General features: G+C 36.1%; 51 protein-coding genes (1 of these 51 running past the window's edge). 28 read left to right on the forward strand and 23 right to left on the reverse strand.

Translation table 11 applies throughout. The features are described from left to right. Window positions 1-250 precede the first annotated feature (250 nt). The gene (locus JNL75_00005; protein ID MBL7788194.1) at window positions 251-988 is read right to left on the reverse strand and encodes a hypothetical protein; all 738 of its coding nucleotides are present in this window, start codon (window positions 986-988) and stop codon (window positions 251-253) included. Window positions 989-1,865: 877 nt separating this feature from the next. Between JNL75_00005 and JNL75_00010 the strand changes: the two genes are divergently transcribed. The 3 genes from JNL75_00010 to JNL75_00020 all read left to right on the forward strand — a co-directional run bounded on the left by JNL75_00010 (window position 1,866) and on the right by JNL75_00020 (window position 3,159). Next, the gene (locus JNL75_00010; GenBank protein ID MBL7788195.1) at window positions 1,866-2,165 is read left to right on the forward strand and encodes a hypothetical protein; all 300 of its coding nucleotides are present in this window, start codon (window positions 1,866-1,868) and stop codon (window positions 2,163-2,165) included. A 116-nt stretch (window positions 2,166-2,281) separates the two neighbouring features. Beyond that, a complete protein-coding gene (locus JNL75_00015; GenBank protein MBL7788196.1) occupies window positions 2,282-2,566 on the forward strand; it encodes a hypothetical protein in 285 nt (94 codons plus the stop codon). Continuing rightward, window positions 2,539-3,159, forward strand: a complete 621-nt coding sequence (locus JNL75_00020) for an ABC transporter ATP-binding protein (protein ID MBL7788197.1) — start codon at window positions 2,539-2,541, stop codon at window positions 3,157-3,159. The genes JNL75_00015 and JNL75_00020 overlap by 28 nt, the downstream gene beginning before the upstream one ends. Before the next feature lie 563 nt (window positions 3,160-3,722). On the opposite strand, the gene JNL75_00025 is transcribed toward JNL75_00020, so the two are convergent. From JNL75_00025 to JNL75_00050, 6 genes are all read right to left on the reverse strand, one after another. Beyond that, window positions 3,723-5,054, reverse strand: coding sequence for a DUF58 domain-containing protein (locus JNL75_00025; GenBank protein ID MBL7788198.1), 1,332 nt, complete (start codon window positions 5,052-5,054; stop codon window positions 3,723-3,725). Window positions 5,055-5,092: 38 nt separating this feature from the next. Further along, window positions 5,093-6,079 carry a MoxR family ATPase gene (locus JNL75_00030; GenBank protein MBL7788199.1) on the reverse strand — a complete coding sequence of 329 codons (987 nt, stop codon included), beginning with the start codon at window positions 6,077-6,079 and terminating at the stop codon, window positions 5,093-5,095. An 866-nt stretch (window positions 6,080-6,945) separates the two neighbouring features. Further along, window positions 6,946-8,160, reverse strand: a complete 1,215-nt coding sequence (locus JNL75_00035) for a hypothetical protein (GenBank protein ID MBL7788200.1) — start codon at window positions 8,158-8,160, stop codon at window positions 6,946-6,948. After that, window positions 8,150-8,935, reverse strand: a complete 786-nt coding sequence (locus JNL75_00040; GenBank protein MBL7788201.1) for a hypothetical protein — start codon at window positions 8,933-8,935, stop codon at window positions 8,150-8,152. Before JNL75_00040 ends, JNL75_00035 begins: the two co-directional genes overlap by 11 nt. After that, a complete protein-coding gene (locus JNL75_00045) occupies window positions 8,925-9,869 on the reverse strand; it encodes a hypothetical protein (protein MBL7788202.1) in 945 nt (314 codons plus the stop codon). Before JNL75_00045 ends, JNL75_00040 begins: the two co-directional genes overlap by 11 nt. Window positions 9,870-9,942: 73 nt before the next feature. Further along, a complete protein-coding gene (locus JNL75_00050; protein MBL7788203.1) occupies window positions 9,943-10,935 on the reverse strand; it encodes a stage II sporulation protein M in 993 nt (330 codons plus the stop codon). 283 nt (window positions 10,936-11,218) lie between these two features. Here JNL75_00050 and JNL75_00055 point away from each other — a divergent pair, with 283 nt between their 5' ends. From JNL75_00055 to crcB, 4 genes are all read left to right on the forward strand, one after another. After that, the gene (locus JNL75_00055; protein MBL7788204.1) at window positions 11,219-11,950 is read left to right on the forward strand and encodes an RDD family protein; all 732 of its coding nucleotides are present in this window, start codon (window positions 11,219-11,221) and stop codon (window positions 11,948-11,950) included. 290 nt (window positions 11,951-12,240) lie between these two features. Continuing rightward, window positions 12,241-13,662 (forward strand): Glu/Leu/Phe/Val dehydrogenase, encoded by a 1,422-nt coding sequence (locus JNL75_00060; GenBank protein ID MBL7788205.1) that lies wholly within the window; start codon window positions 12,241-12,243, stop codon window positions 13,660-13,662. A gap of 81 nt (window positions 13,663-13,743) precedes the next feature. Beyond that, the gene (rocD, locus tag JNL75_00065) at window positions 13,744-14,964 is read left to right on the forward strand and encodes an ornithine--oxo-acid transaminase (protein MBL7788206.1); all 1,221 of its coding nucleotides are present in this window, start codon (window positions 13,744-13,746) and stop codon (window positions 14,962-14,964) included. Next, a complete protein-coding gene (crcB, locus tag JNL75_00070) occupies window positions 14,964-15,326 on the forward strand; it encodes a fluoride efflux transporter CrcB (GenBank protein MBL7788207.1) in 363 nt (120 codons plus the stop codon). The genes rocD and crcB overlap by 1 nt, the downstream gene beginning before the upstream one ends. Window positions 15,327-15,343: 17 nt before the next feature. Here the strand turns inward: crcB and JNL75_00075 are convergent, their stop codons facing one another. The 5 genes from JNL75_00075 to JNL75_00095 all read right to left on the reverse strand — a co-directional run bounded on the left by JNL75_00075 (window position 15,344) and on the right by JNL75_00095 (window position 23,095). Continuing rightward, entirely contained in the window at window positions 15,344-17,344 is a 2,001-nt protein-coding gene (locus tag JNL75_00075; protein ID MBL7788208.1) for a fumarate reductase/succinate dehydrogenase flavoprotein subunit, read from the reverse strand. An 8-nt stretch (window positions 17,345-17,352) separates the two neighbouring features. Then, the gene (locus JNL75_00080; GenBank protein MBL7788209.1) at window positions 17,353-17,970 is read right to left on the reverse strand and encodes a Uma2 family endonuclease; all 618 of its coding nucleotides are present in this window, start codon (window positions 17,968-17,970) and stop codon (window positions 17,353-17,355) included. 1 nt (window position 17,971) lies between these two features. Then, on the reverse strand, window positions 17,972-18,634 hold the full coding sequence (locus JNL75_00085) for a succinate dehydrogenase cytochrome b subunit (protein MBL7788210.1): 663 nt from the start codon (window positions 18,632-18,634) through the stop codon (window positions 17,972-17,974). A 111-nt stretch (window positions 18,635-18,745) separates the two neighbouring features. Then, complete coding sequence (locus tag JNL75_00090; GenBank protein MBL7788211.1) at window positions 18,746-20,044, reverse strand: amidohydrolase family protein; 1,299 nt, start codon at window positions 20,042-20,044, stop codon at window positions 18,746-18,748. A 30-nt stretch (window positions 20,045-20,074) separates the two neighbouring features. Beyond that, a complete protein-coding gene (locus JNL75_00095; GenBank protein MBL7788212.1) occupies window positions 20,075-23,095 on the reverse strand; it encodes an amidohydrolase family protein in 3,021 nt (1,006 codons plus the stop codon). 230 nt (window positions 23,096-23,325) lie between these two features. Here JNL75_00095 and JNL75_00100 point away from each other — a divergent pair, with 230 nt between their 5' ends. From JNL75_00100 to JNL75_00120, 5 genes are all read left to right on the forward strand, one after another. After that, window positions 23,326-25,050, forward strand: coding sequence for a DUF1800 family protein (locus JNL75_00100; protein MBL7788213.1), 1,725 nt, complete (start codon window positions 23,326-23,328; stop codon window positions 25,048-25,050). Between the two features lie 10 nt (window positions 25,051-25,060). Further along, a complete protein-coding gene (locus JNL75_00105; GenBank protein ID MBL7788214.1) occupies window positions 25,061-27,154 on the forward strand; it encodes a DUF1501 domain-containing protein in 2,094 nt (697 codons plus the stop codon). A 56-nt stretch (window positions 27,155-27,210) separates the two neighbouring features. Further along, window positions 27,211-28,014 carry a hypothetical protein gene (locus tag JNL75_00110; protein ID MBL7788215.1) on the forward strand — a complete coding sequence of 268 codons (804 nt, stop codon included), beginning with the start codon at window positions 27,211-27,213 and terminating at the stop codon, window positions 28,012-28,014. 13 nt (window positions 28,015-28,027) lie between these two features. Beyond that, entirely contained in the window at window positions 28,028-29,635 is a 1,608-nt protein-coding gene (locus JNL75_00115; GenBank protein ID MBL7788216.1) for a gliding motility-associated C-terminal domain-containing protein, read from the forward strand. A gap of 118 nt (window positions 29,636-29,753) precedes the next feature. Continuing rightward, window positions 29,754-30,146 (forward strand): hypothetical protein, encoded by a 393-nt coding sequence (locus tag JNL75_00120; GenBank protein MBL7788217.1) that lies wholly within the window; start codon window positions 29,754-29,756, stop codon window positions 30,144-30,146. 120 nt (window positions 30,147-30,266) lie between these two features. Here the strand turns inward: JNL75_00120 and JNL75_00125 are convergent, their stop codons facing one another. Continuing rightward, a complete protein-coding gene (locus JNL75_00125) occupies window positions 30,267-30,686 on the reverse strand; it encodes a nucleoside-diphosphate kinase (GenBank protein ID MBL7788218.1) in 420 nt (139 codons plus the stop codon). Window positions 30,687-30,883: 197 nt separating this feature from the next. On the opposite strand from JNL75_00125, the gene JNL75_00130 reads away from it, so the two are divergent. Genes JNL75_00130 through gmk form a run of 4 tightly spaced genes read left to right on the forward strand, consistent with a single transcriptional unit; the run spans window position 30,884 to window position 34,237 of the window. Next, on the forward strand, window positions 30,884-31,891 hold the full coding sequence (locus JNL75_00130; GenBank protein ID MBL7788219.1) for a bifunctional oligoribonuclease/PAP phosphatase NrnA: 1,008 nt from the start codon (window positions 30,884-30,886) through the stop codon (window positions 31,889-31,891). Then, window positions 31,891-32,778: a DMT family transporter gene (locus JNL75_00135; GenBank protein MBL7788220.1), complete on the forward strand. Its 888-nt coding sequence runs from the start codon at window positions 31,891-31,893 to the stop codon at window positions 32,776-32,778. Before JNL75_00130 ends, JNL75_00135 begins: the two co-directional genes overlap by 1 nt. A gap of 7 nt (window positions 32,779-32,785) precedes the next feature. Further along, window positions 32,786-33,649, forward strand: coding sequence for a YicC family protein (locus JNL75_00140; protein MBL7788221.1), 864 nt, complete (start codon window positions 32,786-32,788; stop codon window positions 33,647-33,649). Window positions 33,650-33,670: 21 nt separating this feature from the next. Further along, a complete protein-coding gene (gene gmk / locus JNL75_00145) occupies window positions 33,671-34,237 on the forward strand; it encodes a guanylate kinase (protein MBL7788222.1) in 567 nt (188 codons plus the stop codon). A gap of 53 nt (window positions 34,238-34,290) precedes the next feature. On the opposite strand, the gene JNL75_00150 is transcribed toward gmk, so the two are convergent. The 5 genes from JNL75_00150 to JNL75_00170 all read right to left on the reverse strand — a co-directional run bounded on the left by JNL75_00150 (window position 34,291) and on the right by JNL75_00170 (window position 37,616). Further along, window positions 34,291-35,088, reverse strand: a complete 798-nt coding sequence (locus JNL75_00150; protein MBL7788223.1) for a hypothetical protein — start codon at window positions 35,086-35,088, stop codon at window positions 34,291-34,293. A 216-nt stretch (window positions 35,089-35,304) separates the two neighbouring features. Further along, the gene (locus JNL75_00155; protein MBL7788224.1) at window positions 35,305-35,676 is read right to left on the reverse strand and encodes a hypothetical protein; all 372 of its coding nucleotides are present in this window, start codon (window positions 35,674-35,676) and stop codon (window positions 35,305-35,307) included. 147 nt (window positions 35,677-35,823) lie between these two features. Continuing rightward, window positions 35,824-36,231: a hypothetical protein gene (locus tag JNL75_00160; GenBank protein MBL7788225.1), complete on the reverse strand. Its 408-nt coding sequence runs from the start codon at window positions 36,229-36,231 to the stop codon at window positions 35,824-35,826. A gap of 176 nt (window positions 36,232-36,407) precedes the next feature. Next, entirely contained in the window at window positions 36,408-37,022 is a 615-nt protein-coding gene (locus tag JNL75_00165; protein ID MBL7788226.1) for a hypothetical protein, read from the reverse strand. A gap of 15 nt (window positions 37,023-37,037) precedes the next feature. Beyond that, window positions 37,038-37,616: a hypothetical protein gene (locus JNL75_00170; GenBank protein MBL7788227.1), complete on the reverse strand. Its 579-nt coding sequence runs from the start codon at window positions 37,614-37,616 to the stop codon at window positions 37,038-37,040. Window positions 37,617-37,915: 299 nt separating this feature from the next. Here JNL75_00170 and JNL75_00175 point away from each other — a divergent pair, with 299 nt between their 5' ends. Then, a complete protein-coding gene (locus JNL75_00175) occupies window positions 37,916-38,362 on the forward strand; it encodes a helix-turn-helix transcriptional regulator (GenBank protein ID MBL7788228.1) in 447 nt (148 codons plus the stop codon). A gap of 717 nt (window positions 38,363-39,079) precedes the next feature. Here the strand turns inward: JNL75_00175 and JNL75_00180 are convergent. Both JNL75_00180 and JNL75_00185 read right to left on the reverse strand, forming a co-directional pair. Next, window positions 39,080-39,982 (reverse strand): IS3 family transposase, encoded by a 903-nt coding sequence (locus JNL75_00180; GenBank protein ID MBL7788229.1) that lies wholly within the window; start codon window positions 39,980-39,982, stop codon window positions 39,080-39,082. 2 nt (window positions 39,983-39,984) lie between these two features. Next, complete coding sequence (locus tag JNL75_00185; GenBank protein MBL7788230.1) at window positions 39,985-40,395, reverse strand: hypothetical protein; 411 nt, start codon at window positions 40,393-40,395, stop codon at window positions 39,985-39,987. Between the two features lie 389 nt (window positions 40,396-40,784). Between JNL75_00185 and JNL75_00190 the strand changes: the two genes are divergently transcribed. The 7 genes from JNL75_00190 (at window position 40,785) to JNL75_00220 (ending at window position 48,918) form a co-directional block, all read left to right on the forward strand. After that, a complete protein-coding gene (locus tag JNL75_00190; protein ID MBL7788231.1) occupies window positions 40,785-41,630 on the forward strand; it encodes a hypothetical protein in 846 nt (281 codons plus the stop codon). 194 nt (window positions 41,631-41,824) lie between these two features. After that, window positions 41,825-42,964: a PD-(D/E)XK nuclease family protein gene (locus JNL75_00195; protein ID MBL7788232.1), complete on the forward strand. Its 1,140-nt coding sequence runs from the start codon at window positions 41,825-41,827 to the stop codon at window positions 42,962-42,964. 6 nt (window positions 42,965-42,970) lie between these two features. Further along, window positions 42,971-43,273, forward strand: a complete 303-nt coding sequence (locus tag JNL75_00200; GenBank protein MBL7788233.1) for a hypothetical protein — start codon at window positions 42,971-42,973, stop codon at window positions 43,271-43,273. Then, window positions 43,264-44,223 (forward strand): 5'-nucleotidase, encoded by a 960-nt coding sequence (locus tag JNL75_00205; GenBank protein ID MBL7788234.1) that lies wholly within the window; start codon window positions 43,264-43,266, stop codon window positions 44,221-44,223. Before JNL75_00200 ends, JNL75_00205 begins: the two co-directional genes overlap by 10 nt. 46 nt (window positions 44,224-44,269) lie before the next feature. After that, window positions 44,270-44,872 carry a hypothetical protein gene (locus tag JNL75_00210; protein MBL7788235.1) on the forward strand — a complete coding sequence of 201 codons (603 nt, stop codon included), beginning with the start codon at window positions 44,270-44,272 and terminating at the stop codon, window positions 44,870-44,872. Next, window positions 44,853-46,373, forward strand: a complete 1,521-nt coding sequence (locus JNL75_00215) for an Eco57I restriction-modification methylase domain-containing protein (GenBank protein MBL7788236.1) — start codon at window positions 44,853-44,855, stop codon at window positions 46,371-46,373. Before JNL75_00210 ends, JNL75_00215 begins: the two co-directional genes overlap by 20 nt. Next, the gene (locus JNL75_00220) at window positions 46,366-48,918 is read left to right on the forward strand and encodes a DEAD/DEAH box helicase family protein (GenBank protein MBL7788237.1); all 2,553 of its coding nucleotides are present in this window, start codon (window positions 46,366-46,368) and stop codon (window positions 48,916-48,918) included. Before JNL75_00215 ends, JNL75_00220 begins: the two co-directional genes overlap by 8 nt. 471 nt (window positions 48,919-49,389) lie before the next feature. On the opposite strand, the gene JNL75_00225 is transcribed toward JNL75_00220, so the two are convergent. From JNL75_00225 to JNL75_00235, 3 genes are read right to left on the reverse strand one after another with little or no spacing between them, the layout of a single operon-like run. Next, a complete protein-coding gene (locus JNL75_00225) occupies window positions 49,390-50,616 on the reverse strand; it encodes a hypothetical protein (protein MBL7788238.1) in 1,227 nt (408 codons plus the stop codon). 3 nt (window positions 50,617-50,619) lie between these two features. Continuing rightward, window positions 50,620-52,092: a hypothetical protein gene (locus JNL75_00230; protein MBL7788239.1), complete on the reverse strand. Its 1,473-nt coding sequence runs from the start codon at window positions 52,090-52,092 to the stop codon at window positions 50,620-50,622. A gap of 11 nt (window positions 52,093-52,103) precedes the next feature. Beyond that, window positions 52,104-54,851, reverse strand: a complete 2,748-nt coding sequence (locus tag JNL75_00235) for a carboxypeptidase regulatory-like domain-containing protein (GenBank protein MBL7788240.1) — start codon at window positions 54,849-54,851, stop codon at window positions 52,104-52,106. A 502-nt stretch (window positions 54,852-55,353) separates the two neighbouring features. Here JNL75_00235 and JNL75_00240 point away from each other — a divergent pair. The 4 genes from JNL75_00240 to JNL75_00255 form a co-directional block, all read left to right on the forward strand. Beyond that, window positions 55,354-55,713 carry a hypothetical protein gene (locus tag JNL75_00240; GenBank protein MBL7788241.1) on the forward strand — a complete coding sequence of 120 codons (360 nt, stop codon included), beginning with the start codon at window positions 55,354-55,356 and terminating at the stop codon, window positions 55,711-55,713. A gap of 12 nt (window positions 55,714-55,725) precedes the next feature. Then, on the forward strand, window positions 55,726-56,358 hold the full coding sequence (gene recO / locus JNL75_00245) for a DNA repair protein RecO (protein ID MBL7788242.1): 633 nt from the start codon (window positions 55,726-55,728) through the stop codon (window positions 56,356-56,358). A gap of 56 nt (window positions 56,359-56,414) precedes the next feature. Continuing rightward, the gene (locus JNL75_00250) at window positions 56,415-57,422 is read left to right on the forward strand and encodes a DUF4476 domain-containing protein (GenBank protein MBL7788243.1); all 1,008 of its coding nucleotides are present in this window, start codon (window positions 56,415-56,417) and stop codon (window positions 57,420-57,422) included. Between the two features lie 125 nt (window positions 57,423-57,547). Next, window positions 57,548-57,671 carry the beginning of a polymer-forming cytoskeletal protein gene (locus JNL75_00255; protein ID MBL7788244.1) on the forward strand. 293 nt of this gene lie beyond the right edge of the window, so only the first 124 of its 417 coding nucleotides appear in the window; its start codon is at window positions 57,548-57,550; its stop codon lies beyond the right edge, outside the window.

Raw genomic sequence — 57,671 nt, forward strand, 5'->3', positions numbered from 1 at the left:
AGGAAAAAGTATGGATTGACTTCTGTCTTTACCTTGTATATATTTCATGGCATCGAAGATCGCATCTTTAGATTCCATCTCATCTAAAACTTATCATCATTTCCACAAAAGCATGGGAGTTTTTAGACAGTTTGACGCCCGGCAGCCTTCTGGTGTGGCTTAACCATCCCGAACTTTATACAAAAATACACCATTTCGATACCCAGCTGCAAATTATTTAAACTCCTTCACCCACACTTTTAGCAGACTGTCAGTTATACGATTCTATTTTTTGCAGTAATTTTAATAGTTTTTCTTCATCTACATAATCGGTAAATATATTTGAATATACTGTTGTTTCATATCTTTGGAATTTTAATCTAAACTCTCTTTTGGCACTACCTTCATATCTTAAAAGTTTTGCTATAAAAATTTGTTTCGGTTTTATATAGTCTAAATTTCCATCCGTTGAACACTTATAGTTTTTGGAGGTTTCAATATCTATCCATTTTCCATTTTTTGCCTTTACCTGTCTGACCATATACCCAATATCTCTATAGGTTGGAAAACCTATACAAGAATCTTTTAGATTTGTTATAAATATGGGAAATGTGTTGTAAATAATGTTTTTTTGAACTTTACTTGACTTTTGGCTTATATAATGTTCTTTGTTAATATAGTAAAAAAGTTTAAAATTTGTATCGACAAATATTTTAAGATTAACTTCAGGTTGCTCTGCCCCTGCTGAACCACAATTTTCACTTGTGAAACCACAATCTTCAGTTAGCAGATAAGTGTCTTTAATTTTACCAACATAACAAAGAGGAAAGTAGCTTTGCCTTTTAACAGAGTCCAAAATGTAGAATTCACTATTGCCTTGAACAATACTATCAATTAAGGTTGTATTATTATATGAAACAATTTTTTCAAGTAGAATAGCATTTTGACCTTGTTCCTTTTGTTGACAACAAGTAAAAAAAATGCTTATTAGAAGTACGCTGATTTTCATAATAGTATAGTATAACGAGGGGGGTGTTGACGTTGTACAAAATTAAGTATAAAATACTTAAAGTCTATCGTTTTTGTATAATGTCAACACCGAGTTGTACGATAGTTCAAGCGAATGGTGTTTTATGTAGTTTGGATATGCGGTATATTTTTGTGCTTGTCCGTCTCTGGAGGATTGACCGACATCTGGTGGACGCTATAGGGTAAAAAGTATTCCGCTTTTCTTTCTTTATTTGCTTTTTTGAGTACTATATAATACCTAAAATAGCGACTATTTGGGTGCTTCGTTTTTCGTTTTTTTTTATGTTATTTTTTTTCTGAGATAAAAATAGGTCTTTTAGTCTAATTTTTGGTATTTTAATTTTATATATTCATGGCTAAAAACCCTAAGTTTTACCCTCCGAGGTGGTTCGTTTAGCTAAGTCCGTTAAAATTTTATCCATGAGGCTTAAAATTTTAACGAATTTGTCTAAAGCTTTATACATAGTATCTTAAAACTTTGGCGATTTTACCTAAAGTTTTAAGTCGTTTTCTTAAAGCTTTAGCCTTGGTCGCTAAAACGACCACCTCTGCACCTAAAGGCTAGGCACGGCTGCTGGGTTTGCTTATGTTATCACTAAGTATTTTTAACTATACTAAAATCAAAATAGTTCACGTTATACAATTGATATTAAATTTTATAACCATTTAAACTTTTGGACTATGCCATTAAACAATTTAGATAAGATACACATTACCGCTACACAGATTGCAGACTTTGACAAAGCCTTAGACGATCTCATAACCATAGCTACTGCTATTACTCAAACCTCACTGACGAAGAACGTGGTCGATATGGTAGTATCAATGAAAAGAACAAGCTATTGGTCAATGGTATCATGGATTTTCATAAAAATCAGCCCTATCTCCAAAGTTCTGACATCGACTGGGCAGAGTTTGAGGCGGACTATGCCGATCGACAATTCGCCGATACGAGAGCGGATAAAATTCAGAGCCTCATGCGCCTCATTACAGATTTTAAAATAGTACATGACTATGATAACTATCACGATGCACTGACTGACTATGACTATACGAAATACAAAGCAGGGACGAATACCCCAGGCTTTTCGGAAAAGCAAAACTACCTCAAACAATTTTTCCCCAATACAGGCAATACTACACCGCCAGCGGAGTAGTTATTATTATAATTTTAAAGGGTTTACAATGGAGGCTGTCTGAAATGACAGTCTTTTTTTTGTAGAGACAAACTCTGAGCTATTCAATATAAAATCACAACTTTTAAAAACTCATGATGCACAGCCTTTTCCTCCATTATTACCGTAGTACCTTTATCTATAATTTTATCTTTTCTGCCTTAGTAGGATTTGTAGGTAATTTTTTTATATGCTTTTGCACCTTTGGTAGTTTGGTATCATTTATTGCCTATCAATATCACAAAGGGCATGAATATTATTTCTATTATAACTACGGCTATACAAAAGCAGAACTCATGCTCAAAACGATGCTAGCCAATGTCCTATTTTCTTTCATCCTATATCTCTTCGTCCAATGCTCCAAATTGATGTTCATAGCCTAAGTATAAGCCATGGGAGACGCAGGCTCATTGAAAATGGAAGTTTCTCTATTCAGACAGGAGAAGTACTAGCCATGGAAGGTGAAAACGGCTGTGGTAAATCTACCCTGCTGAAATCGCTCTTTGGCACACACAATGCCGATAAATTAGACTGGTCTAAAAATGGAGAAAAGCTAAGCAAACTTTCTCCAAAAACGAGTCTGATAGCCATGCTACCTCAGGATAGTTTTCTGCCACGCGGCCTCACTCCTAGTGAAATTATCGCTATGATGTATAAAACGCATGAGCAGCAAAAACCGCTTTTCTCCTTGCCTTATGTAGCAGATTATAGCCTCAAAAAAATGAGCGAGTTGTCACATGGAGCTGCACGATATGTTGAAATTATCGTCATTTTAAATCTATGGCATCCATTTATTCTCCTAGATGAACCTTTCTCACTCTTAGCACCTTTACATAAGGACGCAGTCAAAAAATTAATCGTTGAAAAGAGTAAAATGAAAGGAATTGTTATCACCGATCACTATAACGAAGATGTCAATGAAATTTCCACGAAGAAAATATGGATAGAAAATGGGGAATTGAAACTAATTTCATAAAATAGAAGCAGAGATTTTTAGCCACTAAGACTCGAAGGAGAAATCATATTTAAATGACAATTTTTCAAATCGAATCATAATTTTTTTGCCACGAATGTCACGAATTCACACTAATTCTATTTTGTTTCGCCTATGGCGTCGAATGTTCACGAATTGTGTCCATTTTCAAATCATCACATTTCCACATTAACTCATCTTCACATCAACAATCATTTTCATATTTTCACATCTTCAAATCTATTTTTGCCACGAATGTCATGAATTCACACTAATTCTATTTTGTTTCGCCTATGGCGTCGAATGTTTACGAATTGAGTCCATTTTCAAATCATCACATTTCAACATTAACTCATCATCGCATCAACAATCATTTTCAAATTTTCACATCTTCAAATCTATTTTTGCCACGAATGACACGAATTCACACTAACTTTATTTATTTCGCCTACGGCGTCGAATGTTCACGAATTGAGTCCATTTTCAAATCATCACATTTCCACATTAACTCATCTTCACATAAACAATCATTTTCAAATTTTCAAATTAAACAATTTTCAAATTTATCATATCAACCCTCTCGTCTTAATCTCCAAATACTTATTGATACTATCCACAGTAAGGTCTTCTGGTCTGGTGAGTAAGGAATAGATACCATACTTTCGTAGTTCGTTGACTATAAGTTTTTTCTCAAAGATAAATTTCTCTGCTATGGCTTTGTCATAAACTTCCTGCACGTTTTTAGCTCTTTGATTTACGAGATCGTGCAGCTCTGTATTCTGAAAAAATACAACCACTAAAAGGTGATTTTTGGCTATCCCCTTCAAATAAGGTAGCTGACGATAAAGCCCATCCATAGTTTCAAAATTGGTATATAACATGATCAAGCTTCTATGCTGTATATGTTTTTTTATATCTATATATAGGCGACCAAAATCGCTTTCCTGAAAATTAGTTTCTACGTTATATAATGCTTCTAGTAGTTTATTCATCTGCGAACCTCGTTTCTCTGCCACTACCCTATTCTCCACTTTTTTAGCGAAGCTAAACATTCCTGCTCTGTCATCTTTTTTCAAAACAATATTACTTAATACCAAGGTAGCATTGATGGCATAATCTAAGAGTGATAAACCATTAAAAGGCATTTTCATTACTCTTCCTTTATCTATGACCATATAAATGGTCTGGGATCGCTCTGTCTGATATTGATTGACCATGAGTGCATTTTTCTTGGCAGTAGCTTTCCAGTTGAGGGTGCGTATATCGTCTCCCTGCACATATTCCTTTATTTGTTCAAATTCCATGGAATATCCGACTCGTCTTACCTTCTTGGTTCCATATTGATGTAGATTATTGGAAAAAGCCAGTAAATCATACTTCTTTAATTGAAGAAAAGAGGGATAAGTAGGAATCATCTCCCCGGCAGCGAAGGTAAATCTTCTGGATGCCAAACCCAGTGGAGATGAAACATAGACGTTTAAGTTACCGAAAACATACTCTCCGCGCTCTGTAGGACGAAGTTTATAGGTAAAATCAATCGTTTTTTTTGCTTTTATTTTTTCCTTAATACTAAAGTTGCGCATCTGAAATTGAAAAGGAATTTCATCAATCGTATTCGTAGCGATAGAAAAGGTATAATTATTTTCTAGTGTCACTAAAATTTCATTTTGATCACCATTGGAAAATTTCTCAGGACAAGTTCGATGTCCGATCAATCCATTTCTTTTTCCAAACAATAATAAAATATCTGTAACGACGAAAATCATCAAGGTGGCAAACAAATACCAGATAATCATATAAAGCCCATGAAATATAAAGGAAATAGCAAAGCCTATAATTATCAAAAGGATAAAACCGAAAAAGAGATGATTTAAATAAAGCTGCTTAAAAAACTTCATGATAACTATCTAAGGAATACCTAGCTGAAAACTGAATACTAACGAGGTACTTCAATCGTTTCTAAAATTTGAACGATAATTTCCTGACCAGTCATCCCTTCCATTTCACGCTCAGGAGCTACGACCACTCTGTGCTGCAATACTGGAATAGCTGCCTCTTTAATATCATCTGGTGTCACAAAATCTCTTCCTCTCAGAGCGGCATATCCCTTAGCGGCATTCAATATGGATATCGATGCTCTCGGAGAAGCGCCTAGATATAAGAACGAATTCTCTCTTGTATTCGACACGATTCTAGCGATGTACTCCATTAGATTTTTTTCAACGACTATTTGTTTCACTATTCCCTGAAACGCTTTTAGCTGATTACCACTGATAACTTTTACTACTTGATTTAATTTATCCTCACTTTGCAATTCATGTTCGCGCATCAAAATATTTACCTCTTCTTCTAAGCTAGGATAATCGATATTGATTTTAAATAAAAATCTATCAAGTTGAGCTTCTGGCAGTCGATACGTTCCTTCTTGTTCTATTGGGTTTTGTGTAGCTATGACTAAGAATGGCTGATCCATAGTATATTTATGACCATCGATACTTATTTGCCTTTCTTCCATGACCTCAAATAGTGCAGCTTGGGTTTTAGCAGGCGCTCTATTGATTTCGTCTATGAGAATCAGATTGGAGAAAACAGGACCTTTTTTAAATTCAAACTCTGTCGTCTTTAGATTAAATACCGAGGTACCTAAAATATCCGAAGGCATAAGATCCGGGGTAAACTGAATTCTAGAAAATCCAATATCTATCGTTTTAGATATCAATTTAGCAGTAATCGTTTTAGCCACTCCAGGGACACCTTCGAGAAGGATATGCCCATTTGCTAGCATAGCGACTAGTATGCGGTCTATCATTTTTTCTTGTCCTACGATGACTTTGCCTACTTCAGTTTTGATATCGGTTACTGCTCTTTGCAATTCAGATAAGTCAATTCGATTCTTGAAGTTCAAGTCAGTGTTTTGCTCCATATTTTGAGACTGTTCTAGAGAATTATTATTTTCCATATGTTTATGTTTTAATTTTTATGACATGTAGGTTGTACTGTATGTAATATATTTAGTAGTGAGTTTTTATAGCCATAAGTCAAGATTTGGTTAGGAGTTAATTTCATCATTATATATCTTTTTAAATTTTCAAATTTACTATCAATAATCATTTCTGCCCACCATCAAATCCATTTTTGCCACGAATTGCACGAATGTTCACTAATTTATTTATTCATTTCGCCTACGGCGTCGAATACTCACGAATATCATTAATCTGTGCATTTACTCATTACAAAATATCACATCACAATCATTTTCAAATTATCAAATTATCACATCTTCAAATCTATTTTTGCCACGAATTGCACGAATGTTCACTAATTTATTTATTCAATTCACCTGCGACGTCGAATACTCACGAATATCACTAATCTGTGCATTTACTCATTACAAAATATCACATCACAATCATTTTCAAATTATCAAATTATCACATCTTCAAATCTATTTTTGCCACGAATTGCACGAATGTTCACTAATTTATTTATTCATTTCGCCTACGGCGTCGAATACTAACTAACATTACTTATCTGTGCATTAACTCATTACAAAATTTCACATCTCAATCATTTTCAAATTTTCATATTTTCAAATTATCACATCTTCACATCTATTTTTGCCACGAATTACACGAATGTTCACTAATTTATTTATTCATTTCGCCTACGGCGTCGAATACTAACTAACATTACTTATCTGTGCATTAACTCATTAAAAATATCACATCACAATCATTTTCAAATTTTCAAATTATCACATCTTCACATTAACACTCATTTTCAAATTCACTACTTCCCTATCCAAAATTCTTCGAGCAATCCGTTTAATTCAACCAAGTCATTTTCTGACAAATATCGATTCATTTTTTTATTCGTTATCTTTTTGACAATTTTCTCTATGAGTTCCTTTGATCTACCTGATTTTAATTGAAGCTTATGTATAAACTTCTCATCTAGTTTTTGGGTATCTAAATGGAACTCTGTGCGCACTCTTTCCAGAAAATAGATGACTCGCTTATCTATGACCGTCTTAAAATGACTCTCCTGAAAATACATATTGGCTATGGTTTTCGTAAAATCTACTGTCGTATTCTGCACCGCAGGTATGATAGGAATTATACGTTGTTTTCGCTTGGCATTAAAGATGAGATACAAGATAAATCCTATCAGTAAAAAATACCAAGCCCATCGTAGCGAGTCATGTTCTAAGATTACACGTAGCGGAGTATCTGACTTTTCGCCTCTTCCGTATTCATTGGTATTCCAGTATATAGGTTTCGAATTTTGAATAAAAGATAATACCGCGGATGTATGCTGATGATTTCTACCTTTTAAAAGCTGATAATTAGTGAATATATCAGGCAGACTATGGAGATAAATATAGCCTTCCCCATGCGCTACACGTATAAAATTTATATGATTGGAAACCGTATCTCCCCTGTGGGCAACTAAATGACCTAATATACTCACCTTACTTGTATCAATCGAATCGAAGTAAGAAACGTAATTGACTTTATTGATAGGATAACTATTCGAATCTACAAAATTCAAACTAACATGCACCGTATCATTAAATCCATAATCAAAATCCAGCTTAATATTAAGCGAATCCAGCAGCACCTCAGAAAAACTAGTAGCTGATAGAAAAGCTTCGTTACCTCTCGATACGAAATATAACACCTCTGTAGCAGATTGATCATCTAGTTTGTTCTCATGTTCTACAGAGAAATAAGTCCCTCTGATGGTATAATTGGATATAGAGGAATCATAATCGAAATGCCTATCAAAAAACTCATATGGAGTCTCATTGAGCTTTTCAATATAAACTCCACCTAATAGGTTTTTCAGCTCTTTATCGAGAATATAAAGTCCGTAAGGAGATTTTTTATTTGTGGTAAAGTGTGGTCTCCAGTCTATCTCACGGGGCCGATTAAACTCCATAAAAGCTATTCCGAAAAAAATCAGAATCAAGATAGCAACATATATCTTCAGTCTATTGTCCATCTATGCTTTTAAAAGTTTCATTAAAACTCATTTCTGCTTTTATAAATTCGGTCTCGCTCATATCAAATTCACCATACCATATATAATCATAAACATAGCAATGATAACTATACCTCTCGCGAAGTGTTTTATTCTTTATCTCATAGAGATAATCCATATTCGTCTTATTAATATCCCATTGTATGACTTTCTTATCGGATAATTTTCTCAATAACCATAAATAATAAAATCGAATAGCAAGGCGATAGTCATTCTTTCTTTTAGCATTTGTCAATAGTTCACTAAAATTAGCAAGATGGAGTTTTTCTTCCACATTATGTTGATCAATAGTGTCCGTTTTACTATCTCTACCAAAAATCCAACCTCCCTCTTTATTAATAATAGCTTTAATTATAAAAAATGCAACAACTGTGACTAAAAGAAAGGCTAAAAAATATTGCAAATATTCGAACCACTCCGAGGCAGCATTCTTGTCTTGCAAATCAAAAAACTCACGAAGCCACCGAAAAAACCATTCTTTAAACTGATCCCACTGACTATATTTTTGAACCTTGGGTTCATAGATGAAATGGTCTGTATTATATTTAGCTTTAAAATTTGAATCAAATTTTCTTCGCTCGATGTCACTTGGATAGGTATAGGAGATAGAACCTACTTCATCATTAGCATCTACGGTATAGGCCGTATCCACTGCCATAGTAGTATCACCTTCCTGTGCGATAAGGGTAAACCCTATTGTAAAAAAAAGAAAAAATAAGACTATTTTATGATTCACTTTCTGTTCCTATGAGGTCTATTTCACTTTTTGAAGAGTGGCTATTATTCGTTTCTTGCATGGTATAATATATCATACCATTATTTAGAATGATTAGGTTATGTAGAAAATAAGTGACCAGTATCGATACTGCCATTGTAATACCCATAGCTATAGCAAATCCAGCAGTTTCAGGCAAGCCTCCAGAAGATCCTTCAAGACTAGTAAATAGTGAAATCATACCTATGATAAGAGGTATGAAAGTAAAAACGGAACCAACTATTTGAACTAACATAGACATAGCAAAATTAGATCCTACAACAGGCCATAAGTTATTCTTTACAAATTCAAAAGCGGTTTTAAAGGATTCTACAAAACCTGTATTTCTATCATTAACATATAAAAAAAAGGCAATATTATATACTCCTATCAAAGCATAAATACCGATGAAGACGAATGGAATACCAATAACTGTTATAAATAAGATAATCATCATAGCAACCAGCAATAACCCTACCGTGAAAGTTAATAAAATGGTTAAGAATGTAAATTTGACGGTTCTACCGATATCTGCCTTTAATCTGTCGCCAATAACCTTTGTTTCAAACTCCGCATGTCCATATTCATCGTACAAACGCAGATAAACCATAGGGTAGAGATAACTTAGGAAACTAAAAATGATAATCACGATAAAAAAGAAAAATAATATACCTACGAATAAGGCAATGTTTCCTCCAAATAGTTCTTCAATTTTAAAGCTTTGATTAGTAATGCTTCCGAAAATAAACGCCATATAGGCTTTACCTAAAATATAGGCTAATATGGTTAGGATAAGAAGTAGCCCTCCACAAAGGATGGTATAGTTTTTAAAATAATGCTTACCAGTCAGTTTTAAAAACGAAAAGGTATCATTGAGATAGTCACTAAAGGTTCTTTTTCTATATAATTGAAACATAATATAGTTGAAAGTTAAAAGGTGAAAGATATAAGTTTATGAATTGAATTATGCATAGGTCTAGATATAATGTTTAGATAAATGGTATCGCTTCTATTGATTGCTGTCTTTCTGCTTTTTTTACTACAAAATAGGGATAAACAAGATAGTAAAATGAAATAATGGCTAAGGTACCTAGTATAATCACTAAATTCAGAGCCAAGGGCATATCCAAGGCATATCGAGTAACAAAACCTTCTAAAAGACCTGCACAAAAGGTAAAAGGCATGGTGCTTAATAAAATTTTAAATGAATTTCGAAACCCTATTTTAAAAGAATTAAATCGAGAAAATGTCTTAGGGAAAAGAATACTAGACCCTAAAATAAACCCAGCGGTGGCTTCTATGACTATGGCAAATATTTCCATACTGCCGTGCACCCAGATACCCCTGATACTTTCTATAAACACATTATGTTCATAAAAAAAATACTGAAATGACCCTAGCATGATGCAATTAGATAATAAAATATAAAATGTCCCCATTCCTAAAAAAATACCATTGACATAGCACTGCAGTCCCACATACAAATTATTAAATGTAATGCCAATAAAACTACCCCAGTTCGACCCCTTACCATATACGGCCATAGGGTTGCCGTTTTCTATATTTTCAAGCGTATCATTTACATATCCATCTCCTAAAATTAACCTTACAAAATCTGGATCGAATTTGGCTGAAATAGCCCCAATACCTACAAAAGTAAAAAATAGTATAAATGTGAACAGGGTAATGTATCGATATTGATACATGAGCAGTGGCACTTCGACCTTAAAAAAGTAAACTAATCGATTAGATTCCTGTCGCTTGGTCTGATATATTTTCTGGTAAATCTGTGATGCTAAAAAATTTAAGTACTTAGTCGTATTACTTTTGGGATAATAGGTCTGAGCATACGATAGGTCATTAACCAAATGAATATAGAGATGAGCCATTTCATCTGGACCCTTAAGTGTCCTGCCCATAATGGCCGCCTCGAATTGCTCCCATTTATTTTTGTTTTGTTTTATAAATGCTACTTCTCTCATCTGGTATTAAGGCAAATGTATATAAAATTTCTCTTTTTCATAAGCCATATTATTCAAGAGATAGAAAAATAGAATTATCATATATAGAAAATTGTATTTCATAGACAACTTATCTCAATATCATGATAGAATTAAGCGAACCTTAATGTCAAGCAAGTTGGGGGTTAAATGTATGACATGAAGAATTCTAAAGCAACATATAAAATTTGTCAATTATATTTACCCTCTAAAAGACAATATAAATATCTAAAGATATTAACCAAAAAAAATTTATTTAGACACTATGGATCAAGTAGCCATTAACACTACGCAAAACGTAAATATAAATTTTAATCTAGCTTCCTTTGGCGATAGAATGCTTGGCTACCTTATCGATGAAATTATCAAATTCTCATATATCTTAACGGTCACCTTTCTTCTATCCTATTTAGACTTTACAGGTGACATGGATAATTGGTCAATCATGGCTATTTATGTCGTGTTGTTTCTTCCAGCAATCTTTTATACGTTGTTTCTCGAAAATCTCCTCGAAGGTCAAACTATAGGTAAGCGAGTCATGAAGACCAAGGTTGTAAAAATTGATGGGTATCAGGCTTCCTTTGGCGATTATGTCATTCGATGGGTTATGAGGTTGATAGATATCTATTCAAATAGTGCCATCGTAGGTATCATAGCGATTGTAACAAGTAAACGATCTCAAAGGCTGGGAGATATGGCTGCTGGAACCACCGTGATTTCATTAAAGAATAAATATACCATCGATAGTACTATACTCGAAGATATAGGTGAGGCTTATCAGCCCATATATCATTTGGTGGTGAAACTATCGGATAATGATGCTCGAATTATTAAGAATTCCTATACTATAGCCGTAAAGAAAAAAGATATGGAAACCCTACGAAAACTTCGTATAAAAATAGAAGAGGTTACAGGCACTAAGAATGTATCTGGCAATGATACTGACTTTATCAAAACTGTTTTAAAAGATTATAACTTTTATACTCAGAATATGTAACCAAGGAGGGCAACCGGAATGCCCCCGGCGTTGTTTTGCTTACCCCCCCCTTTCTTGCATACTGCTTAGCCTCAAGCTGTTGAAAAAAGATTAGACCCAGCATAGGAAAAATCGTATTTTTGCCCTTTATTCATAGGATATACATTTTTTAAATGGAAAGTCTCAATCAATGGGTCGTCAGCAGTGACAAATTTGCGGTAGTCGTCATCGTTTTATTTATCATTTTCATAGGCATTAGTGCCACTTTATTACATATCTCTAAACAACTAAAAAAATAATTTTTTCAGAAAATGTCAGCAAAAAAGGAACTCAGTTTTTTTGAAGGTGTCGGCTACTATACCGATAAAGCTTCCAAATTTATTAATATGGAAGAAGGACTATTATCACAAATCAAGGCTTGCAACAATGTACTTCGCTTAAAATTCCCAGTCAAGGGAAATGATGGTAAGGTAAGAGTATTCGAAGCTTATAGAGTACAACATAGCCACCACAGAATGCCTACGAAAGGGGGTATTCGGTATAGCATGCACGTAGATCAGGAAGAGGTTATGGCATTAGCTTCTTTAATGACTTATAAGTGTGCTCTGGTGGACGTGCCCTTTGGAGGCGCGAAGGGAGGCATCAAAATTGATTCAAAAAATGAACCAGCTGATATCGTAGAAAAAGTTACGAGAAGGTATACGTCAGAATTGATTAAGAAAAACTTTATCGGTCCTGGACTAGATGTACCTGCACCTGACTATGGTTCTGGAGAGCGAGAAATGGCATGGATAGTGGACACCTATATGGCATTCAATAATGGTGAATTAGATGGTCTCGGTTGTGTGACTGGCAAGCCTGTAAGTTTGGGTGGAGTAGCAGGTAGAACAGCTGCTACTGGACGTGGTGTATCGTATGCGTTGAAAGAGGTTTTTAGCTATGAAGAAGATATGAAAGAACTAGGCATGACAGCAGGACTTGAAGGTAAAACAGTTGTGGTTCAAGGTCTAGGGAATGTTGGTTATTATTCGGCATTGTTTATGCAAGAATATGGATGTAAAATCATATCCATAGCTGAATATGAGGGCGCTATTTTCAATGAAAATGGATTGGATGTCGATGCAGTATTTCAACACCGAAAGGCTACAGGATCTATTTTAAATTTCCCTGGTGCTACCAATATGGCAAAGAGTTCTGATGCTTTGGAATTGGCATGTGATATTCTAATTCCAGCTGCTCTCGAAAATCAAATTACTATGGCTAATGTAGAAAATATCAAGGCCAAAGTTATAGGCGAAGCAGCGAACGGGCCTGTTTCTGCGGAAGCTTCAGAGATATTAGCTAAGAAAGGTGTGCTCATTATTCCTGATATGTATATCAATGCAGGTGGGGTAACAGTTTCTTATTTTGAGTGGTTAAAAAATCTTTCACATGTTCGCTTTGGACGTATGCAGAAAAAACACGAAGAAGACCATAATGCTGACATAGCTAATCTCTTGGAAAAAATGACTGGCAAGAAAATGGATGAAATGGAACGCAAAATGTTTACCAAAGGACCTGAAGAGGTAGATCTCGTCAATTCTGGTTTGGCTGATACCATGGCGAAATCCTATGCGACAATCCGTAAGCAGTGGAAAGAAGGTAAAGGTCAGTACGATATGCGCACCGCTGCATTTATCGTTGCTTTGAATAAAGTCGGAAGCGACTACGCTCAAATGGGTATTTGGCCATAAAGAGTAGAATTTTAAGTTTTGAATGATAAGTTGTAGACAAGTCATTCTTCATTATTATTAGTTAAAAGTATGAATCAAGCTATGACTTTATCAAAACGGTTAATATCTCTGGAAGATAAATACGGTGCGCATAATTACCATCCCATACCGGTAGTTATAGAACGAGGTGAAGGTGTGTATGTATGGGATGTCGAGGGTAAAAAATATTTTGACTTTTTATCAGCCTATTCTGCAGTCAATCAAGGGCATAGTCATCCTAGAATCATAAAGGCTCTCACGGATCAAGCGAAAAAAATCACCTTAACTTCTCGTGCCTTTTACAATAGTGAATTAGGAAAATACGAAGAATTCGTAACCAAATTATTTGGATACGATAAGTTATTGCCAATGAATTCTGGCGCTGAGGCAGTAGAAACTGCTTTGAAGCTATGTAGAAAGTGGGCATACATGAAAAAGGATATTCCACAAAATGAAGCCGTCATTTTATTCGCCTCAGGAAATTTTCATGGTAGAACGCTAGCCATAATTTCTGCAAGCACAGAAGAAAGCAGCCGAAAAGATTTTGGGCCCTATTTACCCAATATCAAAATAGTAGAATATGGAAATTTAGAGGCTTTCAAAACTGAAATTATTCAAAATAAAAATATTGCTGGATTTATTTTCGAACCCATTCAAGGGGAAGCTGGAATTATCATTCCTGAAGATGAATATCTAACATCGTGTGCGAAAATATGCCGTGAAAATAATGTACTTTTCATCGCCGATGAAGTACAAACAGGGATAGCGCGAACTGGGAAAATGTTAGCTTGCGACCATGTAGGTATAAAACCTGATATGTTAATTCTTGGCAAAGCATTGTCTGGTGGGGTATTGCCTGTTTCAGCTGTATTAGCTAATGATGAAGTAATGCTATGTATAAAACCCGGGGAACATGGTTCCACTTATGGTGGAAATCCGCTCGCATGTGCGGTAGCTATTGAGGCATTGCAAGTTATCCTAGATGAAAAAATGGCAGAGAACGCAGAGAAAATGGGTGAACTGTTTCGCTCTGAATTGAGAAAAATCAATTCGAAATGGATACGAGATATTCGAGGAAGAGGCTTACTGAATGCCTTGGAGATTAATGATACAGAAGATAGCCAAACAGCCTGGAATATTTGTATCAAAATGGCTGAACTGGGCTTGTTGGCAAAACCTACACATGGGAATATCATTCGCTTTGCTCCACCGTTGGTTATTAATGAGGTTCAGATTAAGGAAGCCGTGACTATTATTGAAAAGGCATTAGCAAGTATAGACTAGTGCAAAATTTTGTTTATGTTTTCGTAGGCAGTGGTATCGGTGGATGTGTACGTTATGGGTTATCATCTATCCTCACAAAATACAATTTTACTCTTCCTATTTATACGCTTGTCGCCAATGTACTAGCCTGTTTCATATTAGGAATGACGATGAATTATCTTAGTCAACAGAATGAAAATAATTCACTAAAATTTCTTATTGCTATTGGTATTTGTGGAGGAATGAGCACCTACTCTACATTCAGCTACGAAATTTTACAACAGGTGAATTCAGGTGCTTGGGGACAGTTGATTCTATACACAGTTGGTACTTTTGTTATCTGTTTGTTCGCTATCTTGTTAGGAACAAAAATTAGTAGCTAATAACTAGCAGCTAAGCTCTACTTATAATTCCTACTCGCTATCTTGATATTCTCATAAATGAGTTCTTCCTTGTGAAGATTTGGGTCTGAATCGACACCATTAAATTGCCATGCACCTACGAATTTGAAGTTCTCATCATCACGCAAGGTTTCTCCTTCAGCGTCTTGATATTCTTCACGAAAATGTCCACCACAGCTCTCATTTCTCATCAAGGCATCTCTACACATCAATTCACCTAGTTCGATAAAGTCTGCGACACGCATAGCTTTCTCCAATTCTGGGTTCAATTCATCCATCTTTCCTGGCACTTTTACATCAGCCCAAAATTCCTTTCTCAAAGTTTGAATCTCTGCTATGGCTTGTTTCAGCCCAGTTTCATTTCTAGCCATACCGCATTGATTCCACATGATTTTACCTAGCTTTTTATGGAAATAATCTACGGAATGACTTCCTTTATTATTTATAAACTTTTGAAGGGTTTCAGTTACGTTCTTCTCTGCTTCTACAAATTCAGGAGCGTCTTCCGATATATGACCAGTTCTAATCTCATTAGATAAATATTCTCCTATTGTATACGGAATAACGAAATAACCATCAGCTAGTCCCTGCATCAAGGCCGAAGCACCTAATCTATTCGCACCATGATCACTAAAGTTTGCCTCTCCTAGAGCATAGCACCCTGGTATGGTCGTCATCAAATGATAATCCACCCACAAACCTCCCATGGTATAATGTACCGCAGGATAAATCATCATTGGTGTTTCGTATGGATTTTCATCTACGATTTTTTCATACATCTGGAAAAGATTGCCGTATTTCTCTTCTACCACAGCCTTTCCTAATCTCTTGATTTCTTCTTCAGAAGGATTCTCTATGTTCTTTAATTTCGCCTGCGTTTTCCCATATCGTATAATCGCAGCGGAATAGTCTAGATAAACCGCTTCACCCGTTTTGTTGACGCCAAAACCAGCATCACATCTCTCTTTTGCAGCTCGTGATGCAATATCTCTTGGTACCAAATTTCCAAATGCTGGATATCTGCGCTCCAAATAATAATCTCTATCTTCTTCTTTGATTTGTGTAGGCTTTAGTCGTCCCTCACGAATTGCTTGCGCATCTTCCAGTTTTTTCGGCACCCATATTCTTCCGTCATTTCTCAATGACTCAGACATTAAGGTCAATTTAGATTGATGATCACCACTTACTGGAATGCAGGTTGGGTGAATCTGGGTATAACAAGGATTAGCAAAATATGCTCCTTTTTTATAGGCTTTCCATGCTGCAGTCACGTTGCTACCCATGGCGTTGGTTGATAGGAAAAATACATTGCCATAGCCACCTGTGCAGAGCAATACCGCATGCGCCGAATGTCTTTCTATCTTACCCGTCATTAAATTGCGCGCTATAATTCCTCTCGCTTTGCCATCGATGACCACAAGATCGAGCATTTCATGACGGTTATACATAGTTACCGTGCCCTTCGCTATCTGTCGTGAAAGCGCAGAGTAGGCACCCAATAGCAATTGTTGTCCTGTTTGTCCTGCGGCATAAAATGTTCGCTGAACCTGCGTACCTCCAAAAGATCGGTTATCCAATAATCCTCCGTAGTCACGCGCAAATGGAACACCTTGAGCTACACATTGGTCGATAATGCTAGCTGAAACTTCTGCTAGTCTGTGAACATTGGCTTCGCGAGCTCTATAGTCTCCTCCCTTTATGGTATCATAGAACAATCTGTAGGTACTATCGCCATCATTTTGATAATTTTTTGCGGCATTGATCCCTCCCTGAGCAGCGATAGAATGCGCACGACGTGGACTATCTTGAAAACAAAAAGCTTTGACATTATAGCCCATCTCTGCTAGGGATGCTGCGGCAGAGCTGCCAGCTAATCCAGTACCTACCACTATAACATCGATAGAGCGTTTGTTGGAAGGATTTACAAGTTTGCAGCTTGATTTAAAATTGGTCCATTTGTCTGCAATATTGCCTGCGGGAATTTTATTATCTAATGACATATGCTATGTTATTTTTTTACTTTTTTGAATTTATGAATATCTTGAAACACAGTCTCTACAGGGAATTTTAACTTCGGAAATAAAACACTTTGAAGTTCATCGTCTGTAGTTAATGGCTTCATAGGTACATACTTGTTTTTATGTAAACTGAAAATTGAAATTGTCTCATGCTCGGGATCGACAATCCAATATTCCAGAACCTCATTCTCCTCGTAGAGCTCATACTTAATTTTCATTTCCTTTTTAGAATTACCCGGAGAAAGTATTTCAATAATCAAATCCGGGGCTCCATTGCATTTATATTCATCTATCTTAGTTAAATCGCATATTACCCCTAAATCTGGCTGAACAACCGTTTTGATTTTTTTGCTATCTTTAGTTTTCGATAATACGACATCGAATGGTGCACAGAAAGTCTGACAAGAGTTAGTTGCAAATTGGTTGAGAATAATAAAATTCAACCGCTGACTAATTCTCATGTGAGAAGTATTCGGTGCCGGTGACATGGAAAAAATCTTTCCCTTAATCAGCTCCACACGCTCACTAAATTTCCATAATAGATAATCTGCATAAGTATAGGACTTATTCAAATCTAAATCAGAAAAATTGAGAACGTAGTTTGCCATATTATTTTACCCAACCTAAATAAAAACCTATTGGCATCAAAGCGAATAAGGTAGGTACAATGATAGAAAAAGCGATTCCAGATTTTTCTATCATGCCATTGTACTTGTTATGATTCAATCCTAATGATTGAAAAGCTGATTTAAAGCCATGCAGCAGATGCCAAAACAAAGAGAAGCAAGACGCTACATACAAAAAGACGATAAAAGGATTTGAAAATTCTTCTTTCATCATGGCAAACAAGTCTCGCTCTTGACCAGTCGCAAACTGATTGGCTCTATTAGGTATCCAAAAGTCTCCAGCATGTATGATCAGGAACATCAATAAGAGTGTACCTAGAATACCCATGCTGCGCGAGTACCATGGTGAATTTTTAGAAGCATCTACCTTAGCGTATCCCTGCGGACGAGCCTTTGCATTTTGATACCAAAGCACAAAACCGTCAATGATATGAACTAAAAATCCAACGACCAATCCTATTTCCAATGTTCTCATTAAAATATTGGTTCCCATAAAATGAGCCGCATGAGTAAATGTTTGACCGCCATCGTTCAAAAAAACTAGGCAATTTAAGCCACAATGTACAATCAAAAATAAAATCAAGAAAATACCAGAAAGCCCCATGATATACTTTTTGGTCAGTGAAGAAAGCCCTTTAGTGCTCATTTATAAATTAATTTTAAAAGAATAAAACGAATAAGTCATATTCAATTTATGACAAGGCAAATTTATAAAAATCTAGCAAGCTAAAATGATAAATAGTGTTATAGGCATTTACTATTTTACCTTTAACCCATATTTCTTCATAAATTTAAGATAAAGATCGGTCTGTTTATTTCCTAAATCAATGAAACGTCCATCAATAAATGCCTGAGTGACTTTGGATGAACGCATATCAAGTATATCACCTTCGGAAATGACAATACTGGCATCTTTGCCTACCTCTAGCGACCCTAATCTATTTGATACTCCTAGTATCTGTGCGGGACAGAGTGAAATTGATTTTAAAGCTTCTTCTTTGCTGAGTCCATACGGAACCGTCTGACCAGCTTGAAAAGGAAGATTTCGAACCTGCCAAAAACCTTCGTTGCTGATAGCAAACAGAACTCCCGCTTTTTGCAAGATTGCAGGTGTTTTATAAGGTTGGTGCACATCCTCATCAGCATAGTTAGGTAATTCATGGGTTCTGCCTAGTATGACAGATATTTTTTTCTGCGCTAAAATATCTGCAATTTGATAACAATCAGCAGCTCCTAACAGCGTAATTTGAATCCCGAACTGTTCTGCAAATTCTATAGCATGCAATATTTCTTTGATATGTTGGACTTGGATATAAAGTTTGCGTTTGCCATTGACCACTTCTCGGAGGCTCTCAAATCTCAAATTTTTCTTTTCGTGGGTTACTCCTGAATAACTTTTGGCTTCCATAAAGTAGTCGATGATTTCTTGGCGCTGCACTTCATAGTCTTTGTTTGGTTCATAACCTTTGGCTTCTGCCCACCAACCCATTTTTCTGTTTAGTGTAGGCCAATTCAGAACGACCCCATCTTCCGCTATGACAGCAGCGTCTTCCCAGTTCCAAGCATCGAGCTGCACGAGCGAAGTCGTGCCCGATACGATTCCTCCTCCAGGAACTATCTGTGCATATAAGACGCCATTGCTGCGCACGGTAGGGGTCACTCGTGAATCGGTATTATAAGAAACTATCGTTCGGACATTCGCATTTTGTTGACCTTGCTCAGCGCCATCATTCGTAGCTCGAACAGCTTCTATTTCCGATAAGCCGAGATAGGTATTGAGGGCTATGAGTGCTGGATAAATATGCTGCCCTGACACATCTACTTTTTTACAATTTAATTGAGACAAAATCGTGCTGCTGTTGGCACTCACTTGCTGAATTTTTCCATGCTCAAATACGATGATTCCATTCTCAATAACCTCTCCATTACCTATGTGTATAGTAGCTCCATATAGACATATTCGTTCCGCTTGTTTGGGAGCAGGAGTTGGTATATCTTGGGAAAATAGATAAGTGGGAATGGTAAATAGTAGGAATAATTTTTTAAAAAATTTCATCACGTTTTTCATTTATTTTATTTAGAATATTTAATGCAAACACTCACCTTCATTGCCGCAGCTAAAAGAGTATTTTTGCTTTTTAGTAGGTTCTTGTGTTTCAGCACCTGCCTTCTTTTCCTCGGTTAGCTTCTGTATTAAGATCGCACGTTCTTTTAGCATTTTAGATTTACTTATAGCATTCTGCTCTAGTGAATAGAAACAACGACCATCTACATAAGTGCGCTCTGCTACAGCATAAATAGACAGCGGATGGTCAGACCACAGCACGATATCGGCATCCTTACCTATTTTCAGGCTACCCATTCTATGATCTAAGTGTAGCATTTTGGCTGGGTTTAAGGTGACTAATTTCCACGCATCTTCTTCACTCATATTGGCATACTTCACACTTTTAGCTGCTTCTTGATTGAGGCGGCGAGCCATCTCCGCATCATCTGAATTAATAGCAGTGGTCACTCCCATTTGAGTCAGAATGGCTGCATTTTGAGGTATGGCATCGATAACCTCAAATTTATATGCCCACCAATCTGAGAATGAAGAAGCATGGACACCGTGCGCTTTCATTTTATCAGCTACTTTATACCCTTCTAGGATATGTGTAAAGGTATTGACTGTAAACCCAAACTTTTCTGCTACTCGCATGAGCATAGTTATTTCTGATTGTACATAGGAATGACAGGTAATAAATCGTTTTTTATTCAAAATTTCCGCCATAGTCTCTAATTCTAAATCTCGTCGAGTATTATTGGGATTGGTTAGCAGATTTTTTAGATATTCCTGTGCCTTGGTAAAATAATTGACATAGGTCTGCTCCACACCCATCCTGGTTTGCGGATAGCGAATATGAAATTGTGGTCCCCAGTTAGCCTGCTTCACATTCTCACCGAGAGCAAATTTGATAAATCCATCTGCATTTTCTATTTTCATCTGCTCGGCTGTCATACCCCATCGCATCTTAATAAGGGCAGATTGTCCGCCTATGGCATTGGCAGAACCATGCAATAACTGTGCTGCAGTAACACCTCCTGATAAATGTCTGTAAATATTAATATCATTTGGATTGATAACGTCGCCCATTCGAACTTCTGCACTTATTGATTTCGAACCCTCATTGACTCCACGTAAGGCGATATGATTGTGTTCATCTATAATTCCAGCGGTTAGATGTTTGCCTCGAGCATCAATTATTTTACAATCTGCACACGAGAGGTTTTTACCAATTTGACTTATCTTTCCATTGCGAATAATGAGGTCTGTTTGCTGCAAAATGCCTTCAGTTTCATTAGTCCACAGTGTCGTATTTTGAAATAGAATATTTTCTGGTGTTGGCATTTTTTCAAAACCATAACCATGAAGTGGAAAGGTAATTGGTGTTAATGATTGTAAGGTTATAGTATCATACTTTCGTTTACTGGTATCTGTATATAGACTATCTCGCCGTGCTATCCATTTGAACTCAGAACCATCTGGAAATATACCTTTACCATTCCAGCTATGACGCTCTGCATCAATGAAACCCGTGAAAAAATATTTTTTATTATCGCCCTTAGGAAATGGTATCAAAGAAAAGACAATATCTTTGCCATTTCGCTCTAGCTTGGCATCTAATTTGGTGGTATCGTTTAAGACTAGTTGCATTTTAGGCGATTTCGCTTCGCCGCTCACTACTATTTTCGACCATGAGATAGATGAACTACTGGCAACAGAATTCAGCTTATAAATACCTCTTATATCATAATCTTCCATTCGGGCAATTGGATACTTCTTACCTCCTATCCAGTTTTCTAAGATTTGTGCTCTATCATCAAAGATGTTTTTATCCGAAATGAAAAAATTAGCCCATTTTCCTTTCTCCAAACTACCATAATCGCTGTAGATATTCATGAACTGTGCTGGTTGGTAGGTCAATGCTTTTAGCAAATTCGATTCTGAAATACCATATTTCAGGGTCGTTCGTAGATTTTTTAGAAAATCATCCTTTTTCTCTAGCATATCCGATGTGATGGCAAATTCTATTTTATGTTTATCCAAATAAGCACAATTAGCTGGGGCATGCTCCCAGTGCTTCATCTCTATGAGATCAACGAACTGACGTTTATAAATATCACTGACATCGTAAGCTTTAGGAAACTGCAATGGCACGATCAATTTCGCATTCGTCTTTTTTATTTCTTCCAATCGCTGATATTCAGAACCATCTGTTTTAAAGATATATTGCCTACCAAATTCGTCTCCAACCTTATCTGCCCGCAAAACATTTTCCCAATTTCCAGCATCGAAAATGGATATTAGATTTTTATTCCTATTCCACGCTTCTAAATTGATATTGTATTCGCGCGGCGCTGTAGTTCTGGAATACCACTGTGCATCGAGCTCCGTCTGGCGCAGCAGCGCTATAGACCCCATGAGGCTATTGGGATATTCCTGGGTCGAACTTCCTTTGTCAAAAGAAAAGACACTAGCAATATTGTCTTTTTTGAGCATGAGATTTTCTCTCTCACTGCCGAGCATAACCAAAGCGGCCGTACCTCGTGCTATACCATCCTTTCTATGGGTGACCACCATCCCAAAGCCTTGTTTGCGATAGCTCATAGCCATAGTATCGTGCTTTACAAAATAACGACTCGCCTCGTAGTCACTATGGATAGCTTGATTCCATCCATAAGCTCCTTTTCTATTGGACTCATATTGTGCACCTTCTTTGTCGCTCCCCTTAGCTTGCTTAGATAAGCCATAGTCTGAAGATAAGTCTATAAATGATGGATAAATAAATTTGCCTTTGAGGTCATAAATGATAGCACCTTGTGATTTCAGAGTGGATGGGGAAATTTCAACCACCTTGCCATTTTTGATAAGCAGACTAGCATTGGGTAAAATAGTCTGATAATCTTTGTAAATCGTAGCATTGATGAATAGGACATGACCCTCTCGATAATCATCTGGACCATTGGACTTAAAGGTGGTTTCCTGTGCTGGCATGGATAAATCCAATGCCACAAAAGCTAACAATAGGAAAACTACCTTCCATTTCTTTTTCTTTGAAATCATATTTTTAAATCTTAGGTGAGCAAAGGTAATGGAAAATAATAGATAAGTCTTAATTCCCGTTTGGGCAATTCTAACATACTTTTTGAGAATGATAAAACAAAAATGTCCTTTGGATTCGAAGCTTTTAACAATACTCTTGCTAACCCCAAATTTTTTGTAAAAAAAATTAACAAAATTAAATTTAAAACTCTACTTTTGTGCTAGAAGATCGTAAAAAAATTAATTAGCCTATGGCGTCAATAGCCGAAAAGACTACCCCGCTTGGATTTGAAGCAGCTATGCATCTTCTAAGAAGGGCTACATACAGGCCTACGAAGGCTCGTGCTTTTGCACTGGCTAGTATGACCCCAGCACAGGCTCTTGATCAGCTCTTTACATTTACTGCCCCAGCCTTACCCAAGCCAATAAAAAATACAGACGGCTCTCAATATTTCCCTGATTTCGATAATCCTGGGGTTACTTTTGACACGACTTACAATAATGATTTTTCGTATGAATTTATGAATTATTGGCTGTATAATGCTCATAAGTCTGATACGATTCAATGGAAGCTCTCTATGTTCCTTCATAGCATATATATAACCAATTATACTTCGGTCTATATGCAATGGGACAATATGGCGCTCATTCTGCAATATACCAATAAGAGTCTAAAGGAATTGGCATATAAAATGACGCTAAATCAGCGTATGATATACTATTTAAGTAATTATCTCAACATTAAAACCAATCCGAATCAAAATTATTCACGAGAGTTTTTGGAGCTTTTCACTATTCTCAAAGGAGAGCAGATAGACGAAGGAAATTATACCAACTACACCGAGTTGGATGTGCAGCAAGCAGCTCGTGTGTTAACTGGATTTACTGGGACTTATGGTGGTAATGTGCGAATGAATTATCTGGATAAGGGATTGACTGCCAATCTAGCTGGTCATGCTCCCAATCCTACCAATGCAGGATGGACCTATGCCACTACCAATCTACCAACAGGGCTATGTAATCTAGCACAGCATGATACAGGAAATAAGACATTTAGCGCTGCCTTTGGCGGACAAACGATAACGGGTTCTAATACCCTGACAGGTGCTTATACCGTCTATGACGAATTGCAGGCATTTATCAATATGGTGTTTAATCAGGAGGCGACCGCAAAGAATTATGCGCGGAGATTGTATCGCTTTTTTGTTAATTCTCAGATTTCACAAGAAATAGAAACAGATATTATCACTCCACTGGCAAATCACCTTTTGAGTACTCAAAATGGTATAACTTATAATTTAGAATCAGCTGTAAAAATGCTCCTCAAGTGCTGGCATTTCTATGACCAAGATGATAGTATAATAGGAGATGACCATATCGGTAGCAAAATAAAATCACCAGTTGATTTGATGCTAAATTTTATGGCCGAAACGAATATGACCATGGTCAATCCGACTGCGAATCCCTTACATTTCCATAACTATTTCAATACGCTACGCTCACGCATTTGGATTTCTGGTATGCAAGTATTTAATTCAGTGGATGTCAATGGCTACCCTGGCTACAGTGCCAAACCAGATTATGATAAGAATTGGGTTACTATTGCCACTTTGAATCAACGCTATAAATGTGGCTGGATAGAAACATGTCTCAATGGGTATACTAACAATGGATTCACTACCAGACTGGATTCGCCAGATTATTTAAGATTATCTGGGTGGTTTACAGATCCTGGTAATGCAGATACATTGATTGACGAATTGATGGATTTATTGTTTCCAAGCAAACCGAAGGGATTGCGCTATGGGTATTTTGAGAATGCTTTGCTCAACGGCTTATCCAAGGCAAACTGGCAAACGACATGGAATACATGGATAGCAGACGTGAATAATGCTACTAAAAAGAATGCTGTGCGTACGGCAGTAAATAGATTACTTCTAGCTATGGCTAGGTCTACGGAATATCAAGTGATGTAAACTATAGATTATGGGATTAGGAAGAAGAGGTTTTTTAAAAGTTTCAGGCACATTAGGATTATCGAGTCCATTGATTTTAAATAATTCTTATGCTTGGGCATCTGCTGCTCCATTTGCCGATTGTGACCCAGTCTCTGATAGAGTTATCGTCATGGTCAGAATGGCAGGAGCGAACGATGGTCTCAACACCGTGATTCCGCTCAATGAATATGCACAATATAGTTTCTTGAGACCCGATATTAAGTTAAATAATACAGGAGCAAATTCAATTATATCCCTGAATTCTGATATTGGATTGCATCCGAATATGTATGCTTTTTCTGATTTAATGAATGCAGGCAAATTAGCCATCATTAACGGTGTAGGGTATCCAAAACCAAACTATTCGCATTTCGATTCTGAGAATATGATGTTTGCTGGTAGAGACGGGAATAACGCTACCAATCTGGTAGACGGAATGATGGGAAGATACTTAGAATCTGTTTTACCCGGTATGGCTGGTTCTCCGAATAGACTTATGGAAGACCCCGTGGCATTGCATTTTGGCAATTCCAATCCATGTCTCATTTTTAATCATACGCATAATAAAAACATTGAATACAATGCTACATCGATGCAAGGCACTTTGTTTGGTATGTTAGCACCTGAGATATATCTCCCAGACGAAAGCGATTATGGCAAGATACAGCAATTCCTAAGAGGAGTTGAAAAGAGTATGGACGCCTACTATAATAGAATTATGTCTGTATTTACTGCTGGCAGCAATAGTTCTGTATCCTATCCAGCCACCAATCTGGGCAGACAACTAAAAACGGTATCACGATTGATTCGTGGAGGATCTAAAACTAAAATTTATATGGTTACGATTGGCGGGTTTGATACACATGATACTCAATCCGTGATAGGTAGTTCACATACTGGTGCTCATGCCAATTTACTTCTCGATGTTTCTAATTCAATCGCTGCTTTTCAAGCTGATTTAGAAGCATTGGGTACAGCTGATAAGGTAATAACTGTGACGTTCAGCGAATTTGGTAGGCAAGTAAAACAAAATGGTAGTACCGGTACTGATCATGGTAATATAGCACCTTTCTTTGTCATAGGAAAGGGCGTACAAGGAGGCGTACTCGGAGCTCACCCAAGCCTCAATGTACCAGCAAATGCTAATCAAAATAGCTCTACTGCATTTTATTATCCAGCTTCTGAGCGAAAGTATGATTATAGGCAAATTTACGGTACATTATTGCAGGATTGGTTAGGAGCTAGTAATGCAGTGATTACAGAAACTCAGCTAGATAGTGCTAGTATAGGCACAGAGGGTGCTACGAAATTAAATCTTGTGAAAACTGCTGACAACGCAAGTCCAGATTGTCTATCCAGTAAACTGATTGATTGTCATAAGTTCCCATACGATGATATTGCCTGTGTGAAGATTTTCGAAACAGGCGGATGGTCCTATTATGGTTTACCGGGAACAGTAGATAATAGTTATTACTTCGGGATAGAGCATAATCCAACAGGAGCAGGTGCAAACACACAAGCGTTTACAGCTCAAGTGAAAATTAGAAAATGTCTTTGTTCTCCGAACGGTCCGAAAATATTTAGTCGCAAAGATGGACAAGATGCAAGTTTTGTCATGGGTATCGTCTGGACTATCGAACTGACTTCTGGAACTCAAGATGGTTTTGTCAATATTAGATTCTTTCATAATTATGATCTTTTAGCTGATACTTTGTCAGAAGCTACTAAATTTAAGAATGCAGTCTCGGCTAATTATATCAGTCCTGAGTTATGGTTTAAAACCCTCTCTCCAGTCAGTATTCCAAATGATTTAAGGGCTCAGGGATTATTTGTTCCTATCTATCCCTTAGGTCCAATAGTAACAGGAGCTATCAACGGCGTCTTATATAAAGAGTGGGGAAATCAACAGAATATAGATAGAAATAGTGGTGGTTGTATGATAAGAGTCACAAATCAAAATGAAGGAAATTTCGTAAAGAAGCCAGCAACACCGCCTTTCCTAGAAGGAACTATGCGATTCAATCAAGTGAATCAGCATTTTGAGGGATTTGATGGATTTGAGTGGATTATATTAGATAATTAGAAATTAGAAGTTAGATAAAAGAAATTAAAATAATTCAATTTATAAACTTAAATAAGATGAAGAAGATATTTTTTACTTTGTTGTTTATAGGTGGTTTAGCCACCATCAAGGCACAAATGCGCTTTGGTACAGGTGATGTTCTTGATCCGAACGCTGTCGTGCAAATCGATGCAGGTGATGGTACACGAAAGGGACTTTTGATGCCAAGAGTTCAATTATTAGCCACCAATAACTACGCTCCTCTAGGTGCTCATGTGGCTGGTATGATTGTATATAACACAGTCACAGCTGGAAGTGACCCGTATAAAGTATATCCAGGCTATTATTACAATGATGGCACAAAATGGCAAAGGGTACTATCCGAACAGGAAATAAATAAAGTATGGCTAAATGCTTCGAATGGTTCTACTGCGACTTTGGAAAATCAAGATATATATCGAAGTGGAAAAATGGGCTTAGGAGTTACTACTCCAAGTGAAGCACTTGACGTCAATGGAAATGTCAAAGTAAGTGGAGGAGCCAATACAGGTCAAGTAAATATCAAACAGGGAACTGCAAGCAATAGTGGTTCTGTAGAAATTACCAATCCTAATAATCAAATGGTAGGTAAAATAGGGATTATGCCTAATCATATGAACTATCATACGGAGGATACCTTGAAGCACCACGTATTTACAGGAGGTAATCTGGCTATAGGTACTACAACAGCCCCCGTTAAGCTCGTAGTCAATGGTGCACTCAAACTAGGGAATGAAGCAAAAACGAATGATGCTCCTGAAGCAGGTATGATACGATATAATCAATCTTTAGGTAGATTTGAAGGATATAATGGAACTGCGTGGGTTAGTCTCCATGAATAAAATATAACAATTGATGAAGAATATTATACTATTATTTCTTAGTTGTCAGTTACTGATTTTAGGGTTTGGAGCACAGGCTCAGATAAAATCTTATGGCAGTACCGTCATAGAGAATAATGGTGATATGAGAGTTTATAAGGATTGGGATTTCAGGACTATTCTAAATAATAATCCTAACTCTGGCATTTTGGGTACTGAACGGAGACTGAATAAAAGCTATGTCAGTTTCATGTCAGGTTCTTCATGGTCAGGAGTTACGGACGAAGCATACGTAGATGGCTATGTTCGTACCTTTATGTCTAATAAATTTATTTTCCCTATTGGTGATAATAATCAGTTTAAACCAGCAGCAGTAGACAAGGCATCTGAGCTAGCACCTACAGAGGCAGCTTATTTTGCAGTTAGCCCAAATATAGCTATTACTAGTCCATTTTTTGGAAGTGTTAGTCAAGTCTTGCCTCCAGATGGACCATTTCCTACCACTAAAAAACAAGCCCCTATTTATCAGGTAAGCTCGAAAGAATATTGGGATGTCAATGGAAGTACCTTAACCAGATTGACCTTAAGCTGGAATGATCGAAGCGATATTAAAAAATTGACAAATGGTGGTCTGAAAAATCTGACAATTGTAGGCTGGAACGGAAACGAATGGGAAATTTTACCATCAGCGGTTGATGTATATTCCATTTTTGGTTCATCATCAAATTTGATTCAAGGATCTATCACAACATTATCTGAAATAGACCTTAATGCCTATTCAGTATTTACTTTGGCTGGCTTGACTCCAAGTAAGTTTCAATACTTCTATACAAAATCAGGCAAGAATAAAGTCAAACAATCACAGTCAACTATCGTGCAATTTGACGCAGATATAGACATGTCAAAAAATTCTGATTTTGACATATCCCTACACCACTCCGAACCGAAATATGGCACTTTGATTAATGTAACGAACGAAGGTTATGCATATAAAGCTAGTAACTTCCATATAGGCATTGATACCATAAGGACGATTGCTGTCATTTTTAGCAAACCTACATTTGTGCTTTCCTATGACACATTTTATAATGAAGTTATGGTTCAATATCATGGGAAAGATAGTCAATTATCAATGAATAATATGCCGAGTATTAAACTCGGTAAACCTTTAGAGATAGGAAATGAAGTAAAAGTAGTTTATTCTATAACCTCACAAAAAGGAAGCCAGCTAGACCTAGGAAAAGGCGTTTACGAATATACCTCAAAATTAAAAAATGAAACGGACAATGTCGTCTTTATCATTAAGGCTGATTACAATTCACTAGGAATACAAACCATTGACACTTCTCGATATGAGATAAAACTCAATGAGAAGTTTAAAGGCGATAACATTCAATCTTTGATAACACCGAATGGTGACGGTCAGAATGATTTCTGGGTATTGCCCATTTCCATGTTAGAGGATTATCCTCAACTACAGCTCCAAGTCATGAACCTAGAAGGTAAAATCGTATATCGTAGTTCTGGAAGCTATCAAAATGATTTCAGTGGTATTGGTCTCGGCACAGGAATCTATCTCTACGAAATTGTTCTGGAAAAAGGAAATATTCTGAAAGGAATGTTGAAGATAGAACAACAATAGTTAGTAGTTTTTAGTGAATAGTTAATAGTGAACAATTAATAGTTTATCAACTATGTATTTGAGTATTTACTTTCATTGCAGCTAGATTAGTTAAACTCAAATCTTTAATTTTAAAACTATGAAGCAAGTAAATTTACTTAATATAAAAATTTTAATAGCAGTTTCAATACTGGTAATTCTATTCCAATTTTTGATTCTTCTTAAAATCGTACCCTATTCTATAACTTGGGGAGGTAGATTGGAAACAGATGAACAGATGTATACTTTTGTTTCATTGGGAATTTTAATAAATTGTTTTTTCATATTCACCCTGGTTCAGAAGGGGGAATATATAAAGCAAATTTTTAGTCCTAAAATAATTACCATCATACTTTGGATTTTCTATGGATTATTTATCCTCAATACTATAGGCAATTTATTTGCTAAAACTTATTTTGAAAAAGGATTTTCCTTGATTACCGGACTCTATTCCTTTCTGATTTGGAGAATAAACTATTCTTCAGGAAATTAAAAACACTCTTGGTTAAGGTTACAAAAAAAAACCGGTGTCAATGACACCGGCACTATACCAAAATATTGTTGGCTAAAACAGTTATGTATTGGTATATAACTGAATTTATATATTTATAAGTTAGAAAATCTCGCTAGCAGAGAATAATAAATCTCCCTCGATTTTCGCATTCTCATCACTATCACTGCCATGAATTGCGTTTCTCTCGATACTCTCAGCATATTTTTTTCTCACAGTTCCTTCTTCTGCATTAGCAGGATTCGTAGCACCTATTAATTTTCTAAAAGACTCCACAGCATTATCTTTTTCTAAAATAGCCGCTACTATAGGACCAGAAGTCATAAAATTGACTAACTCCATATAAAAAGGTCTTTCCTTATGCACTGCATAAAACTCTTTAGCCAATGATTCACTCATATGAGTATATTTCATTGCCTTGATCTTGAAACCATCTTTAATTATCATGTCTAAAATTCCACCGATGTGACCTTTCGCTACTGCATCGGGTTTAATCATCGTATACGTTCGATTACCTGCCATTTTTCTTCTCTTTTTGGGGATTAGTTATTAAAATTGAGTCACAAAACTAGGCTTTTTGGTCTAAACTAAATTCTAAAACATACTAAAAAAAGGTATAGAATATAATGGATGGTTGTTTTTGATTATATTTGCAGCGGTTTTAACAACCCATTATTTGCATTGATTTTCAAGCAAATAAGACAAATAATAAGAAAAATATGGAGCGCTTCCCCCAGAATGAGATAGATATAATTAGGAAATGGTTAGATTCAAAACCTCCAATAACCATAATTACCCATTTCAATCCCGATGGAGATGCTATAGGTTCATCGATAGCTCTAAAGTTATACCTTGAAAAACAAGGACTTAAAGTTGATTGCATCTTCCCTTCTGCTTTTCCTTCATATTACAATTGGATTCCTCAAGTATCTGAAGCCTTGATTTTCAATGAGAAGGAAAAACCTAGCTTCGAAAGCTACTTTACCGAGGATAGAATCATATTCTGTTTGGACTTTAATAGCCCATCAAGGGTCAATCAACTCACTGATTTTTTGGGAAATTCGAAAGCCAAAAGAATCCTAATTGATCATCACGAAGAGCCTAGTTCAGATTTTCAACTGAGTTTTAGCTATCCTGGAACGAGTAGTACTTGTGAGTTGGTCTATGATTTTATGATGAAATGGAATCAGAGTCTTATCGACATAGATATCGCTACTTGCCTTTATACAGGTTTACTTACGGATACGGGGGGATTTCAATTTTCATCCACTCAGTCTAGCACCTTAGTTATGGCTGCACGATTGATGGGTATAGGTATCAATGCAACAGAAATTTACAATCTCGCATTTAATAATTTCAGTATCAATAGGTTAAAACTATTTGGATACTGTATTTCGAATAATATGACCATAGTAGAGGATAAAAAGCTAGCCTATATGTGGATTGATCGACGTACGAAAGACAAGTTTGACATCCAGGATGGCGATACAGAAGGGCTTGTTAACTATCCTATGAAAGTTTTAAACATCGAAGTTTCTGTCCTTTTCAAACAGGATTATGATAAAATTAGAATTTCTTTTCGTAGTAAAAACGATACCGATGTCAATAAGATAGCCCGTCAATATTTCAACGGAGGTGGACATATCAATGCTGCTGGCGGTATGAGTAAAAAGAGCTTAAAAGAAACCTTAGCCTATTTTGAAGAACTTATTCCTCGTATTTTTTGATGACAAAGAAGGGTTCCACGAAGTTCGCTTATCTTCTTCTGATATTAGTAAACCTTATTTATGGCGCTAATTATTCTATAGCTAAATCTATAATGCCGACCTATATCGGCCCATTTGGATTCATATTTTATCGTGTTTTTGTATCACTCATATTATTTGCGTGTATCTATTTTCTGTTTCTAAGGGAGCGGATACTTCATTCAGACTGGTTGCGTTTAATAGGCTGTGGGTTCTTCGGTATTGCGCTCAATCAACTCTTTTTCTTCAAGGGCATTAGTTTGACGAGTTCTATTCACGCAGCACTTCTTATGATTACCTCCCCCATTATTACTTATTTAATCTCTCAAATTACCCAAGATAAAAAGATAAAACTTCAGAAAATAATGGGAATAAGTCTAGGCATGGCAGGAGCATCTATTTTGATTATAAGTTCTGCTAAAGAAAGTCAATCATCATCTGCCTTAGGTGATTTTTTTATTGTCATCAACGCCATATCCTTTTCCATTTATCTAATACTCGTCAAGCCCATGATGAGTCGATATCATCCTCTTACGATTACCTTTCTTATGTTTCTCACAGGTAGTGTTTGGGTAGGAATTTTTGGTTTCAAACAAGCTGTTGAAGTCAATTTTTCGGAATTGCCGACTAGCTTTTATTGGAGCTTTGGTTTCGTGATTCTCTGCGCTACATTTCTTGTCTATTTGTTTAATAACATGGCTATGCGTGCGGTATCACCGACCACGGTAAGTAGTTTCATTTATCTTCAACCACTATTTGCCATAATCATAGCTACTGTATTTGCAGGTGAAGTCATGACAATATATTCGGCAATTGGTGGTATTTTGATTATATTTGGACTTTGGCTCATAAATAGAAAAAAACAATAGCGCAGGTATGGTCTGTTCGATGACAGGTTTCGCATCCGAAAATCTCCTCTTGAGAGACATAAACTACAGCCTAGAGTTAAAGACACTCAATAGTAAAGGTTTAGATTTTATTTATAAATCCCCTTCCCTATTCCGCAACCTCGAGATTCAGGTTAAAAATATTATTCAGAAAAATTTAGAACGTGGCAAAGTGGAGCTTTCCATTCAGTCGAAAGACGGCAAAAAAGGCTTCAACGCAATTAATGAAGATGTATTTACTCAACAATATGATTTCTTAAAAAATCTATCCACTAAGTTAGGCTCTTCAACAGAAGTGTTCTCTCTCGTCGTTCAGAACTACAATAGTTTAATAGAAATAGAAGATTTGACAGAGGAAGAAGTTAATAGTCTTTTCAGCGTGATAGAAAACCTATGCACCAAAGTCAATCATTTTCGGATAGAAGAAGGAAATGTGATCAAAAAGGATTTAACAGATTGGGTAAATAAAATAGAAGCGACAAAAAATCAAGTAGCAAATCTTGGAGATAAGCGTATAGAAAGCCGGAGAGAAAAGCTTTTGCAGGGTATACAGGAAATAACGACTACCAATGAAATCGACTATAATAGGCTAGGTCAAGAAGTGATTTACTATATAGAGAAATTGGATATCAGCGAAGAACTCAGCCGACTGCAGCAGCATATACAGCTATTTATCCAGACAGTAAATAGCAAAGAACACGCTGGAAAAAAACTAGGATTTGTAGCTCAAGAAATGGGAAGAGAAATTAATACTATAGGCTCTAAAGCAAATGACAGCGAGATTCAGCATTTAGTAGTCGATATGAAAGATTTACTGGAACGCATAAAAGAACAATTGAATAATGTGGTCTGAAAAAAATAAAAACATAGCTTTATGAAGAAAAAATCCATACTCATTACAGCTCCATCGGGCGCAGGTAAGACGACCTTGGTGAAAAAACTACTTCAAGATTTTCCACACTTAGAGTTTTCCATATCCGCAACAACTCGCGAACCTAGAGAGCATGAAAAGGACGGTATAGATTATCATTTTATTACCGAAACTGAGTTTAAACATAAAATTGAAAACCAGGAGTTCATTGAGTGGGAAGAGGTTTATAAAGGTTCCTTTTATGGAACCCCAAAGTCGGAAATAGATAGAATCTATGGTTTGGGAAAAATCCCTATTTTTGATATTGACATTATGGGAGCGATGAGTGTCAAAAAATTACTTTGTAATGATATCCTGTCCATATTTATAGCAGCACCTAGCCTACAAATTCTGGAAGAAAGACTACGAAAAAGACACACAGAAACTGAAGAAAAAATTCAAACCCGCCTTAATAAAGCAATTAGTGAGATGAAATTTGCTAATTTCTTTGATAAAAAAATTATCAATGATGAGCTGGAGGTAGCTTATGCAGAGCTAAAAGGCTTGGTGGATAAGTATTTGAGTGCTTAGAATTTTTAAACGCAAAGGGCGCAGAGTCTTGCGCAAAGGTGGCAAAGATTGTTCTACCTTCTCCCATTCGCAGTAAATATGGAGTAGCCGAGTCCGATAGATAACCACGGTTTGTTTCTATAGACATAACTATCAAAAATAGGATTGCTACCACTGAGCATATCTATACCCGTGAATAGACCTATCTGTGCATTGCCAAACTCCATCATGACTCCGATAGATGGGGTGAAAGCTATGGTTTCTTGACGATTTCTCACTTTGCCATTCGTAGAGAAACTATCTAAGGTGACTCCAGACACGCCTATTCCCAAAAGCCCACTAAAACTCACTGGTGCGAAATCACTCTTCGTGTACTTGACCCCAAAAGTAGAGCCTATCGTAAAATCTTTCGAAAAATCAAAAGGTCCGAATCTTAACTTGATAGGAGTAATCACACTGCCGAGGGTAAAGGCATACTTCTGTGTATTGGATGGAATAGCCTTATAGTCAAGTTGGGCTTTAGTGATCCTATAATATTTATAATATTCTATGTCGTCATCTTCAAAGTTCATTCGCTTACCTTTGCGCTTCTTCGATGGTAAGATAAATCGAATAATACAAGTATCCCGCTTCATTTCTATAAGGAGAAATTTAGAGCCTATTTGTGCGGTCAAACGTTCATTGCTGAGCTTGACTCCTTCTACATCGCAGCGGTACATAGGGCATTCGAGGATAAACTCATACTTGCGATAAAAGTCTCGTGAGTTTACGCTCGTAGTCGCCTGCGGTGCTGGAGGCATGGGTGGCGTCTGTGCTAATAGATGATGACTAACAATGCAGAAAAAGAATAGTATTCGTTTTATATGATTCATTTTTGATAAATACGTTTGTAGTAGGTTATTTCACAGAGGTTCACGAAGAATGAAGAGATTCACAGAGTTTCTTATCACCGCAGGACTTGTCCCGATAATTTCGGGAGGCGCAGAGTACGCAGAGGTTTTTCTAATCTTTCTGAGTATTAACTATCTTTAGTGAGTGGCAATATTTCCTTCAAATCAACAGACTATTGACAACTAGCCACCGACCACTTACAACTTTATCTTCACCACTATCTTCCCATTTTCTTCATACAATGGATACTTTCCTGCGGCGATAGTAATGCCCTGCGGACATCCTGATGCAGCAGCTATGTCATCTGGTATAGTGAAATCTTTATCTACTCTGAAATACTCTGTCGTGAAATGCTTGATATAGATATAGTCTTTTATTTTTTTCTGTGAGAAATAGAGATAAAGCTCACGGTCTTGATAGCCTAGCTCAGCTTCGAGGCAGTTATCATACTTAGAACAAGTCTCCATTGTCTGCTCCGTGCTCTGCTCCACTATGCACATACCGAAGCCATCGCAGTCTGGACTTGTCCCTAGGGTGAGGAGGATGGAAATTATATTGAGTAAAAACATAGAATGGGTTTTGAATGGTTAAAATTTATCCTGAAATAGTTTATTCTTGAATGACAGCAACAAATCGTGTCATAAAAAGCACGGATACGACTTTCGTTCATATCCGCGCTATGTAGATACTTGTGACAGTACATGATTTAAATCACATTAAAACTGAATCTTTACTATATTTTCTTCTCTGGTAAATAAGTAACTCCCATTAAGAAATGTGAAAGATTCCCTTCCAGAGAGAGTTCTAAGCGATTCATTAAGTGGTACAGTAATACCTTCTTGTGGTAGATTAGTTAATGTAAAACTGGTGTTTTGCTCGAAATATTGTTGAACATCCTCAGCATATGTAGAGAGGTCAAGGCTAAGAATAAAGCGATTATTCTCCCATGAAAAATTAGAGACACTACCCATGCGACACTCCTTTGGAAAGGGTAAACAAATTCGCCAATCAAAACAACCTAACCAAATGCCTTCTGTATGACCACCTCCACCTGCCGCTTGTGCTTGTGAATAACCGCTTTGAAATAAAACTATGCTACAAATAATTATTATAAATTTTTTCATAATGAACTACACGTATTATCTAACCCCGTCGGGCTTTATATGTTTAACTAATAAATGGATTGTTTTAGAAAAAAGCATGGATACCAAGTATTTTAGTATCCAAGCTATGTGAGGGGAATATTGTCTCTAAATAAGCACGGATACCGCTATCGCTAATACCCAAACTATAAAGAATTCTAATTCGAAATACTATTGTAAAATAAGTCTAAATTAACATAATACACATCAAATGATTTATTTCTAGAGGTTTCCTTCACTAAATTAAAAAGTCTTCTCTTTTGCCTTCCCATTGTATTCGAATAAAACACATAAAGTCTTTTACCTTTATGTTTAGTACAATCGTCATTATCTATCCCTAATTTTTTTATAAATGGTATTCGTTCTTTTAAAGTAAATGTCCACTTATTATTAAATGAATTAACTCTTAGAAACAATGAGTCGTCAAAATTACTATTCTTATTAAAATTAATATTTGGGAAACCCTGAAAGTCGCAGTTTACAAAATTATTAACCAGATTGTCATTACTATCAATAATTAATACCTGCAGAGGCTGACCCGATCTTTTAAACTTATAATCATCGATTTTATGCAATCTGTAATAACTACTATCAACATAATACACAAAGCTAAGATTTAAACCATCATCATGTACAATACTTTTTATTGCATTTATATCGTACTTTTCATTATTAATACCATAACATGATGCTACAAATTGTTTACATGAGACTAATGTTAAGCTATATGCCAAAAATATTGTTCCTAGAATTGATTTATTATATTGTTGCATTCGAAATATAAATTATTAATTAATAGAATAATTTACAATTACTTTTCCGTATTGTGACTTTTCGCTTGGTACAACTGTATACATACCCTCATTCAGGGTGATTGAGTTCGCGTTAATACCTAGGGCAGCACATTGAGCTTGATCTAACGAAACATTACCAGCAATCAATGACTGCATATTTTCATTATAATTTAATCTATCAGTAAATGTAAGTTGAAGTGAATTACCACCTAAACTTTTAACTAAAACTCTGCCTTCACCATTATTATAATCAGGGTCTTGATAATCAAACTTAAAAACTAAACAAATACCGCAGCAACATGAACATGGTTTACAAGGTCTATCAAACTCGTCTCTGCAACCAGCCGGACATGGTCTGAAATTAAAGATTATTGGAACTTCACCACTTTCAATAGGTACAGAGTAATTTGGGTCAGGATTATTCCAGTGACTAACTGCATCTTGCCAAGATGTTGGCTGATAAAGAGGCAATCCAGTTTTCTTATACTTCTTTAGAGCAATAAGACCGCAAACTGAACAGACAATAATAAGTGACAGAACTAATTTTTTCATAACTAAACAGAAGTTTACCATTCCACTTCCAAGGTTAAAGTTAAAGATTAAAATTTATTTCATAGACTTTCTTTTCTCTAACCTACAGCAAACCGACAAGTCAAGGTTTCGTACTCATTGGAAGATGGCCGATAGTACTAAGAACCCCTATAGTCCCCCTATCTATCTTCGTCAACTTCGAGATTTAAAAATCTGATGCAAAGGTCTGATGGTATCATGGAATAAAAAAGCTAATAATTATTCTATTCTATGGAAATTTATTCTCAATATATTCCTAATAGTTTCCTAACTTTGTCATCAAACTAAAATACTAAACCAACATGATAAAAAACGATTGGATATTAAAAAACATCAACCAGTTGATCGATGAAAAAGGAATAAAATTGGAATATATATCAGCCAAGCTGGGAATATCTCAAGGGGAAGTTTCCAAAATTCTCAAAGGAGAAAGGGAGTGCTATACTAAATACGTCTATCAGTTTAGTCAAATCCTGAATGAACCATACCATGATTTAGTAAAAAACGATGAAGTGAATCAATATAACTATGGAGAAATAAAGGATAATGGAATTGGAAATGTGCGCACCTTGAAAAAGTCTATAGATATTGAGGTGTTTGAACAACGAATTCAAGACAAAGATGATTTAATAAACCTAGAAAGAGAACAGAAAATACAGGAACGAGAACAAAAAGAGTATTGGAAAGAAAAATACTATAGAATCAAAGAAAAATTAGCTTTAGTAGAAGAAAAATTAAAATCTAAATGAAGCTATAGTGCCCAGAGAAGCTGATATAGATAAGCATCCTCATTATAAATAAATACAAAAACGCCATCGTTTTACCTTCCGAGGTGGTTCGTTTAGCCTAATGCATTAAAGTTTTAGCTTTAGAAGCTAAAATCTTAGCTAATTTGTCTAAAGTTTTATACATAGTATCTATAAACTTTGGCGATTTTACCTAAACTTTTAGGTCGTTTTCTCAAAACTTTAGCCTTGGTCGCTAAAACGACCACCTCTGCACCTGTCTCGTCCTAAAATTACTTGACAGTTTTTGGTTAAAAAACTGATTTGGATTACATTTTTTTCTCTAAATCCTAAACAAATGTACAGTAATATTTTTCATTCCTAATAATTCAATACTTCTGATTATTACTTTTCCTGAGATTATTTACAGGTAAAATACCTATTCCTAAAAACGTTTTACTGGCGATAAATTTAATCCTGAATTTACCTACACTATTTATTTTATTCCTAGAATAGTATGTCATGGCGGGCGAATATTCCTATAATGAGATATCCTTTTTTTAATACGTTTGTTTCGTCTATTTGAAGAGGACGTAGGCTCTGCTGGAGAGCAACTTACTAGCAATAGGATAGACCTTATACAAATAAGTTGGAATTGCGTATAGTGAAAAAAAATAGTAGCTATACGCATATTTATTTGGTTAGTAGTATGGTCTAAAAAAAACTCAAAACACTTATTTTTCATACCACTATTGCTCCATTTTTAATTTTTTTCTTTACCCAGCTTTGACTTAGAGCACCTTCTCTTTGATGTGCTACTGCGGGAGTTAAGTAATTACAGCTTAAATGAGGTCTAAGCTCATTGTATTTTCGTATGGCTTCATCGATAGTGTGCATAGCCTCATTGAAATCTTTGAATGGTTTACTTAATTCAAATTCTGTTTTTAAGATGCCATTGACACGCTCTGCAATGGCATTTTCATAAGGGTCTCCATTTTCAGTCATCGATATTTTTATTCTATGGGCATTTAGTTGCTCTACATAGTTGGCAGAACAATATTGAACGCCTCTATCGGAATGGTGAATTAGGTTGTACAATTCCCTTTTGACGTTTTTACTAGCCATAAGAAAAGCTTGAATCACCCCTTCGCTGTGTAGTGTAGGGTAAAGGCAATATCCCACAATCTTACGGGAATAGGCATCGGTGATAATACTGAGATATGCAAATTTTCCAGAAAGTTGGATGTAGGTAATATCACTTACCCATAGTTGATTCGGTTTAAATAAAACAAGGTCTTTGATTAAGTTTGGATATTTATAATATGGATGATTCGAGTTTGTGGTATAGGGCTTTCTTTTCCTATATCTCAACAAATAGCCATGTTCTCCCATTAATTCGTACAATCTGTCCCGTCCAATTGAAATATCATGAACTGCTAAACGCTCTTGAAGCATAAAATGAACCTTTCTTGTACCTATGCGAGGTAATTCCGAACGTATTTCTGCTACAATTTTCAATACGATGACTTCTTCTAGTTCCCTATCATTTTTTTCTTTAAATTGCTCATAATAAGCCTGACGGCTCTTACCAAACAGCTTACATAAAAATCCTATGCTAAAGCTAGGATAGAGTTGTAAGAGCAATTTTACTGTTTGGTGCCAAACTTTTTTCTGATAGAAATGCTTAATTTGGATTCCGCAATATCAATTAATGTATTCAAGGCAGTAGCTTTCATTTGAGCTTCTTCTAGCTGCTTCTCCACTACTTTAATATGTTTCTCTAAGGAAATAACTTTTTGACGCTCTTTTTCTGTCATAATAGGTAAAGATAATGGAATATCTGGTGCGTACATCGTCTGCCATTCCTTGATTGTTTGAACTCTATTCGATACCTCGAAATCAAATTCTTCAATGGCTCTTTGAATAGTCATTCGACCACAATGAATCTCCATGACCAGCCAACGCCTTAGTGCTATTTGATTTGGATCACTTGTTTTAAATTTAAAATTGATTTTTAAAGGATTATCCTTTCCTAATTGATTTTGATTATTCTTCATACCTAATTTGGTTTGAAAAACTGTCAAGTTTTTTCAGGATAAGACACTTTAGATTTACCCCCTACCAGCTTGTCTTTTCGACGAAGGAGAAAACTAGAAACATTGCAGGTACTATATGGACACCTCCTACGTCGGTGTGGCAAATTGGAGAAATAGAACTTGAAATAAACAAAGTAGTTAGATTGGCATTTTTCACTTCCAGCTTGCCTTTTCGACGTAATTTCTGGCTATAGGAGGTCTAAATAGTGAGTCCCCTCTATATGATAAAAAAAATTACTAGAAAAAATAGAACGCACTATATTTGGAACATGATATTCGAAAGTGATATTGAAAAACCTACGGTAAAACTTCGGGGATTACATAGATAGCACCAATTTTAGCGAAACAGAATGAGATTTTCACAGAGAATAGGACAAAGACCTGCAAGTAAAAAACTTCAATTAGAAGAAATTGATTCTGATTTAAGAAATAGTCTTTGGAATGTTTATACAACAAAAGTAACAGAACAACTCGGGTATAAAGAATTTACAAGCTTCAAAAGGCTTTTATGGATAAGTTACTTCAAAAAGCCAGTTGATTATGTGCCCGATAGTGATAGTCAAGCAAGAGATATTATTAGGGATTACTTTTTCAAATGTGATTGGTACGATGTCTATGATTTTATAGAATTTGTTGCAAACATTGACTCAAGAAATATACCATTTGATCAAGATTTATTTAAAGAGTATAGCAACTATATTCTTGAAAGAGAATATTCAGCTTATAGATTTATTGATAATCAAATAGTGCCTATTTCTAATACAGAAGAAGTAAAAGAGTTAGAGGCAGTAATTAATAATACTGACAAATACTCTGCACTATCGGGAGCAAACATTCATATTAAAAACTCAATAGATAAAATTTCTGATAAAAAAAATCCAGACTACAGAAATTCAATTAAAGAATCAATCTCTGCAGTAGAAAGCGTTGCAAAATCTATTTCAGATAACAAAAAAGATAGTCTAGCTGGAGCACTTGATAAAATAAAAAGTAAAACCAATATTCACTCAGCTCTTGAAAGAGGTTTTAAACAAATTTATGGGTACACAAGTGATTCAGAAGGAATAAGACACGCTTTAATGGACGAAGATGAGCCTTCATTCGAAGACGCAAAATTTATGCTTGTATCATGTAGTGCTTTTGTAAACTATTTAATAGCAAAAGCAGAAAAAAATTCTATAACTCTAAACAAATAAAAACTGGTGCTAACTGTCGGTTTGGCATAAGGCGGGATGTAGTTATTTATCGAAGTGTCGGAATTTAAATTATCTTTGTTATTATGCGAAAAAGTCTTCTTTTAAAACCCGCCCTACGCCAAGCCGACGGGCGTTAGGCGACACCCAACCAAACCGTTAACGACAGACATTATCGTATTGAAAAAAACAATTGAATGGAGAAAATAAATAATTTACTAAATCAAGTAGCAATTATAAATAAAAAGAATGCTGAAATTTTAGATGCGACTGGTGGTCGGTTTAATATGTTTCGTGTTTGTGGCGTAAACCATTATGAAAACACACATTCGGCAATACTTGCAGAACTATTAAATCCAAATGGAACACACGGGTTAAAATCTAAATTATTGGAGTGTTTTATTGACACATTGGGAGATTATTTTACCATTGTTAAATTCGACCTTGACAAATCACGAATACATACTGAACACTCAACTGAAGAAGGACGAATTGATATTTTGATTGAGGATAATCAAAACAAGGCAATAATTATTGAGAATAAAATTTATGCAAACGACCAACCAGAACAATTAAAAAGATACAATAGATATGCTCAAACATATAAAAATGGCTATCAAATATTATATCTTACACTTTTAGGAGATAATGCATCAGAGCAAAGTGGTGGTGGTGTTTCTTATTTATCAATTTCGTATAAAGAAAATATAATCAATTGGCTTGAAAAATGTGTTGCAATCGCCTCTCGTTTTCCAACAGTCAGAGAGACTATAATTCAATATATTAATCACTTAAAGCAATTAACCAATCAAGATATGGATATAAAGAACAAAGAAGAAATAACAGAAGTTCTATCAAAAATTGAGAATTTAAGAGCTGCTCAAGCAATTTATCAGAATTATTCTGCGACTTACAACTACCTTATTGAAAAGCATTTTAATCCTAAAATGGAAGAGTTTGCAAAACAAAAAGGATTAGAATATCATTATGAACGTAGTGAAGAGCAATATGTTAGATTTCACTTGACAAATTCAAATTGGCAAGCGAAATGTTGGATAGGTTTCACTTTTGAAGGTAATCGTTGTCATTATGGATTATGCAACAATCCAAATGTTTACAGAATATCCGAAGAGAACAGAAAAACTCTTCACGAGAACTTGAACAAGTTAGATATATTTTCTCGCAAAGAAAGTAATTGGTGGCCATTTTATGCTCATTATACAAACTTGTCGCTTGACACTTGGGAAAGCGACATTATTAAAAGTGACAACTTTCTGAATGAGTGCAAAGACAAAATTGAAAAATTACTTATAGCAATGGAAGGAATAAATTTTTAAAATTAAATGGGCGACCGCCTAACAGCAGTATGGCAAAATGGCGGGTTTAGTGCTAAATTCAACGGCAGTTCTTCGATTAAACTTTTGTGCAAAACTGAACATTTGTACTTCGATTTCCGCCACTTCGCCAAGCTGCAAAACGGTAGGGCACATGCTAAATTCCCAGCCGCACAAATGGCACATTTGGTTTTACCCAAAGCTCAAGCCAACGCTCAAAAAACCAAAAGAGCCATTTTTTGCCAACGCACGGACAGACGACAAGACATAAAAAGTAAATTTGACAAGAAAATAAAATATAAATGGGATTAGACTTTTCTGAAATATTGGTTGTGGGAGTTTCTTCAAGGGCATTGTTCAACTTGGAGAAAGAAAATGAAGTATTCGACAAAGAAGGAATTGAAGGTTTCAGAAAGTACCAACTCGAACACGAAAATGAACTGCTTGAAAAGGGGACAGCATTTCCACTAATTGAAAGTTTATTAAAGTTAAACTCACTTGCTAAAAAGTCAATCATTGAAGTAGTTGTAATGTCTCGGAACAGTCCAGAGACAGGTGTACGAGTTTTGAAAGCTATTAAGCATTACAATTTACCATTGACAAGATGGGCTTTCTCAGGTGGAGAACCATTATCTCCTTTCCTTGACGCTTTTGATGTGGACTTGTTTCTGTCAAAAGACGAGAAAGAAGTTCAAAAAGTAATTGACTCGGCAAATTGTGCAACTGCTTTAATTTACGACCCACCAGCAGACTATAAACCTGAAACGGAAAGAGTAAAATTTGCTTTTGATGCTGATGCAGTTGTTTTTTCGGAAGAATCGGAACTGATATATAAAACCAAAGACTTAGCTGCCTTTCACAAACACGAAGAAGAAAACGAAGATGTGCCTTTGAATGACGGTCCTTTTGCAGAGCTATTACGCAAACTCTCCAAAATTCAAGAGCATTTGCCAATGACAATTGAATTAACTCCTTTGAGAATTGCGATTGTAACAGCGAGAAACGCACCAAGTCATATGAGAGTTATCAAAACGCTTAGAAATTGGGGCGTATATGTTGATGAAGCTTATTTTATGGGCGGACTTTCAAAAGACAAAGTTTTGAAAGCTTTTGGAGCACACATATACTTTGACGACCAAGAAATACATTTAGATGGCTCAAGCAAAGTTGTTCCTTGCGGTAGAGTTTTATATAAATCTGATTCGCCAATGAAACAATTTGAGAAAAAGAAAATCACAGATGAAGGAAACGACAATAAATAACGACAACCAAGTAAAATCCAAAAAGCGGGTTACTGACCACGGGGAAGTGTTTACAAACCAACGTGAAGTAAACGCTATGCTTGACTTGGTGAAACACGAAACCGAAAGAATTGACTCCCGATTTTTAGAACCTGCTTGCGGTAACGGCAACTTTTTAGCAGAAGTGTTGAGACGAAAATTAGCAGTTGTTGACAGCCGATATAGCACAAGTCAAGTGGAATGGGAACGCTATTCTATTATTGCAGTATCGAGTATTTACGGTGTAGATATTTTGGAAGACAACGCACAGGAATGCCGAGACCGTTTGCTTGAAATTTATACCGATTGGTATTCTAAAGTATTCAATCAAGTAAAAAATGAATGTATACGTTCTGTTCGCTTCTTGTTAAGTAGAAACATACTTTGGGGTGATGCATTGGATTTTACAAATCCTGAAACTAAGAAACCAATTGTGTTTTCTGAATGGAGTGCCGTAAACGGCTCTATGCTGAAACGCAGAGACTATATGTTTAAATTTTTGGTGGAGAAAACGCACCAGTTTTCACTATTCAATGACGAAGGCAATCCAGCAGCGATTGACGAACCCGTAAAGGATTTTCCACTTATTCATTTCTTAAAACTTGGCGAAGTTGTTACAAACGAATTATAACCCTGATGTACTCTCCTGTCTTGCCAATTTGAGCAATGACGAAGTATTTACGCCACCAAATTTGGTGAACGATATTTTGGACTTGCTCCCAGCCGAGTTGTGGAGCAACCCAAACGCCAAGTTTTTAGACCCTGTTTCAAAAAGTGGTGTGTTTCTGCGTGAAATGGCAAAGCGACTAATGGTAGGTTTGGAAACCCAAATTCCCGACAAACAGGAACGCATTAACCACATATTTAGCCAACAGTTGTATGGCATTGCTATTACCGATTTAACAGCATTGCTTTCTCGCAGAAGTGTGTATTGCTCCAAAACTGCCAATGGCAAATACTCCATTTGCGAAACCTTTAATGACGAGCAAGGAAACATTCGCTACAAACGAATGAAACACACTTGGAACAATGGAAAATGTACCTATTGCGGTGCAAGCCAAGAAGTGTACGACCGGGAAGATGCATTGGAAACTTACGCTTATCCATTTATACACATTGACAATCCAAAAAATATTTTCAATATGAAATTTGACGTTATTGTTGGCAATCCACCTTATCAAATGAGCGATGGCGGTGCAGGTGCAAGTGCTATTCCATTATATCACAAATTTGTTCAACAAGCTAAAAAACTAAATCCAAGATATTTAACAATGATTATTCCTGCAAGATGGTTTGCTGGAGGAAGAGGTTTAGATAGTTTCCGTGAAGAAATGCTAAAAGATAATAGGATAAGAAAAATAGTAGATTTTCATAACGCAGCGGATTGTTTTCCAGGTGTAGAAATAAAAGGAGGGGTATGTTATTTTTTATGGGATAGAGACAATAAGGGAGAATGCGAAGTAGTACCAGTTGTTAGTTCCCAATTTTTAAAACCAATGTCAAGAAGGTTAGACGCTTATGATGTTTTTGTAAGACTTAACGATTCAATTTCTATATTAGAAAAAGTACTATCAAAAAAGGAAAAGTCATTTAGTGAGCATATGTCTTCTCAAAAACCATTTGGCTTTAGAACTAATTTTCGAGCATATAAAAAATTACACTTCAAAGGGGGTATCAAAATATTTTCATTTAAAGAAGTTGGTTGGATTGAAAGAGAAAAAGTTATTCAAAATGCACAATGGATAGATGAGTACAAAGTAATTATTAGTCGTTCGTATAATGGAGGATACACCTATCCACACCAGATAATCAATAAACCTATTGTTGCAGAGAAAGGGAGTTGTTGCACTGAAACTTATATAGTTTGCGATGTTCTTGCAAACGAAAAAAGAGCAAATAATCTTAGAGATTACATTACAACTAAGTTTTTTAGGTTTTTGGTTTTTCTGAGAAAAGTTTCGCAAGACAATCCAAAAGATAGGTTTTCTTTTGTGCCCATTCAGAATTATGATGAATCTTGGACAGACGAAAAACTTTACAAGAAATACGGTTTAACCGAAGATGAGATTGCTTTTATAGACTCAATGATTCGTCCAATGGATTTAACTCTAAATGATGACACAGATGAGTAAAAAAGAATTTTTTCCACCCCGACCGTCCACCAATCCTACCATTTATGCGTATGAATTGGTGGGTGTGGCTACGCACAAGGGTTTGCTCAAAATCGGCTATACCGACCGTGATGCACAAACACGTATCAAAGAACAGTTGGGCACGGCAGCCATTCAATACAAAATTGTGTTTGAAGAATCGGCAATGAAACGGGACGGCAGTTCGTTTACCGACCACGAAGTACACCGATTGTTGAGAGAATGGAAAGTAGTCAACGCAAGTGGCGAATGGTATAAATGCACCTTAAACGACTTGCGTAGAGCCATTCACCAAATCAAAACAGGCGAAAAAACAGAAGAAAACCGTGTGCTCACTTTCGGTATGCGACCCGAACAGGAAGCAGCCGTTGACAAGACCATTGCCTATTTCAAGAGTTTCAAAAAAGAGAATAAAGACAGAACGCCCCACTTTCTTTGGAACGCCAAAATGCGTTTCGGGAAAACCTTTGCCAGTTATCAATTGGCTAAAAAAATGGGGTGGAAAAAAGTGTTGGTGCTCACCTTCAAACCAGCCGTTGAAGATGCTTGGAAAGAAGATTTACTTTCTCACGTTGACTTTAAAGGTTGGCAATTCATTTCCAAACACGCAGATGAACTATCAAGCCAAGATATTGACACCAAAAAACCGTTGGTTTGCTTTGGTTCGTTTCAGGATTTTTTAGGCAAAAACACCAACACGGGTGGTATTAAAACCAAAAACGAATGGGTACACGCCACCGTGTGGGATTGTATCATTTTTGACGAATACCATTTTGGGGCTTGGCGAGAAAACGCCAAAGATTTATTCGGTAAAGACTTAGAAGCCGAAAAAGAAATTGAAGCATACAAAAAGATTGAAAAAGAAGGTATTGCCGAAGAAGACAAAGCGGAACACTTAGAGAAGATTATCCCAATCAGCACCAATCACTATTTGTATTTGTCAGGCACTCCATTTCGGGCAATCAGTTCAGGCGAATTTATAGAAGAGCAAATTTTCAATTGGACGTATTCAGACGAGCAAAGAGCAAAAGAAAATTGGGACGATTCCTTAGGGCCAAATCCTTATGCAGCCTTACCAAGAATGGTAATGCTTACCTATCAATTGCCCGATTCCATTCGCCAAATCGCTATGCAAGGCGAGTTTGACGGTTTTGATTTGAACATATTCTTTTCAGCCGAAGGCGAAGGGCGAAAAGCCCGTTTCAAATATGAAGATGAAGTACAAAAATGGTTGGATTTAATTCGGGGTTCATTTAGCGAAACCACCGTTGACCATTTGAAGATGGGAGCTAAAAAGCCGCCTTTGCCTTTTTCACACGCTCCATTGCTCAAAGTGCTAAATCACACTTTTTGGTTTTTGCCGACCGTTGCAGCGTGCAACGCAATGGCATTATTGCTTGAAAGACGACAAAATATATTTTACCACGATTACAAAGTGGTAGTTGCAGCAGGAACACAAGCAGGAATTGGAATAGAAGCCTTACCGCCAGTTTTAGATGCAATGACCGATAATCCATTGGAATCAAAAACCATTACACTTTCGTGCGGTAAACTCACCACAGGCGTATCGGTAAAACCGTGGACAGGAATTTTTATGTTGCGTAATTCTTCCAGTCCTGAAACCTATTTTCAAGCGGCATTCCGTGTGCAAACACCTTGGGTGATTAAAAACCCCGACAGCAAATCGCCAAACAAAGAAGAAATTTTAAAAGAAGAATGTTATGTTTTTGACTTTGCCCCCGACCGTGCATTAAGGCAAATTGCCGATTACAGTTGCCGACTAAATGTAAACGAATCGAATCCCGAAGCAAAAGTTGCAGAGTTTATCAACTTCCTGCCTGTATTGGCTTATGATGGAAGTTCAATGAAACAAGTTGATGCCGCAGGAATTTTAGATATGGCAATGAGTGGCACAACCGCAACGCTTTTAGCAAGACGTTGGGAAAGTGCTTTACTCGTAAATGTTGACAACAACACACTTGCCCGATTGATGGCAAATGAAGAAGCAATGAAAGCTTTAATGAGCATTGAAGGTTTCAGAAACTTGAATCAGGACATTGAAACTATCATTAACAAATCGGAAGCTGTTAAAAAAGCAAAGAAAGAAGCCAACGACCGAGAACTAAACAAGAAAGAGAAAAAAGAACTTTCAGACGAAGAAAAGGAATACAAGAGCCTGAGAAAGCAAATCCAAGAAAAGCTAATCAAGTTCGCAACTCGTGTGCCTGTGTTTATGTACCTGACAGACTACCGAGAAAGAAGTTTGAGAGACGTAATCACGCAATTAGAGCCGGGACTTTTCAAAAAGGTAACAGGACTTTCGGTAAAGGACTTTGAATTATTGGTAAGTCTTGGGGTGTTTAACTCTGCCTTAATGAATGATGCCGTTTACAAATTCAAACGCTATGAAGATGCAAGTTTGGAATATATCGGAATCAACAGACACGAAGGCGAAGATGTTGGTCTATTTGACACTGTTTTAAGCCGACAAGATTATGAAGCAAGTTTTGTAAACGAACCAGAATAGACAAATGCCAACGCTCAACAGCCACACACATTGCCAAGCCGCACAAGCCCACGCTAAAACCCAAGCTTGGCAAAGAGTGTGTCTGTCCAACCGCACGACCAAAACGACCTACAAACCAGCGGACGAAAAGAACACCGAAGCGATAACAGCGGTTTTGCAATAGTGGCGGTTCAGTGCTTCGTATGACAGTGAAGTAATTAGGAAGTTTAAGCCAACGAAATTATATTTAGAACAATTTTGCCACAGAATTTACATTTGAAATTTAACCCATAATAAAAATGAAACTTGAAAATAATAGGAGAAGCTAGTTTATCCCAAATTCCGCATTAGAAAATGCAGAATCGATTAAGAATTTGTATTTCAATATTTTGCAATCCCGTACGTACGGGATTGAAACAAATTCTAAATCGGGATAAACCCAACTAAATCATATAGTTCGCCACTCAGTGGCTTCTAATGATTAATTTGGGTTTATAGTCTCCCAGCAATTTTCAAAACCCTCGACCTAGAATCTAAGTTAAGAATCAATCCGAACATAAATAAAATTAATAATGGTGAGCGATAGCGAATCAAGGCCATATAATTGGGCACAAATAATGATATAATCAAAATAAAAGCGGCAAAATTTATTGAAGTAAATAAACTGAGTTTATGCCACAACTTTGATTGATTTAGTAAAAGTATGATGATGAAGCAAATCGTGATAGCACCAGATAGGTTAACTATCCATAAATAATCAAGATTGGTAAATAAAGTAAATATGGCTTGTTTCCATCGGTTTAACACTTGAACAAAAAGCACATCATAACTCGTAGTCCAATCGATTAGGTCAAAGTGTGTATTTCCCATTTTTAACTTTGAGTATCTGGTGAGCTTTCGCAATACATAATCACTATATGGAGATAAGTATAAACAGATTATACCTATCAATGGTAAGATAAATGCAAGAACGTATCTCTTCCATTCTAGTTCTTTAAATTCTGTTAGAAGGTAGATACCTATCCCTGTTAGCATCATAATTACCATAGTATCTAGCCGAATAAAAACAGCATGGATAAAGCAAAGAAATGCCAAGATATACTTCCAAGTTTTAGGCTTGGTAAACAAAGAAAATAAAATGAAACTAACAAATAGAAATAATAGATTTTCTTTATATACTCCTGACACGAAATATAATTCCAAACCACCAAACATTAGAAAAAAACAAAGTAGTTTAAGCTTGACTGGGTTCTTATCGAGGTGGAATAAGGTTTTAAGAAGTAGAGTTTTGCTAAAAAATGACAATGTCCCAAAAAACAAGGATATATTGTATAAATTAGGTTTAGAGATAAGTGCAAAAAAAAGATAGAATTTCTCTATTGTATAGCTTGTATAGTTTGACCAAGTATTAGAGGCTATGAGCATAGGGAAATAGGATTGAGGATAAAGACCATTGCCACCAGTCAAAAAAAATAACCCATAGAGACTTGAATCTTTGTCTAGAAAAGAAGTAAGCAATATAGCGTCTTTGAGATATTTTCTCGAATCGAGTTCTGCCACCTTAGCACTGAGCATGGCTAGAACTATACTACCTACTAGCAGTGAAAGTGATAGAAATATGGAAATGGGTAGAAACCTATACTTCTTTTCGAAATAAACAAAGCCAAATACAATGACTACAAGTTGAATACAGTAAACGAAAAATTCACTGTTATTCATAAGCTACTGCACGTCAGAAGTGTTGCGAATAGTAATCTGTCTTGTACTATTAAATTTACCGACAATAGCCGTGACGGTTTTGGGACCAGAAGGTAAAGGGTCACTTTTAAATGTAGCTGCAGACATGGTATAATGATCTATTTGAGTACCATCGTTTAACTTGGTAGTGCCACTCGTACCATTATAGGTAGTTCCTCCGCTAAAGGTTGCATTGACGATTCTGACCAAAGTAGATTCATATTGATCCATATTCGCTATGATAGTGGCAATAGTAACCGTAGCCGGAGTGATGGAATTTCCTGAACTAATTAGACTAGCATCTGATGCCAGAATTCCCGCTGAGCCTCCAATTTGCAATACACCAGCAAAGGTACTCAAGGAGTCATTGGTAATATTCACCTTGATTTTATCACCTAAACTGTAAGAATGATTCGCTCCAAATCTTACGATGATACCACGATTACTAGCATCTTGAATCACTACATTTCTAGAATTGATATTTGCATTCACTCTATCAGAAATCACGGTTCCTTCTATGGTATATCCATTAATAAGAGTACCTGTCCCAGTAAACATGGCTCGAATCTCTGCAATTGTCTTGGCAGTAAAGGTGCCACCGCCACCACCACCGCCACCGCCGCCAGATGAACCTCCGCATGGAGTTGTTCTATTGGTGTCAGTGAGTTTCACGTCGTTGAGGTCACGAAGTTTCATTTGCAAGTCACTTCGATAAACTGTAAAGATTCCTGTTAATTCTCCTTTACCAGCTGCTACCTTGGTGCCAGCGAAATTGGCATAGCCACTGGTTCGCACGATCACATCATTTCCATTTTTATCCAAAAGGGTTCTATTGGCGTCTCGCAGATTGATATTATCGGCATAGGTTACTTTGGTATCCTCACATTTAAATTCCACATCCTTGAATCGAACCAATTTATAGTGATAAGCCTCCGATAATTGATTTAATCCAATTTGATCTATTTTCACTTCATTGCCTATAGAGCCCTTGAATAAGGTCTTATCAATAGCTGTAGCAGGCAATTCTGCAAGGCTCTTAGCACCAGGTATCGTCGTAGTATCAATATATCCTCCAAGAACTATCAAATTATTCTGATTAGCCATGGCCATTCCTTTGATTTTTAGGAAAACTTTTCTTCCAACAGGGAAATCATTGTATAAGTTGGAGCGATTGATAAGCACACCTATCGCAGCTCTATTGTCAAGGTCTTGTATGACTATTTCTTTGTAGAAATTTCCTCCCACGTCATTAGCGCTCACTATTGCTGCTATGGTTTTGTCTAAATTAATTGTCCATATCGTCTGACCACTAGCTTTAAAGTCCTGCTTCAAGTCATAAATAGTATAGTCTGCAGTCATGTTTGGATCCTTAGGATTCGCTGGCGGATCGATATCGCTTTTCATGCAACCAGAAAGCACTGCTAAAGGTAAAATTAAACTTAAAATTAATTTTTTCATACTAGAATTTATTATAATCTATAAATAAAGTTGATATAAAACGAACGCCCCATCATATAGGAAAAGGTGTTTGGAAACTTATCAGGGTCTCGATCACGAAAATCAAAACGCAATTGTTCTCGACCAGAAATAGCAAAGTTTTTATTGTCTAGCAAGTTAGAAAAATTAGCGGACACATCAAAATACATTCTTTTCTTCAAACTCTTAATAAACTTATTGAGCATAAAAGACTTTCTGAAATATGCATCTACCGTAAATGCAGAAGGCATACGATCTTGAGTCAAAATTTTATTATATTGCTCTGAGCCTGGAGCTACTCCAATAACTGCTTCTGTCGAACGGCGCTGCGGACTAGGATCTACATAAATTTTATCAAAATAATTCAAACTGATGGAAGCTGACCAAAACTGCTTAGAGTTGTAATTCAACTTGAGCATACCTGCCAATTGGGGTCCAGTAGCTAAATGCAGTCCTTGAAAATATATGGTTTCGGGATTTGTATTTTGGCTCGTATTGTCGTAATAAAAGGTTGCATTCGGCCTATTGTCATAGATATAATCACCTATATTTGCTAGGGCGGTAGCTGTAAGGCCTGTATTGGCTATTTTAGTTTCTACTGCAGCTTCTACACCCATATAGCGTTTATTCATATCGCGTATGAGTAATGAACCAAAACTATTCGTCAATTCAGTAAAAAATCTTCTAATCTCCGTTTCATTTTGTGATAAGGTATAGAATCCTGTGATATTAACCTTGGTACGAGCACCTCTATGATAGTAAGATGCTTCTCCGCTCATGATATTCATACTTTTGGCATTCTTGTCCATGATATTGGCTACTCGAGCTAGCATATATACCTGCTCATACTGTGGAGCATAGGCCCAGCGGGCTGCACCGAATGAAAAATAATTTTTACCATCTAGTTTATATGTCAATCCACCTTTCACGTCAATATTGAGAAAACTAATGCCATCTGCTTTTCCAAAACTATTATTGGCATAGGCGCCATTTCTAAATAAACCTTCACGACCATAACTCGTATGCTCCAGACGCAGTGCTCCAAAAAAATCGATTTTATCAAGTGTAATTACAGACTGCCCCCACACTGTATTATTCATCACCGTTGCTCGGTAGTTAAATCCGTATTTATCGCCTACTCTAACTATTCCATAGGGATTATTCAAATCATTGTGTATAGCATCTGGATTGTCAGGATTGGCTCGCTGCGCAAATTGATTCACATTGACGAAGAAGTCTGCACCTAATAAGTCGGAAAGTTGGCGATAACTCTCTGTACTATTGATCTGAGACATAAGACCACCGCTAAGCGCTACTCTATTATTTAGCTGATGCTTCACAACTAAATTCGCCGAAAAACTCTTGACATCTGATACTTCCTTATTCATAATGTATCGAGCCCAGTTACCAGTCTCTCCCTTAGTCGGTACGGTTTCTCGGTTCGTTCTATTGGCTTCGTAGAGTCGCTCCCAATCTACTTGCAGCAATTCAGGATTGGTTTTCAGTGCAGTAAAAACCGCATTAAATGCCACAGGGTCATCGTGGTAGAAACTCGGAGCATTTCTATAATAGGTAGGAGAAGGGTTGTAGGAATTGTACCAATCGAGTCGTTCCTGATAGCGTTTACCTATCTGAAACCCAAGGCTACCGTTGATGTGGGTAGAGTTATTGGGCTTAAAATCACCTGATAGGGTGATTAGAGGTACATTATCTCTGCGAATATTCGAACTTCGCTTCTCTCCATTTTGATATCCCCAATGCGGATTGTAATAATTAGAGCCTGCCAAATCATAAAACTCACGAATAACATTTCCAGCCACAGCTCTCTTATTATCTACATAAAAGGCGGATAAAGTGGTATTGAACTTCGAACTCCATAATTTAGAAACTGATAAAAAAGCCGAATATGCACTCATGGCTGTGCCTGGGATATAGCCTTCTTTGGCACCACGATAATTTACTGAACCAGAAAAAGCAAAATTGTTTTTTAATAATCCGGTACTAAACGTGGCCGAAGTTCTTGTAGTGAAATTTCGATTGGAAAACCATTGGGAAATTCGCAGACCTTTGCGCTGATTGAGGGCTTCGGCGTCGATATCTATGTTGTTGGTTTGCTCTCCAAAGGTAAAAGGAATAGCTTTGATTCCATAATAGTTATTTCGAGAACGAAGGACATCATTCAATCCCGAAAAATCATTAAAAGTTATGCTATTACCTTGTACGATGTTTTCAAGAGGAATACCATTAATAAATAAAGTCTGATCTTGAAATCTCATTCCTCTATTTCGATATCCTCCCTGTCCCAGCCCGAACATGGCATTCGAGACGAAAATATCTCGTGAAGAATTCAATAAGCTAGCTACCGAATTACTAGCATCATCCTCTGTCTGCTCTGTGACAGGGATTTCGTTATTCATGTCCTTGCCTTGTTGCTGTTTTTCTATCAGTAAATCTTCGACTGATTTGGTCTCACCACCTACATAATCAATATCTATACTCGCTTCGAAATAACCTGGCTCTGATACTACAATAGTGAAGATACCTGTATTCAAATTTTCAAATACATAATTACCAAATTCATCTGTTGTGGTAAAACGCTCAAACGTAGGCGCAACTAATTTAACCTGAACATGCTTTATGGCTGCTTTCGTTTCAGCTTCCAAGACTCTACCCTCAATTCGACCTTGTGACCAACCGGAAAGGCTTAAAAACGTACTTAATAGTAATATAAAATTCTTCATTCTGCTCATTCAGAAAGGCAAATCTAGAAACATTCCAATAATTGAGAGTTATGAAAAAATTAATTTTCAACAAAGTGTTGGTAAAAGTCCCCTGTCTGGTTTTTAATTCTCATTGAAATCTTACCATCTACCTTCATCCCAAATTCCGCATTAAGAAATGCATAATCGATTAAGTATATGTATTTCAATCCCGAACGTACGGGATTGAAACAAATTCTAAACCACAGATTCTCGTGACAGGTCGGAATAACCCCAATTAAATCATATAATTCACTGCGTTGTAACTTTTAATGATTAATTCGGGATAAACGAATAATAAGGAAGCTAATGCATTCAATTACATTAAAACTATACTAAAGAATTTCAACCTGATTTGGATAATTATTTTTATATTTACAAAGTTATTTTTTATTAAAAGGAACTTTTTTAATAATTTATAAGTTATATAGACAATAATTCACAGAAAAATAAGTTAACTAAAGTATAAAACATTTAGTCCATCATGAAAACTACCTTTATATTCTTAATTATTTTATCGTATAGCCTCAATGCTAATACGGACAATAAAAAACCGATTAATATTCCTCCTATTTCAGCTAAAAAAATTGACTACACCCCATTAGTCAAGGTTAAGTATAGTTTGAGTTTATCCAAAAGATATGACTTGAAATACTCTTTAGTCATGCCGATGAAGAAAGAAAATTTATCTATTCTGAGCAATACCATCAAAAAAAATAGATTTGAAGCTAAGCCCTTATTGCAACCACGCTTCAGAAATACCGAAAACATTGATTTAGCAAGTATTGTAGAAAGAAACAAAATGTATAATCTATCCAAAACTATTCAAATTAGAACCTATTAAGGTTAGCCCTCTATGCTGGTAAGCACAGAAGGAATAGTTTTACGTCAATACCCCTTTTCAGATACTAGTCTTATCGTTAAAGTTTTTACGAGAGATTATGGTATGGTTAGTTTCATAGTAAAAGGCGCTAAATCAAAAAAAAATGCCAAGGCTAATCTTTATAAGCCCATCAATCTTTTATCTTTATCCTTTTATAACAAAGCAAACCAAGGGTTAAAACAGATTAAGGAAACACAACTACTATTTGCGCCTGATGCACAGAACTTTGGTGTTTATAAGTCTGCCATTACTATGTTCATGATAGAACTTATAAATCATACCATCCCTGAAGATAGCAGTCAACCTGATTTGGATAAATTTTGCTTTATAATGAATAGTATTCATTATCTTCGAGACAATCCTTTAAATTCCCATTTTTATCTTTCGTTTATGTATCAATATTCCTATTTTCTAGGTATAGAAATTCCGTGTAATGATCAGAAACTCTTAGTAAATCTATCAGACTATTCCAATCTAAAAAATTTATCCTTAACAAAAGAAGAACGAAATCGGTTGTTTCAGAATTTTGAAAGACATTATTTTGAAAATTTAACGAACTATAAATCCTTGAAATCCATTGATATACTTGATGAAATATTGAAATAAATATCAAAACGATAAACTTTTTTAGTTATTCAATATCTTAGATTCAAAACTTAAATATGAAGAAATTATTTATTTTAATGTTCATTTTATTATCTAGGGTAGAGTTCAATTCTCAGTGCCAATTTATGCCAGAGAGAGACTTTGAAGCTGCAAAATATCGATTGAGCGGTAATAGAGGTAATATCAATACATTTCAGGCTGCAATGGATCTCACCAGAACCTATTGCCTATCGAGCAATCAGGCTAGAGAAATAGCCAATTACTTAGCAAATGACCGAGATAAATTTGACTTTTTAAAGTCGAGCTATCCCAATATCACGGATAAAGAAAACTATACGAATGTCATGGATGTATTCAGGCTATTTTCTTCTGCCATTCGCCTATATCACGAGACTATGGGAGCATCTCGTATTATACAACCATTTCCACAAACTATTTCTACCAATCCAAATTGCCCCAGAGCTATGGAGCAGCATAGTTATAATCAGCTTCGCAGTCAAATAACTAATCTGGGCGATGATAGACAAAAAGCCTCGATTATACTCAACGCTGCCAATCAATGCATGCACACACAGCAAATTGAAAACTTAGTTTCGAGCATTAGTGATGAAAATATTCGATTAGATGTATTGAAGCGACTTCACCCATTTGTGTTTGATATTGAGAATTATGGTCAGTCATCTAGTATATTAAGCTCGACTTATCGAACACAATTCTTGGCTTTTCTAGTTAACCCCAAATCCCCTTCGGAACCAAGTATTCAGCTACAGTCTGCAGCATTATCAGAGATAGACTTTACTAGTTTTTTAAATTCAATTCGAAAACAAAGCTTTGAAAAGGATAAGGATAATTATATAAAAACCTATATGAAAAATGCTTATTTGAATGTAGCACAAGTCAAACAAGTACTAAAACTGCTTAACTTTGATGCTACTAAGCTAGATATCGCTAAATTTTTATATAATCGATGTACAGACAAACAAAATTATTTTCAGGTGAGCAACGAGTTACAATTCAGCAGTAGTAAAACAGAATTAAATGATTATGTAAAGTCCCATCAATAAAGCGATATAAGAGATTTCCACAGAGCTCAAAAGCTGTTAAAATAATGTTAAATATTTAGCAATGTATTGCAAATACTACATATTGTGGGTACATTTGTGGAAAATTTGAGAATATGTTAAGTTTCATGAATCAAAAGTCAACAGACGCAGGAGATCTAGGTGTCATAAACCTTGTAGGAAAAGGTACTGAAATTATTGGAAATCTAGTGTGTAATGGCGACATAAGGATTGATGGTAGCTTAAAGGGTA

The sequence above is a fragment of the Chitinophagales bacterium genome, assembly GCA_016787225.1.
GTDB lineage: Bacteria > Bacteroidota > Bacteroidia > Chitinophagales > JADJOU01 > CHPMRC01.

What these genes read in the sequence shown, in the direction of transcription:
- JNL75_00005 (MBL7788194.1), bottom strand. Translation starts at nt 988, where the DNA reads ATGAAAATCAGCGTACTTCTAATAAGCATTTTTTTTACTTGTTGTCAA.
- JNL75_00010 (MBL7788195.1), top strand. Translation starts at nt 1,866, where the DNA reads ATGGATTTTCATAAAAATCAGCCCTATCTCCAAAGTTCTGACATCGAC.
- JNL75_00015 (MBL7788196.1), top strand. Translation starts at nt 2,282, where the DNA reads ATGCACAGCCTTTTCCTCCATTATTACCGTAGTACCTTTATCTATAAT.
- JNL75_00020 (MBL7788197.1), top strand. Translation starts at nt 2,539, where the DNA reads ATGCTCCAAATTGATGTTCATAGCCTAAGTATAAGCCATGGGAGACGC.
- JNL75_00025 (MBL7788198.1), bottom strand. Translation starts at nt 5,054, where the DNA reads ATGAAGTTTTTTAAGCAGCTTTATTTAAATCATCTCTTTTTCGGTTTT.
- JNL75_00030 (MBL7788199.1), bottom strand. Translation starts at nt 6,079, where the DNA reads ATGGAGCAAAACACTGACTTGAACTTCAAGAATCGAATTGACTTATCT.
- JNL75_00035 (MBL7788200.1), bottom strand. Translation starts at nt 8,160, where the DNA reads ATGGACAATAGACTGAAGATATATGTTGCTATCTTGATTCTGATTTTT.
- JNL75_00045 (MBL7788202.1), bottom strand. Translation starts at nt 9,869, where the DNA reads ATGTTTCAATTATATAGAAAAAGAACCTTTAGTGACTATCTCAATGAT.
- JNL75_00050 (MBL7788203.1), bottom strand. Translation starts at nt 10,935, where the DNA reads ATGAGAGAAGTAGCATTTATAAAACAAAACAAAAATAAATGGGAGCAA.
- JNL75_00055 (MBL7788204.1), top strand. Translation starts at nt 11,219, where the DNA reads ATGGATCAAGTAGCCATTAACACTACGCAAAACGTAAATATAAATTTT.
- JNL75_00060 (MBL7788205.1), top strand. Translation starts at nt 12,241, where the DNA reads ATGTCAGCAAAAAAGGAACTCAGTTTTTTTGAAGGTGTCGGCTACTAT.
- rocD (MBL7788206.1), top strand. Translation starts at nt 13,744, where the DNA reads ATGACTTTATCAAAACGGTTAATATCTCTGGAAGATAAATACGGTGCG.
- JNL75_00075 (MBL7788208.1), bottom strand. Translation starts at nt 17,344, where the DNA reads ATGTCATTAGATAATAAAATTCCCGCAGGCAATATTGCAGACAAATGG.
- JNL75_00080 (MBL7788209.1), bottom strand. Translation starts at nt 17,970, where the DNA reads ATGGCAAACTACGTTCTCAATTTTTCTGATTTAGATTTGAATAAGTCC.
- JNL75_00085 (MBL7788210.1), bottom strand. Translation starts at nt 18,634, where the DNA reads ATGAGCACTAAAGGGCTTTCTTCACTGACCAAAAAGTATATCATGGGG.
- JNL75_00090 (MBL7788211.1), bottom strand. Translation starts at nt 20,044, where the DNA reads ATGAAATTTTTTAAAAAATTATTCCTACTATTTACCATTCCCACTTAT.
- JNL75_00095 (MBL7788212.1), bottom strand. Translation starts at nt 23,095, where the DNA reads ATGATTTCAAAGAAAAAGAAATGGAAGGTAGTTTTCCTATTGTTAGCT.
- JNL75_00100 (MBL7788213.1), top strand. Translation starts at nt 23,326, where the DNA reads ATGGCGTCAATAGCCGAAAAGACTACCCCGCTTGGATTTGAAGCAGCT.
- JNL75_00105 (MBL7788214.1), top strand. Translation starts at nt 25,061, where the DNA reads ATGGGATTAGGAAGAAGAGGTTTTTTAAAAGTTTCAGGCACATTAGGA.
- JNL75_00110 (MBL7788215.1), top strand. Translation starts at nt 27,211, where the DNA reads ATGAAGAAGATATTTTTTACTTTGTTGTTTATAGGTGGTTTAGCCACC.
- JNL75_00115 (MBL7788216.1), top strand. Translation starts at nt 28,028, where the DNA reads ATGAAGAATATTATACTATTATTTCTTAGTTGTCAGTTACTGATTTTA.
- JNL75_00120 (MBL7788217.1), top strand. Translation starts at nt 29,754, where the DNA reads ATGAAGCAAGTAAATTTACTTAATATAAAAATTTTAATAGCAGTTTCA.
- JNL75_00125 (MBL7788218.1), bottom strand. Translation starts at nt 30,686, where the DNA reads ATGGCAGGTAATCGAACGTATACGATGATTAAACCCGATGCAGTAGCG.
- JNL75_00130 (MBL7788219.1), top strand. Translation starts at nt 30,884, where the DNA reads ATGGAGCGCTTCCCCCAGAATGAGATAGATATAATTAGGAAATGGTTA.
- JNL75_00135 (MBL7788220.1), top strand. Translation starts at nt 31,891, where the DNA reads ATGACAAAGAAGGGTTCCACGAAGTTCGCTTATCTTCTTCTGATATTA.
- JNL75_00140 (MBL7788221.1), top strand. Translation starts at nt 32,786, where the DNA reads ATGGTCTGTTCGATGACAGGTTTCGCATCCGAAAATCTCCTCTTGAGA.
- gmk (MBL7788222.1), top strand. Translation starts at nt 33,671, where the DNA reads ATGAAGAAAAAATCCATACTCATTACAGCTCCATCGGGCGCAGGTAAG.
- JNL75_00150 (MBL7788223.1), bottom strand. Translation starts at nt 35,088, where the DNA reads ATGAATCATATAAAACGAATACTATTCTTTTTCTGCATTGTTAGTCAT.
- JNL75_00155 (MBL7788224.1), bottom strand. Translation starts at nt 35,676, where the DNA reads ATGTTTTTACTCAATATAATTTCCATCCTCCTCACCCTAGGGACAAGT.
- JNL75_00160 (MBL7788225.1), bottom strand. Translation starts at nt 36,231, where the DNA reads ATGAAAAAATTTATAATAATTATTTGTAGCATAGTTTTATTTCAAAGC.
- JNL75_00165 (MBL7788226.1), bottom strand. Translation starts at nt 37,022, where the DNA reads ATGCAACAATATAATAAATCAATTCTAGGAACAATATTTTTGGCATAT.
- JNL75_00170 (MBL7788227.1), bottom strand. Translation starts at nt 37,616, where the DNA reads ATGGTAAACTTCTGTTTAGTTATGAAAAAATTAGTTCTGTCACTTATT.
- JNL75_00175 (MBL7788228.1), top strand. Translation starts at nt 37,916, where the DNA reads ATGATAAAAAACGATTGGATATTAAAAAACATCAACCAGTTGATCGAT.
- JNL75_00185 (MBL7788230.1), bottom strand. Translation starts at nt 40,395, where the DNA reads ATGAAGAATAATCAAAATCAATTAGGAAAGGATAATCCTTTAAAAATC.
- JNL75_00190 (MBL7788231.1), top strand. Translation starts at nt 40,785, where the DNA reads ATGAGATTTTCACAGAGAATAGGACAAAGACCTGCAAGTAAAAAACTT.
- JNL75_00195 (MBL7788232.1), top strand. Translation starts at nt 41,825, where the DNA reads ATGGAGAAAATAAATAATTTACTAAATCAAGTAGCAATTATAAATAAA.
- JNL75_00200 (MBL7788233.1), top strand. Translation starts at nt 42,971, where the DNA reads ATGGGCGACCGCCTAACAGCAGTATGGCAAAATGGCGGGTTTAGTGCT.
- JNL75_00205 (MBL7788234.1), top strand. Translation starts at nt 43,264, where the DNA reads ATGGGATTAGACTTTTCTGAAATATTGGTTGTGGGAGTTTCTTCAAGG.
- JNL75_00220 (MBL7788237.1), top strand. Translation starts at nt 46,366, where the DNA reads ATGAGTAAAAAAGAATTTTTTCCACCCCGACCGTCCACCAATCCTACC.
- JNL75_00225 (MBL7788238.1), bottom strand. Translation starts at nt 50,616, where the DNA reads ATGAATAACAGTGAATTTTTCGTTTACTGTATTCAACTTGTAGTCATT.
- JNL75_00230 (MBL7788239.1), bottom strand. Translation starts at nt 52,092, where the DNA reads ATGAAAAAATTAATTTTAAGTTTAATTTTACCTTTAGCAGTGCTTTCT.
- JNL75_00235 (MBL7788240.1), bottom strand. Translation starts at nt 54,851, where the DNA reads ATGAAGAATTTTATATTACTATTAAGTACGTTTTTAAGCCTTTCCGGT.
- JNL75_00240 (MBL7788241.1), top strand. Translation starts at nt 55,354, where the DNA reads ATGAAAACTACCTTTATATTCTTAATTATTTTATCGTATAGCCTCAAT.
- recO (MBL7788242.1), top strand. Translation starts at nt 55,726, where the DNA reads ATGCTGGTAAGCACAGAAGGAATAGTTTTACGTCAATACCCCTTTTCA.
- JNL75_00250 (MBL7788243.1), top strand. Translation starts at nt 56,415, where the DNA reads ATGAAGAAATTATTTATTTTAATGTTCATTTTATTATCTAGGGTAGAG.